At 57.2% G+C, this 52,878-nt stretch carries 54 protein-coding genes and 2 pseudogenes; 24 read left to right on the forward strand and 32 right to left on the reverse strand.

Annotated elements, in window-relative coordinates:
* Positions 1 to 688: OB-fold nucleic acid binding domain-containing protein (locus ACEW72_RS10955; RefSeq protein WP_373476422.1), on the forward strand; the 688-nt coding region annotated here is incomplete at its 5' end.
* Between the two features lie 35 nt (positions 689 to 723).
* On the opposite strand, the gene gloB is transcribed toward ACEW72_RS10955, so the two are convergent.
* Positions 724 to 1,449, reverse strand: a complete 726-nt coding sequence (gene gloB / locus ACEW72_RS10960) for a hydroxyacylglutathione hydrolase (protein WP_373476423.1) — start codon at positions 1,447 to 1,449, stop codon at positions 724 to 726.
* Positions 1,449 to 1,889 (reverse strand): VOC family protein, encoded by a 441-nt coding sequence (locus ACEW72_RS10965; RefSeq protein ID WP_373476424.1) that lies wholly within the window; start codon positions 1,887 to 1,889, stop codon positions 1,449 to 1,451. Before ACEW72_RS10965 ends, gloB begins: the two co-directional genes overlap by 1 nt.
* A gap of 274 nt (positions 1,890 to 2,163) precedes the next feature.
* Between ACEW72_RS10965 and ACEW72_RS10970 the strand changes: the two genes are divergently transcribed.
* A complete protein-coding gene (locus ACEW72_RS10970) occupies positions 2,164 to 2,796 on the forward strand; it encodes an SIMPL domain-containing protein (protein WP_373476473.1) in 633 nt (210 codons plus the stop codon).
* On the opposite strand, the gene ACEW72_RS10975 is transcribed toward ACEW72_RS10970, so the two are convergent.
* From ACEW72_RS10975 to ACEW72_RS11060, 18 genes and pseudogenes are all read right to left on the reverse strand, one after another.
* A complete protein-coding gene (locus tag ACEW72_RS10975; RefSeq protein ID WP_373476425.1) occupies positions 2,784 to 3,566 on the reverse strand; it encodes a hypothetical protein in 783 nt (260 codons plus the stop codon). The genes ACEW72_RS10970 and ACEW72_RS10975 overlap by 13 nt on opposite strands.
* A gap of 36 nt (positions 3,567 to 3,602) precedes the next feature.
* The gene (locus ACEW72_RS10980; protein WP_373476426.1) at positions 3,603 to 4,313 is read right to left on the reverse strand and encodes an alpha/beta hydrolase; all 711 of its coding nucleotides are present in this window, start codon (positions 4,311 to 4,313) and stop codon (positions 3,603 to 3,605) included.
* Positions 4,314 to 4,339: 26 nt separating this feature from the next.
* Positions 4,340 to 4,636, reverse strand: a complete 297-nt coding sequence (locus ACEW72_RS10985; protein ID WP_373476427.1) for a DUF6356 family protein — start codon at positions 4,634 to 4,636, stop codon at positions 4,340 to 4,342.
* Positions 4,633 to 5,721, reverse strand: a complete 1,089-nt coding sequence (locus ACEW72_RS10990; RefSeq protein WP_373476428.1) for a M48 family metallopeptidase — start codon at positions 5,719 to 5,721, stop codon at positions 4,633 to 4,635. The genes ACEW72_RS10985 and ACEW72_RS10990 overlap by 4 nt, the downstream gene beginning before the upstream one ends.
* A 3-nt stretch (positions 5,722 to 5,724) precedes the next feature.
* Positions 5,725 to 6,846: pseudogene (locus ACEW72_RS10995) on the reverse strand (YjgN family protein).
* 79 nt (positions 6,847 to 6,925) lie between these two features.
* Positions 6,926 to 7,456: a peptidoglycan-associated lipoprotein Pal gene (gene pal, locus ACEW72_RS11000; RefSeq protein WP_373476429.1), complete on the reverse strand. Its 531-nt coding sequence runs from the start codon at positions 7,454 to 7,456 to the stop codon at positions 6,926 to 6,928.
* Positions 7,457 to 7,507: 51 nt separating this feature from the next.
* Complete coding sequence (tolB, locus tag ACEW72_RS11005) at positions 7,508 to 8,854, reverse strand: Tol-Pal system beta propeller repeat protein TolB (RefSeq protein ID WP_373476430.1); 1,347 nt, start codon at positions 8,852 to 8,854, stop codon at positions 7,508 to 7,510.
* A 12-nt stretch (positions 8,855 to 8,866) separates the two neighbouring features.
* The gene (locus tag ACEW72_RS11010; protein ID WP_373476431.1) at positions 8,867 to 9,691 is read right to left on the reverse strand and encodes a hypothetical protein; all 825 of its coding nucleotides are present in this window, start codon (positions 9,689 to 9,691) and stop codon (positions 8,867 to 8,869) included.
* An 11-nt stretch (positions 9,692 to 9,702) separates the two neighbouring features.
* Positions 9,703 to 10,158, reverse strand: a complete 456-nt coding sequence (gene tolR, locus ACEW72_RS11015) for a protein TolR (protein ID WP_373476432.1) — start codon at positions 10,156 to 10,158, stop codon at positions 9,703 to 9,705.
* A 3-nt stretch (positions 10,159 to 10,161) separates the two neighbouring features.
* Complete coding sequence (gene tolQ / locus ACEW72_RS11020; protein ID WP_373476433.1) at positions 10,162 to 10,854, reverse strand: protein TolQ; 693 nt, start codon at positions 10,852 to 10,854, stop codon at positions 10,162 to 10,164.
* 8 nt (positions 10,855 to 10,862) lie between these two features.
* Complete coding sequence (locus ACEW72_RS11025; RefSeq protein WP_373476434.1) at positions 10,863 to 11,315, reverse strand: YbgC/FadM family acyl-CoA thioesterase; 453 nt, start codon at positions 11,313 to 11,315, stop codon at positions 10,863 to 10,865.
* A gap of 91 nt (positions 11,316 to 11,406) precedes the next feature.
* Positions 11,407 to 12,432 (reverse strand): Holliday junction branch migration DNA helicase RuvB, encoded by a 1,026-nt coding sequence (gene ruvB / locus ACEW72_RS11030; protein ID WP_373476435.1) that lies wholly within the window; start codon positions 12,430 to 12,432, stop codon positions 11,407 to 11,409.
* Positions 12,429 to 13,037 (reverse strand): Holliday junction branch migration protein RuvA, encoded by a 609-nt coding sequence (gene ruvA / locus ACEW72_RS11035; protein ID WP_373476436.1) that lies wholly within the window; start codon positions 13,035 to 13,037, stop codon positions 12,429 to 12,431. The genes ruvB and ruvA overlap by 4 nt, the downstream gene beginning before the upstream one ends.
* 71 nt (positions 13,038 to 13,108) lie before the next feature.
* Positions 13,109 to 13,579, reverse strand: coding sequence for a crossover junction endodeoxyribonuclease RuvC (ruvC, locus tag ACEW72_RS11040; RefSeq protein ID WP_373476437.1), 471 nt, complete (start codon positions 13,577 to 13,579; stop codon positions 13,109 to 13,111).
* Complete coding sequence (locus ACEW72_RS11045) at positions 13,576 to 14,319, reverse strand: YebC/PmpR family DNA-binding transcriptional regulator (RefSeq protein WP_373476438.1); 744 nt, start codon at positions 14,317 to 14,319, stop codon at positions 13,576 to 13,578. Before ACEW72_RS11045 ends, ruvC begins: the two co-directional genes overlap by 4 nt.
* A 77-nt stretch (positions 14,320 to 14,396) precedes the next feature.
* Positions 14,397 to 14,717, reverse strand: coding sequence for a heavy metal-binding domain-containing protein (locus tag ACEW72_RS11050; protein ID WP_373476439.1), 321 nt, complete (start codon positions 14,715 to 14,717; stop codon positions 14,397 to 14,399).
* Between the two features lie 27 nt (positions 14,718 to 14,744).
* A complete protein-coding gene (locus ACEW72_RS11055; protein WP_373476440.1) occupies positions 14,745 to 14,987 on the reverse strand; it encodes a DUF2312 domain-containing protein in 243 nt (80 codons plus the stop codon).
* Positions 14,988 to 15,043: 56 nt separating this feature from the next.
* Complete coding sequence (locus tag ACEW72_RS11060; RefSeq protein ID WP_373476441.1) at positions 15,044 to 15,337, reverse strand: DUF1244 domain-containing protein; 294 nt, start codon at positions 15,335 to 15,337, stop codon at positions 15,044 to 15,046.
* Positions 15,338 to 15,433: 96 nt separating this feature from the next.
* Between ACEW72_RS11060 and pyk the strand changes: the two genes are divergently transcribed.
* Positions 15,434 to 16,885 carry a pyruvate kinase gene (pyk, locus tag ACEW72_RS11065; protein WP_373476442.1) on the forward strand — a complete coding sequence of 484 codons (1,452 nt, stop codon included), beginning with the start codon at positions 15,434 to 15,436 and terminating at the stop codon, positions 16,883 to 16,885.
* A gap of 2 nt (positions 16,886 to 16,887) precedes the next feature.
* A complete protein-coding gene (locus ACEW72_RS11070; protein ID WP_373476443.1) occupies positions 16,888 to 17,535 on the forward strand; it encodes an NAD(P)H-dependent oxidoreductase in 648 nt (215 codons plus the stop codon).
* On the opposite strand, the gene queA is transcribed toward ACEW72_RS11070, so the two are convergent.
* Together queA and ACEW72_RS11080 are read right to left on the reverse strand one after the other, a co-directional pair.
* Positions 17,505 to 18,533 carry a tRNA preQ1(34) S-adenosylmethionine ribosyltransferase-isomerase QueA gene (queA, locus tag ACEW72_RS11075; RefSeq protein ID WP_373476444.1) on the reverse strand — a complete coding sequence of 343 codons (1,029 nt, stop codon included), beginning with the start codon at positions 18,531 to 18,533 and terminating at the stop codon, positions 17,505 to 17,507. The two genes, ACEW72_RS11070 and queA, sit on opposite strands and share 31 nt — an antisense overlap.
* A gap of 34 nt (positions 18,534 to 18,567) precedes the next feature.
* Positions 18,568 to 19,155: a peptidylprolyl isomerase gene (locus tag ACEW72_RS11080; protein ID WP_373476474.1), complete on the reverse strand. Its 588-nt coding sequence runs from the start codon at positions 19,153 to 19,155 to the stop codon at positions 18,568 to 18,570.
* A gap of 430 nt (positions 19,156 to 19,585) precedes the next feature.
* Here ACEW72_RS11080 and ACEW72_RS11085 point away from each other — a divergent pair, with 430 nt between their 5' ends.
* The 5 genes from ACEW72_RS11085 (at position 19,586) to ACEW72_RS11105 (ending at position 26,986) form a co-directional block, all read left to right on the forward strand.
* The gene (locus tag ACEW72_RS11085) at positions 19,586 to 22,687 is read left to right on the forward strand and encodes a carboxypeptidase regulatory-like domain-containing protein (RefSeq protein ID WP_373476445.1); all 3,102 of its coding nucleotides are present in this window, start codon (positions 19,586 to 19,588) and stop codon (positions 22,685 to 22,687) included.
* A gap of 85 nt (positions 22,688 to 22,772) precedes the next feature.
* Positions 22,773 to 24,242, forward strand: coding sequence for a sulfotransferase (locus tag ACEW72_RS11090; protein ID WP_373476446.1), 1,470 nt, complete (start codon positions 22,773 to 22,775; stop codon positions 24,240 to 24,242).
* A gap of 144 nt (positions 24,243 to 24,386) precedes the next feature.
* Entirely contained in the window at positions 24,387 to 26,339 is a 1,953-nt protein-coding gene (ftsH, locus tag ACEW72_RS11095) for an ATP-dependent zinc metalloprotease FtsH (protein WP_373476447.1), read from the forward strand.
* A gap of 20 nt (positions 26,340 to 26,359) precedes the next feature.
* On the forward strand, positions 26,360 to 26,497 hold the full coding sequence (locus ACEW72_RS11100) for a hypothetical protein (RefSeq protein ID WP_373476448.1): 138 nt from the start codon (positions 26,360 to 26,362) through the stop codon (positions 26,495 to 26,497).
* A 144-nt stretch (positions 26,498 to 26,641) separates the two neighbouring features.
* Positions 26,642 to 26,986, forward strand: a complete 345-nt coding sequence (locus tag ACEW72_RS11105; protein WP_373476449.1) for a hypothetical protein — start codon at positions 26,642 to 26,644, stop codon at positions 26,984 to 26,986.
* Here ACEW72_RS11105 and ACEW72_RS11110 read toward each other — a convergent pair.
* Positions 26,948 to 28,015, reverse strand: coding sequence for a DUF3667 domain-containing protein (locus ACEW72_RS11110; RefSeq protein ID WP_373476450.1), 1,068 nt, complete (start codon positions 28,013 to 28,015; stop codon positions 26,948 to 26,950). The two genes, ACEW72_RS11105 and ACEW72_RS11110, sit on opposite strands and share 39 nt — an antisense overlap.
* 89 nt (positions 28,016 to 28,104) lie before the next feature.
* A complete protein-coding gene (rpoZ, locus tag ACEW72_RS11115) occupies positions 28,105 to 28,449 on the reverse strand; it encodes a DNA-directed RNA polymerase subunit omega (RefSeq protein ID WP_160353827.1) in 345 nt (114 codons plus the stop codon).
* A gap of 130 nt (positions 28,450 to 28,579) precedes the next feature.
* Here rpoZ and ACEW72_RS11120 point away from each other — a divergent pair, with 130 nt between their 5' ends.
* The 4 genes from ACEW72_RS11120 to coaD all read left to right on the forward strand — a co-directional run bounded on the left by ACEW72_RS11120 (position 28,580) and on the right by coaD (position 31,537).
* Positions 28,580 to 29,761, forward strand: a complete 1,182-nt coding sequence (locus ACEW72_RS11120) for a phosphatidylserine/phosphatidylglycerophosphate/cardiolipin synthase family protein (RefSeq protein WP_373476451.1) — start codon at positions 28,580 to 28,582, stop codon at positions 29,759 to 29,761.
* Positions 29,762 to 29,876: 115 nt separating this feature from the next.
* A complete protein-coding gene (locus tag ACEW72_RS11125; RefSeq protein ID WP_373476452.1) occupies positions 29,877 to 30,116 on the forward strand; it encodes an exodeoxyribonuclease VII small subunit in 240 nt (79 codons plus the stop codon).
* Between the two features lie 30 nt (positions 30,117 to 30,146).
* Complete coding sequence (locus tag ACEW72_RS11130) at positions 30,147 to 31,028, forward strand: polyprenyl synthetase family protein (protein WP_373476453.1); 882 nt, start codon at positions 30,147 to 30,149, stop codon at positions 31,026 to 31,028.
* Positions 31,028 to 31,537 (forward strand): pantetheine-phosphate adenylyltransferase, encoded by a 510-nt coding sequence (gene coaD, locus ACEW72_RS11135; RefSeq protein WP_373476454.1) that lies wholly within the window; start codon positions 31,028 to 31,030, stop codon positions 31,535 to 31,537. Before ACEW72_RS11130 ends, coaD begins: the two co-directional genes overlap by 1 nt.
* Here the strand turns inward: coaD and ACEW72_RS11140 are convergent.
* The 3 genes and pseudogenes from ACEW72_RS11140 to ACEW72_RS11150 all read right to left on the reverse strand — a co-directional run bounded on the left by ACEW72_RS11140 (position 31,534) and on the right by ACEW72_RS11150 (position 34,258).
* Positions 31,534 to 32,016: a DUF2721 domain-containing protein gene (locus ACEW72_RS11140; RefSeq protein WP_373476455.1), complete on the reverse strand. Its 483-nt coding sequence runs from the start codon at positions 32,014 to 32,016 to the stop codon at positions 31,534 to 31,536. The two genes, coaD and ACEW72_RS11140, sit on opposite strands and share 4 nt — an antisense overlap.
* Positions 32,006 to 33,574 (reverse strand): class I adenylate-forming enzyme family protein, encoded by a 1,569-nt coding sequence (locus tag ACEW72_RS11145; protein WP_373476456.1) that lies wholly within the window; start codon positions 33,572 to 33,574, stop codon positions 32,006 to 32,008. The genes ACEW72_RS11140 and ACEW72_RS11145 overlap by 11 nt, the downstream gene beginning before the upstream one ends.
* Positions 33,575 to 33,915: 341 nt before the next feature.
* Positions 33,916 to 34,258: pseudogene (locus ACEW72_RS11150) on the reverse strand (GxxExxY protein).
* Between the two features lie 156 nt (positions 34,259 to 34,414).
* On the opposite strand from ACEW72_RS11150, the gene gyrB reads away from it, so the two are divergent.
* Complete coding sequence (gene gyrB, locus ACEW72_RS11155; protein WP_373476457.1) at positions 34,415 to 36,967, forward strand: DNA topoisomerase (ATP-hydrolyzing) subunit B; 2,553 nt, start codon at positions 34,415 to 34,417, stop codon at positions 36,965 to 36,967.
* A 250-nt stretch (positions 36,968 to 37,217) separates the two neighbouring features.
* Positions 37,218 to 37,586 (forward strand): septal ring lytic transglycosylase RlpA family protein, encoded by a 369-nt coding sequence (locus tag ACEW72_RS11160; protein WP_373476458.1) that lies wholly within the window; start codon positions 37,218 to 37,220, stop codon positions 37,584 to 37,586.
* Here the strand turns inward: ACEW72_RS11160 and ACEW72_RS11165 are convergent.
* The gene (locus ACEW72_RS11165) at positions 37,583 to 38,836 is read right to left on the reverse strand and encodes a polyhydroxyalkanoate depolymerase (protein WP_373476459.1); all 1,254 of its coding nucleotides are present in this window, start codon (positions 38,834 to 38,836) and stop codon (positions 37,583 to 37,585) included. The genes ACEW72_RS11160 and ACEW72_RS11165 overlap by 4 nt on opposite strands.
* Positions 38,837 to 38,984: 148 nt before the next feature.
* On the opposite strand from ACEW72_RS11165, the gene ACEW72_RS11170 reads away from it, so the two are divergent.
* Positions 38,985 to 40,793, forward strand: coding sequence for an ABC transporter transmembrane domain-containing protein (locus ACEW72_RS11170; RefSeq protein WP_373476460.1), 1,809 nt, complete (start codon positions 38,985 to 38,987; stop codon positions 40,791 to 40,793).
* Between the two features lie 41 nt (positions 40,794 to 40,834).
* Here ACEW72_RS11170 and ACEW72_RS11175 read toward each other — a convergent pair whose 3' ends face one another.
* Together ACEW72_RS11175 and ACEW72_RS11180 are read right to left on the reverse strand one after the other, a co-directional pair.
* Positions 40,835 to 41,284, reverse strand: a complete 450-nt coding sequence (locus tag ACEW72_RS11175; protein ID WP_373476461.1) for a DUF1465 family protein — start codon at positions 41,282 to 41,284, stop codon at positions 40,835 to 40,837.
* A 117-nt stretch (positions 41,285 to 41,401) separates the two neighbouring features.
* The gene (locus ACEW72_RS11180; RefSeq protein ID WP_373476462.1) at positions 41,402 to 41,599 is read right to left on the reverse strand and encodes a YdcH family protein; all 198 of its coding nucleotides are present in this window, start codon (positions 41,597 to 41,599) and stop codon (positions 41,402 to 41,404) included.
* A gap of 154 nt (positions 41,600 to 41,753) precedes the next feature.
* Here ACEW72_RS11180 and ACEW72_RS11185 point away from each other — a divergent pair, with 154 nt between their 5' ends.
* The 8 genes from ACEW72_RS11185 (at position 41,754) to ACEW72_RS11220 (ending at position 51,726) form a co-directional block, all read left to right on the forward strand.
* The gene (locus ACEW72_RS11185; RefSeq protein ID WP_373476463.1) at positions 41,754 to 41,921 is read left to right on the forward strand and encodes a YdcH family protein; all 168 of its coding nucleotides are present in this window, start codon (positions 41,754 to 41,756) and stop codon (positions 41,919 to 41,921) included.
* A 75-nt stretch (positions 41,922 to 41,996) separates the two neighbouring features.
* Positions 41,997 to 44,261, forward strand: a complete 2,265-nt coding sequence (gene ptsP, locus ACEW72_RS11190; protein ID WP_373476464.1) for a phosphoenolpyruvate--protein phosphotransferase — start codon at positions 41,997 to 41,999, stop codon at positions 44,259 to 44,261.
* Between the two features lie 83 nt (positions 44,262 to 44,344).
* On the forward strand, positions 44,345 to 45,154 hold the full coding sequence (locus ACEW72_RS11195; protein WP_373476465.1) for a RodZ domain-containing protein: 810 nt from the start codon (positions 44,345 to 44,347) through the stop codon (positions 45,152 to 45,154).
* Between the two features lie 112 nt (positions 45,155 to 45,266).
* Complete coding sequence (locus ACEW72_RS11200; RefSeq protein ID WP_373476466.1) at positions 45,267 to 46,211, forward strand: hypothetical protein; 945 nt, start codon at positions 45,267 to 45,269, stop codon at positions 46,209 to 46,211.
* A 71-nt stretch (positions 46,212 to 46,282) separates the two neighbouring features.
* Positions 46,283 to 47,155 (forward strand): tRNA lysidine(34) synthetase TilS, encoded by an 873-nt coding sequence (tilS, locus tag ACEW72_RS11205; protein ID WP_373476467.1) that lies wholly within the window; start codon positions 46,283 to 46,285, stop codon positions 47,153 to 47,155.
* Between the two features lie 144 nt (positions 47,156 to 47,299).
* Positions 47,300 to 48,010, forward strand: a complete 711-nt coding sequence (locus tag ACEW72_RS11210; RefSeq protein ID WP_373476468.1) for a helix-turn-helix domain-containing protein — start codon at positions 47,300 to 47,302, stop codon at positions 48,008 to 48,010.
* Entirely contained in the window at positions 48,007 to 49,302 is a 1,296-nt protein-coding gene (locus tag ACEW72_RS11215; protein WP_373476469.1) for a DNA-packaging protein, read from the forward strand. Before ACEW72_RS11210 ends, ACEW72_RS11215 begins: the two co-directional genes overlap by 4 nt.
* Before the next feature lie 267 nt (positions 49,303 to 49,569).
* The gene (locus ACEW72_RS11220; RefSeq protein ID WP_373476470.1) at positions 49,570 to 51,726 is read left to right on the forward strand and encodes a prolyl oligopeptidase family protein; all 2,157 of its coding nucleotides are present in this window, start codon (positions 49,570 to 49,572) and stop codon (positions 51,724 to 51,726) included.
* Between the two features lie 212 nt (positions 51,727 to 51,938).
* On the opposite strand, the gene ACEW72_RS11225 is transcribed toward ACEW72_RS11220, so the two are convergent.
* Entirely contained in the window at positions 51,939 to 52,286 is a 348-nt protein-coding gene (locus tag ACEW72_RS11225; protein ID WP_373476471.1) for a GFA family protein, read from the reverse strand.
* 203 nt (positions 52,287 to 52,489) lie between these two features.
* On the reverse strand, positions 52,490 to 52,878 hold a 389-nt coding region (locus ACEW72_RS11230; protein ID WP_373476472.1), incomplete at its 5' end, for a tRNA-modifying protein YgfZ.

Genomic DNA, 52,878 nt, shown 5'->3' on the forward strand with positions numbered 1-52,878 from the left:
GTCGCGCGGCCTGCATCTTTTGGCCGATGCCGATGCGCTGCGGTCCTTGGGGCTCGACCGGCGCGCCGCCGGGTGGGAGGCGCGGCGGACCCCGTCGGACCAGCTTCCCCTTTTTGCCGCAGCGGATGCGCGTGAACTGGCCGAAGAGATGGACGCCCGTCTGCCTGCGATGCCGATGTGCGAGCATGTGGCCGCGGATTACCAGATGACGCGGCTGTCGCTCAAAGGACATCCAATGGAGTTCCTGCGGTCCCTTTTCGCGCGCGAGGGCATATTGAGCTGTGCCCAAACCGACACAGCACGGCACGGCGCGCGCGTGAAGACCGCCGGAGTAGTGCTGACGCGGCAGCGGCCGGGGAAGGGCAATGCCATTTTCATCACCATCGAGGATGAGACGGGCGTCATCAACGCCCTTTTATGGGCGCGCCTGTTCGAACGTCAGAGACGGGCGGTCATGGGCGCGCGCCTGATGGTGATAGAAGGGGAAGTGCAACGCAGTAAGGAGGGCGTCGTGCACCTGATGGCGACGACGATTACGGACAGGACGCATGAGTTTGATCGTCTTTCCGAAGACCATGATCCCAATGTTCCGCTCAGCCGATCAGACGAATTTGCCCGTCCTGTCGCGCCCCGTCACGGCCACCCGCGGGATGTCCGCATCCTGCCGAAATCGCGAGATTTTCATTAGGGCAGTGGCGTAGCCAAGCGTGGCGCTTAGTAAACTTATGCAGCATCCTTCGCAGCCCGCCGTGCGGCGAGCTCGGCAACGGATACGGCACGCATGAAGGGGTTGGTCGCCTTTTCGAGCGCAATGGTGGTCGGCACGGTCGGCTTCCCCTGATCGCGCAAGGCGACGACCTCTGCCATACGCTGCACCAAAGCCTTATTGTCCGGCTCCACATTGAGGGCGAAACGACCGTTGCTCAACGTATATTCATGGGCGCAATAAATTGCGGTGTCGTCGCCCAGTGCTTCAAGGGCGCGCATATTGGCGAACATCTGTTCCGCCGTGCCTTCGAACAGCCGCCCGCAGCCCATCGCAAACAGGGTGTCGCCGACAAAAGCGGCCTTATCTTCGGCAAAGTGAAAGGCGATATGGCCCGCCGTATGCGCCGGGACGTCGAGGACAATCGCTGCCACATCGCCAAGTCGCACCATATCGCCGCCCTTCACGTGCACATCCAATGTGGGAATACGGGCCGCTTCGGCAGCGGGTCCCGTGATCGTGCAGCCAGTGGCCTGCTTTATCTCGGCGTTGCCGCCGGTGTGGTCGGGATGCCAGTGGGTGTTCCAGATCTGCGAAATCTTCCAGCCGCGCTCTTGCGCCTTTTCCAGAACCGGGGCCGCGACGGCCGGGTCGACAACCATAGTCTCGCCGCTCACCGGCTCGTGCACCAGCCAGACATAATTGTCCGACAACACCGGAATGCGGATAATCTCCAGAGCCATTACCAAGCCCCGACATTGGGCATGCTTGCCCAAGGTTCGGCAGGCTCCAGATGACCTTCCTGCAGCAGTTCTATCGAGATGCCATCCGGTGTGCGGACAAAGGCCATATGGCCATCGCGTGGCGGACGGTTGATGGTGACGCCTGCGTCCAGCAGCCGCTGGCAGGTCGCATAAATGTCATCGACGCGATAGGCCAGATGGCCGAAATTCCGGCCGCTGCCATAATCTTCGGCTGCGCTGCCATCGGCAGGATGCCAGTTGTAGGTCAATTCCACCTCGGCAAGCCTTGTCTGTCCCGGCGCGGCGAGAAAGATGAGGGTGAAGCGGCCAGCCTCGCTGTCGAAACGCCGCACTTCTTCAAGCCCGATAAGGTTGAAAAACTTCACCGTGGCGTCGGGGTCTGTCACCCGGATCATGCTGTGCAGATATTTCGTCGCCATGATAACTCCATTCATCTCTATTAACACACGGTTCATCGCCAGTACTGTACCAGACCGCGCAATAGGTCGACGCAACAGATGGACCTTGACAGCATCCGGCGCAAGGGGCGCAAAGGGCTGCGGGGGCGGAATTTTCAAGGATCAGGTCATGGGTGATGATGTGGGTGAAATACAAGAAGCAAGCTGGCTGGGTAAGCTGACCGCCAATCAGGGCAAGGCATGGCTCGCGGGAACGGCGCTTTTGGCGACGGGTCTTGTGGCGGGCGGCTATTTGATGGGCGACGGGCTGGTGCGGATGAAACAGTCCGACCGCGCAGTGACCGTGCGCGGGCTGGCGGAACGTGATGTGACCGCCGACCTTGCAACATGGACCATAGCCTATTCGGCCAAGGCGGGCGACTTGCAATCGGCGCAGGCAAAAGTCGACAGCGATACAAAGGCAATCCGTAGCTTTTTCAACGGGCTTGGTTTTGATGCCGATGCGCTGCAACCGACCGGTGCAAACGTGTCGCAATACAATGAAAATGGCATTCCGACCTACACTGTCAAACAACGCCTGTCGTTGCGAACGACTGATATCAAAAGAGCCGAAGCCGCGGTGAAGCGGCAGTTCGATCTTGTCAAAAGCGGGGTCGAGTTGGAGGAGGGGTCGGGTATGTCCTACACCTTCACAAAGCTGAACACCATCAAGCCCGAGATGATCGCGCAAGCCACAAAGGACGCGCGCAAATCTGCTGAACAATTCGCCAAAGACAGCGGGACAGGTGTCGGCAGTATCAAATCGGCAACCCAAGGCTACTTTGAGGTCACTGCACGTGACGGCGACAGCGCGGGTGGTTGGGGTGTTTCGGATTCACCTTATAAAAAGGTACGGGTCGTCACCACTGTGGAATATTATCTCGACTGATCTTCTTCAGGCGGCGTTGGTTTGGTTGCCAACGCTGCCAATTGTGTAGTTGCGCTCGTGGCCTGCCGACTGTTTGGCGCGATCGCGATGACTTGCCCCCATTGTTTGCGAGCGGTGCTTTCATCCCCTGCGGCAATAGCGATATTGCCCGCTTCCAAAGCAACAGCGGGGTCACGAGGAGCAAGCGCGGCGGACGTCTGGATATAGGCAAGCGCATCGGATAATTTGTTAACCCGCCGCGCAAGTGTAGCGGAAAGCAACCAGGCAACGGCATTTTCGGGCGATAGACCCCGTGCCGTGGAAAGCGCTGCCTCCGCTTCGTTATTCCGGTTCAATGCAACCAGCACGCGAGCGCGGTCAATTTCGCTTTCGGCACGCTCGGCATTGTCCAATAATGCGCCAACCAACGACTTATCCAAGGCCTCCAGAGCGATATCCATTTGTCCCGCCGCTATGGCTGCATTTCCGGCCTGCGCCCAAAAACGGCTGGCACGGCTGTCGAATTTGACTTCTGCACCTTTGGCCGCTTCGGCAAGAATGGGGGTCGCCAGGTCGAATTTGAAATCGGCCGCCAACGCAAATCCATGACAGGCCTTTGCAAGATGGCCTCCTCCTTTTATTGCCCATTCACTTGCTTGGGTAACCGCAGAAGGTGGATCTATCTGGGCCAGTTTAAGGCACTCGTTAAACTGTACCTCATCCAGTGTCAGTAACGGCTGCGACAAAGCAGGGCTAGTCGTTTGGAGAAGAAAAAGAGAGAGCAGAAGCATAAGATATCCAAGATGCTGTCGCGGCAGTCGTCCGCGTCAGAGTTTTGCCACCACATCGATCAACAATGCAATGTCTTGATCGCGCGAAAGCCGGTGGTCGCCATCCTTTATCAATATCGTCTGCACGTCGGCTGAACGAAGGTGCGCAGCGAGTTTTAACGAAATATCCCAAGGGACGTCGGGGTCTTGTTGCCCGTGGATCAGCCGCACCGGACATTCAATGGCAATTTCGCCGGTCAATTGCAGATTGTCCTGCCCCGATTGCCAAAAGCGGCGCGTCACCACCATCGGTTCATAGCCATAATCGCTTTGCCGTTCGATCCTGCCCTCGGCCTGCAGGATGGACCTATCCTCGGCATCAAAATCCCAATCGGTAAAGTCAGGCGCCGCCGCAATGCCAACCAGAGCCTTAACGCAGTCACCCAGTGCCTTTGCGACCAACAACATCAGCCACCCACCCATGGAAGACCCGATGATAATGAGTGGGGCGCAGTCAATCTCGGCGATAACGGTTAGCACATCGTCGCGCCATAGGTCGAGCGAGCCTTGGTCAAAACTACCCCCGCTTTCGCCGCAGCCTGAATAATCGAGGCGCAACATGGCGCGATTATTGCGGTCGGCCCATAGGGCAAGTGCCTGCGCCTTTCCGCCTTGCATATCGGACATATAGCCCGGCAAAAACAGGAGCGTCGGGCCTTCGCCGCGCAGATAGCGATAGGCAAGACGTGTGCCGTCTGGACGGCTCAAGAATTGGACGGGGCGTTCGATCAGGGTTAAATTACCCAGTCAACCGTCAAAGTCTGGGCGACGTCCTGCCCTTTGGCACGGCGTTGTTCGACCATGATTGTGTTGAGCCGCTTGACGGTGTCGCTGCCCGATGTGATGCACAGGCCCGGAATGACCGCATGAACCAGTGCCTTCATGCCACCCCATATCATTGTCAAACCGAAGCGGCCGGCGACGCCGAAATGCTCCACATAATTTTCGTCAACGCTTTTGGGGTGATCGATGAACAGGCGGCGAAACATGGTCGGGAAAATCTCCTTTTGCGCGCAATAGCGCAGCATCATTCAAAATCAAAGCCGAAGCCTGACTTCGCTTTGCGGTCTTGTGTACACATGGTCTTTAGTTCGGTCCATTCCGCGGCGGTCAGCGAAGGCTTGTAATTCTTGCCCTTTATGATGCTCTTTTCAAAGGCCTTCTTGCGCTCGCGTGAGAGCGGATGGCTCGACATATACCCTGCGATCCCTTGGCCTTCCTCGCCACTGCGGGCACTGCCGTCCAATTCGGACAGCCGGTCGAAGAACGACGCGGTGCCTACGGGCGAGATATCGGCGGCGCTGAGCACTTTCATCGAATGGGTATCGGCTTCGGCTTCGGATTCGCGGCTATAGCTCATGGCCAGCATATTGTTGACCAGAGCGCCACTGTTTCCGTCCACACCGCCCAGAACTACTGCAAGGCCCATCTGGCGCAAGAGCGCCTGCATCACATGTTTTTCGCGAACATGGCCAATTTCGTGGGCGAGGACACCGGCCACTTCGTCCGGCGACCGGGCCTGTTTCACCAGACCGTCAAACAAAATCACCTTGCCCCCGGGTAACGCGATCGCGTTGATCATGTCGATCTTGGCTACTTCGACTTGCAGGTCCTGCGGATTGGGGTCGATGGAGCGTACCAGCTTTTGCAAAGCCGCGTCTCCGGCAGGCGTGCTGCAGAAGCGCCCGCCAAAATCACCCACCAGCGCGTCGCCGAGTCTTTTGTCGACGCTGGATGGAATTAAGGGGGCAAGCCATTGCGGGCTAAGCAGAACGACGGCAACCGCGGCGGCGCTTGCAAGGGTGAACGCTATGGTCGCCTTACCAAGACCCAGCCGGTCAACCCACCCGCCATATTTACGCGGCGCTGGAAGGAGTTCCGACAGCTCGTTGGGAACAGGCCCGGAGAGCATAAGGCGCCAGCCATCTATATCTGCCAAACCATAAACGTCGACATTCTCTTTACGCGTAACATATTCCACGTCGGAAAAAGAAAACGGTCCGTGCCGACGTTCATTTTCGACAAGAAAGAACTGGCGTCCAATGGTCTGGATTTCAACCTTACGGCGAACTGCGCTCCGCCCGTCATAATGCCAAACGTCGAAAAAATTATCCATGTGTCAGATCGCACCGACGTCAAAGGCGTCGAGTAAACCTTCGCCATGCTTCGACACTATGGTCTTGGACTGGGTCAATTCGTCAATGTTGATTTCGCCGTAAGCTTCCATGTGATCGATAAAGAATTTCCAGTTGCGGTAGGGCATGAAGATATAGCCAATCCCGAGCGTGCAGATGACAATTGCCATATTCGCCAGAAAAAAGAGGATCCAGTCCGGCGCCCGTGCGCGAAAATCGAATTCCAGATTATGCAGGCGCAGGCCGCCGACGGCGATCCGGAAATATTTGCTGTAATAGGCAAGGGCAGCCAGCGGCAGGATGATATAAAGGCTTAAGATGGCAACCACAACCAATATGCCACCAATGGCCATGCCGGCGCCACCCAATGGCCCAAGCTGCTCTCCGGATGTTGCGGCGACTATTCCCAAAATAATGGCACCGACGAACAACAGAAAGGGCACCAGATAGAAAAGCAGATACCGCTTCATCAGCGGTTTCCAGTCCGCATTGGCTTCAAAGCGGTGGGGACCGAAGCTCATCGCGTTCCAGCGTTCGTTCTACAGCGAGATCATCGACCAGGGCACGAGCAGGAAAATCGGCAGCACGCCGATAAAGTTTTTCCACATATAGGAAATTCCGTAGCCAAAGCCGGGATCGTTACTGCCCCCGCGAATACCCCGCCAATAGGTGCGGCTAAGCCGGTAGCGAAGGGCGCGGAAATAGGCGACACCGCTAAGGTAAAACAGCATCACAAACATCGCGATGGTAACCACGCCGGCAATGACCGTCTGACCCTGGAAAATGAGGCCCTGGGAGACAAGCTGCATGACAATGATTGGCAGTCCGAGCAGCAAGAAGACCATGATGAAGCCGATAAACAGCTCCATCCCTTTGCCGGTCCATTCCAGCCGTTCATCTATGAAATCGGTTTGCGCCCAAAGATATTCCCGTTCCCGCGTGGTCGCCCAGAAACGGTAAATGCCCAGCGTCACAATCGTCAGCAACAGATTGGGAAAGGCGATTTTGGCAAATTCCTGCCAGCTTCCGTGAAAACGGAACGCGCTATGGCGCTGTGTCAGGTCTTCGCTCATGATTTCAATGCCCCTGTATAACTTGCAAAACATGCGCGGAAGGGCTTGGATTTGTCAAGAACGGCGATGTCAAAGGGCGACGCGCTTCGATAAAAGCGCGTCGCATCGGCACTTATTGGACGGTCACGGTAACCGCACGGCGGTTCTGCGCCCAGCTTTGCTCATCTGAACCCAGCGCCTGCGGACGTTCCTTGCCATAGCTTACGGTCTGGATCCGGCTGGCGTCGACGCCCACCGAAATCAGATAATTTTTTGCCGAGTTGGCGCGCCGTTCTCCCAGCGCAAGGTTATAATCGCGGGTGCCGCGCTCGTCGGCATGGCCTTCAACGGTAATCCTCGTATTAGGATAGCGGGCAAGCCATTGTGCCTGAACTTGTAAAGTACCCTGATCGTCGGTGTCGACATTGAAGCGGTCGGTATCAAACAGGATACGGTCGCCAAACTGACCTACCGTTTGCAAGAAATCTTCCTGGCTTCCTGGCTGAATGGTGTTGGTAACCGGGCTCGTCTCGGCGGGTGGTTGGCCATAATTGGTATTTTCCGCGACAGGCGGTAACACCTCGACATCTTTTTTGCCGCAACCTGCGACCATTGATGCGGATGCCAGCAAAAATGCCAAACCCTTGATACTGTTGCTTTTCATCGGCTTTCTCCTTCTTTTCCAGCCCCGCTTGATTTAGAATTCGACATATTGTTACGGCAATACCGGCCCCCATGCCGGGTCGGAACCGTCCACCGGCGTGGGTAGCTTGCGTTCATTCGATCCGGTCAAGTCTACCTGCCATATGCTTGTTTTACCACTCGCTTTCGCAGTACGGAAGAACTGGATGACGCGGCCATTGGGTGCCCAGGTGGGGGCCTCGTCCTGCCAACTGTCGGTCAACAGCCGTTCGCCGGAACCGTCGGGCCGCATCGTACCGACGCGGAAATCGCCCGCGATCCGTGTATAGGCAATCAGGTCCGCGCGCGGGCTCCACTCGGGTGTCGCATAGCGCCCTTGACCGAAGCTGATCCGGCGTTGGTTTGAGCCATCGGCATTCATGACATAGATTTGCTGGCTGCCCGAACGGTCGCTTTCAAAGACAATCTGGCGGCCGTCTGGGGAAAAGCTGCCGCCCACGTCGATGCTGGGCGAACTGGTCAGTTTCACTGGTGTGCCATTGCCCGAGGCTGGGATCTTGTAAATGTCGGTGTTGCCCGAAACCGCCATTGAATAGAGGATCGTCTGCCCGTCGGGTGACCAGCGTGGTGCAAAGGTCGGGTTGCGTGACTGGGTGATCAACCGCTGCCGTCCGGCGTCGATATCATAGACATAGATGCGCGGATTGCCGTCGACATAGGACAGATAGAGGATCGACTTGTAATTGGGCGAGAAACGCGGAGTAAGCGCAGTCGATTGCCCGTTGGTGATGAAGCGGTGGTTAGCCCCGTCTGAATCCATGATGGCAAGGCGCTTGACCCGCTTACCCTTGGGGCCGGTTTCGGCAATATAAGCGATGCGGCTGTCAAAAAAGGGCAGCTCGCCGGTCAGTTTCGCATAGATGGCGTCGGCACATTTATGCGCGGCGCGGCGCCATTCACGCGGCGGCACATTAAAGCCGAGCCGCGTTGTTTCATTGCCAAAGCCGACGTCATAGAGGTAACAACCGACGGTCAGATTGCCGTCGCCGCCAACGCGGACAAAGCCTTGCACCAACTGTTCGACGGGACGCGCTTTCCAATAGTCAAATTGCGGTGCGGTGACTTCGGGTAGGGTAATCGCGCGTACGCCATTGGGCCCTTGCGTTTCAAAAACACCCGATGCGCGCAAATCCGATGAAATCACTTCGGCAATCTGGCGACCCAGCGCGGTACTGTTTCCTGCAGGGGTGTCGGCAGGCGCAGGCGCAACGAGGGCAGGGACGGCGATGGAGCGGGTTTTGGCAACGTCATATCTGACAACTTCGTCTACTTCTTCTTCAACCACTTGAGCAAAGGCCGAATTGAAAGTGATAGAAGTCATAGCAAGCAGGGCTACAAAATATATAATGCGGTGATACATGTTATTCTCTCACTAGTTCGGCTGAAACGTCATTTTATGCGATTTCCAAGTGTCATGATACTCTGGATCCAGACCTTTAAAAGGTGACGCTTGCTTGATCGCACTGACTACACAAAGTTCAGTTGGTTTTGCTTGAGGCCGATTATTTTCATTAACACCACGCTGGGAAATTCCACTCAATGAAATGAGTGAACCATCACTGTTAAGACTTAATGTTACCGTAGTGGCGATTTTATCGACATCCAGCCCATTTGGTGAGCAAGATCGTACATAGCGCATTATTTGCGAACCTAGGCTGGCTGTAACTGACCGGCGAACCTCCGCAGCGCTTTTCGCAGCCGGTGTTCCAACCGCTTTGCCCGCACCCGGGGCCTTGCCAATGGCGTTCATGCTTTCTTCGAAACTTTTGCTAAACCCGCCAGGCTTCACAGGTGTCGTGCCTTTTCCGCTTTTGGCCGGAGCGGTGTTGCTTTTGGCAGGCGGCTGTTTGACAGCCACTTTTTTGGCCGCGGTCTTTGCAGGCGGCGGCGTGTCGCGCGCCAATGGTTTTGCCACAGAATTGGCCTGCGGCTTTTCAACCGGCCTTTCGATCTGCATCGTTGGGCTTGGCGGTGGCTCTGCAGGTTCGGTTTCGCCCTGCGCTGGAGGTGCAGATTCTTCCTGTATGGCATCGGGTGCGCTCGACACATCGGAAATCTCACCGACCAGCGAAACCGAAATCGATTCAGGCTTGGTGATAGGCTCGGTGGACATCATCAGCCCAAGCGCCATCGCGCCCAGCAGCACGACATGGCCACCAACCGCAGCGCCCAATCCCAGTTTCTCCGCCCGGTCCATCACGCTACTGCCTAATTTCCGCCAGATGAACCTGTGGTGACCAGACTGACACTATTCAAACCTGCACGGTTCAATTCGCCCATCACCCGCATCATTTGGCCGTAACTGATCGTCGTGTCGCCGCGCAGCATGATCTGGCGAGGATTTTCGGCATCTTGTGCTGCGGCGATTTCTGCAAGCCGTGGCGCAAGGTCCGCCGGACCGACTTCGGTTCCGTCAATGAAGGTCGCGCCATCCTTGTCGATGGCGATTTCAATGGGTTCGTCCTTTTGATCCAGCGCGTTGGCCCTGCTTTCCGGAAGTTCGACGGGAACCCCTGTAACCAGCAAGGGGGCTGTGACCATGAAGATGATGAGCAGCACCAGCATGACGTCCACCAGCGGCGTGACGTTGATCTCCGCCATGGGTGCGCGCCGTCCACCCCGACCCCGTTTGCGACCGCCGCCCGATGACAAGTTCATCGCCATGATTTAGCCCTCCCGCTCCAATTCGCGGCTCAACGTGCCGTGAAATCCGTCGGCAAAACGACCCAGACGCGCCTCATATTGGTTCAGCCTGTGGGAAAAACGGTTATAGGCGATCACCGCGGGTATTGCCGCAAACAGGCCGATGGCGGTGGCAAACAACGCCTCTGCAATGCCGGGCGCGACGACGGCCAGCGAGCTATTCTGCTCAGCGGCAATGGCGGAGAAACTCCGCATAATGCCCCAGACCGTGCCGAACAGGCCGACAAAAGGCGCGACCGATCCGGTGGTTGCCAGAAAATTCAAGCGGTTGGCCAGTCTGTCAGTTTCCGCAGCGATTGTGGCATCCATCGCAGTTGCCAGCCGTTCGCGGGTTCCGGCCCGATCAATAGTGCGGCCATTGGTCGAACGCCGCCACTCCGCCACACCGGCGGCAAACACCCGCGCCATGGGCAATTCGCTTTTGCCATGGCCGCTGTAAAACCCGTCAATATCGGCGTTCGCGCCAAAATCGCGTTCGAACTTTTCTGTCTGGTTGTTGATCCGCGCCATTTTCAGGGTGAAGCTGATGATGATGGTCCACGCCCAGATGCTGGCAAGCGCCAGACCGATAATCACCGCTTTGACTACCCAGTCGGCGTCCATGAATAATGTAATCGGGGAGAAATTCACCGCTTGCGCTGCCAAAACCAGATTCATGGGATTCCTTATTCAGTTGTGCGGTTTAAAATCGGCTGGAACGCAGCCACCCAATAAGCGGGTTGGCGGCGCGGCTTGCCGTCGGGGGATACGAACGCAGCCGTCACGGTGGCTGTCACCAACACTTCACTGACACGCATGACTGTTTGATGAATATCGCAACTGGCGGCACGAACCGCCTCGACCGTGCTGACGACAACAAGCGCGTCATCGAAATGTGCCGGACGGCGGTATTTGATTTGCATTTCGGTGACGGCGTAAGCCCCCGCGCCGTCTTCATGCACGCGCCGTTGGTCAATGCCGACGCAGGCCAGCATATCAGACCGCGCGCGCTCCATAAAATGAAGATAACGTGCGTGATAGACCACGCCCGAAAAATCGGTGTCCTCGAAATAGACACGAACCGCGAAATAATGCCGCGTGCCGTCAAATTGGCCGTGATAGGGTTGGTGCGGGGACATTGAGTAACGGCTTACCGCATGGATTCGTCAACCGGAAGGGGGTTTGGGGCGTTTGGGCTCAACTGGTCGCCCGAAAGAGTCGGTTTGCCCGCTATTTATCAAACAACCCATCTTGAGATCCCGCCGGCGGGTTAAGGCCCAGATGCTTCCACCCTGGCGCGTTGAGCGCGCGGCCCCGGGCCGTGCGGGCGATGAGGCCGAGTTGCAACAGATAGGGTTCCACCACATCTTCGATTGTATCACGTGGTTCGGACAGACCAGCGGCCAGCGCCTCGACCCCCACCGGCCCGCCGCGATAAATATCGGCGATCATGTGAAGATAACGCCTGTCCATTGCGTCGAGGCCGAGTGCGTCTACCTCAAGCCGGTTAAGCGCGCTATCGGCAATCTTGGCGGTGACGACAGGCTCGCCTGCGACGTTGGCAAAATCACGAACCCGGCGCAGCAGGCGACCGGCGATACGCGGAGTACCTCGTGCGCGTTTCGCGATTTCGTTTGCGCCATCGGGGGCAATGCCCAGATCCAGCAAACGCGCCGCGCGCGTGACGACCAGTTCCAGTTCGGCATGGGTATAGAAATTCAACCGCACGGGGATGCCGAAACGGTCCCGGAGCGGCGTGGTGAGAAGTCCCTGCCTTGTAGTCGCGCCGACAAGGGTGAAGGCTGGCAAATCGATGCGTACCGAACGCGCCGACGGCCCTTCGCCGATCATGATATCGAGCGCACGGTCCTCCATCGCCGGGTAGAGAATCTCTTCGACCACCGGGCTGAGCCGGTGAATTTCGTCGATGAACAAGACGTCGCCGTCCTCAAGATTGGTGAGGAGCGCGGCAAGGTCGCCCGATTTTGCAATGACGGGGCCGGATGTGGCGCGGAAACCGACGCCCATTTCCTTGGCGACAATCTGCGCCAGCGTGGTCTTGCCCAAACCCGGCGGTCCGAAAAACAGCACATGGTCAAGCGGCTGTCCGCGCCCCTTGGCGGCCTCGATAAACACGCGCAGATTATCGCGCGCCGCTGCCTGCCCGATAAACTCTGCCAGCGTTTTTGGGCGCAGCGCGGCGTCGACATCCTCGGGACGTTTGTCGGGAGTGGTGAGGCGGTCGTCTGGGATCATCGCGTCGCCTTCTTCAATGCAAGGCGAACCAGCGCATCCAAACTCGCATCAGCGCCCAGCTCTTCAACCGCTTGCGAAACGGCGGCTCCCGCCTCGCCGGGTTTGAAGCCCAGATTAGCCAGCGCCGACATCGCATCGCTGGCATGACTGCCGTTGACAACGGCCGCCGCCGCCAATTTCGCGCCGCCGCCAATTCCAGCCAAGGCGCCGACCTTGTCCTTCAGTTCGTTGACGATCCTGCTGGCAAGTTTCGGCCCGACGCCGTTTGCGCGCGCGACCATGGCTGCGTCCCCGCTGCCAATGGCGAGCGCCAAATCTGCCGGTTCGATCGCGGATAATATGGCAAGGCCCACCTTGCCGCCTACACCTTGCACACCCGTCAAAAGGCGGAACCAGTCGCGTTCCTCTTTGGTGGCAAAGCCGATCAGGCGCATATCATTTTCGCTGACCTGCATTTCGGTGAACACGGTTGCGAAATCATCGGTCTTGCCCAGCGCCGCCAATGTCCGTGCACTTGCCTGCACGAGATATCCGACGCCGTTCACGTCGATCACCAGATGGTCGACGCCGGTCTCGTCAATGCGTCCGTACAACTTTGCGATCATGTCCGCCCCTTCATGAGTGACGGTTAGCGCGGCGTAGACTCAAGGGCAAGAAAAAGAGAACAAGAGGCGAACTAACCCCGCATATGATGCGCGTGGGTAATCGCCACAGCGAGCGCATCTGCCGCGTCTGGTCCGGCCAGTTTGAGGCCGGGCAACAAGATCCGCAGCATCGCCTGGATCTGGTCCTTCTCGGCCTTGCCCGTGCCGACGACCGATTTCTTCACCAGCCGCGCGGCATATTCGGTGACGACAACCCGCGCCTTTGCGGCTCCTAGCAGGACAACCCCACGCGCCTGACCCAGCTTCAACGTTGTTTGCGGGTTCTTGTTTACGAACACTTCTTCGACTGCAACCGCATCGGGGCGGAAGCTGTCGATCACGGCGTTCAGCTTTGCATCGAGCAAGAGCAGGCGGTTGGCCAGCGGCAATTTGGCATCGGTTGCAATCTCACCATTGTCGATATGTGAAAGGCGGTTGCCTTCCTTGCGGATGACTCCCCAGCCGGTCGTGCCCAAGCCGGGGTCAAGTCCGAGGATGATCATCCCAGTTTCGCCATGACCTCGTCGGACATATCATAATTGCCCCACACCGTCTGGACGTCGTCATCTTCCTCAAGCGCGTCGATCATCTTGAGCAATGTTGCGGCGTTGGCTTCGTCGACTTCAACGAGCAACTGTGGTTTCCAAGCAAGGCTCGCACTTTCCGCCGCACCCAACGTCGATTCCAACACTTTGGCAACTTCGTGCAAGCTGTCCATTGCGGTCCAGATGCTGTGTTCGTCTTCACCGGATTCCACGTCTTCGGCACCGGCTTCCAGCGCGGCTTCAAATACCGCATCGGCACCACCGACACTTGCGGGATAAGTGATAAGTCCCATCCGGTCGAAGCCGTGGCTCACCGCGCCAGATGCCCCAAGATTGCCACCGTTTTTGGCAAATGCGGTACGGACATTGGTTGCCGTGCGGTTGCGGTTGTCGGTCAGCGCCTCAACAATGACAGCGACGCCGCCGGGGCCGTAGCCCTCATAACGCATTTCTTCGTAATTCTCTGCATCGCCAATTGATGCCTTGTCGATGGCCCGCTGGATATTATCCTTCGGCATCGACTGGGCTTTGGCCGCGTTAACCGCCAGCCGCAGACGCGGGTTCATGTCTGGATCGGGCATGCCCATTTTCGCAGCGACAGTGATTTCGCGGCTCAATTTGGAAAATTGTGCCGAACGTTTCTTATCCTGCGCGCCTTTGCGATGCTGGATATTTTTGAATTTACTATGGCCTGCCATGGCTCTTTTCTTTGAAGCTAAAGTGAAGTGAAGGCGCGCCCTTACAACAGAGGCGGGGGCAAGGGCAAGCGTGGCACTCAACCCAGCTTCACCGCCGTGCCGCTTGCAGTAACCATCAGCATCGAACCTTCCTTGCCGAGTACCTCATAATCAAGATCGATACCGATCACGCCGTCCGCGCCCAGATTGCGGGCTTCGTCGGCCAGTTCGGCAAGTGCGGTCTGGCGGGCATCGCGGAGGGAGTTTTCATAAGCGCCCGAACGACCGCCAACGATGTCGCGAATACCTGCGAACAGATCCTTGAAGATATTGGCACCGACAATGACTTCGCCGGTAACGACGCCAAGATACTCGCGCACTGGCTGGCCTTCGATAGTGGAAGTGGTGGTCATCAGCATAACAGTTCTCCTCTCGAACAGTCTAAATTATGCCAGACCCAGCGCTGATTTGTAAGTGTCCAAAACGGCTTCCATTTCCGCCCGGTCATCATTGCTCATTTTGCGTAACCGAACGATCTGGCGCATGATTTTTGCGTCATAACCCTGGCTCTTTGCTTCGCTGTAGACGTCACGGATGTCGTCGGCGATGCCTTTTTTCTCTTCTTCCAGACGCTCGATGCGTTCGATAAAAAGACGCAATTGATCGGCGGCGACATTGCCTTCTGCCATGATATTCTCCTGTTGTGTTGGGTGGGGCGTATGCCCCGAATCAAGATGAGAGCGCCTTAAAGCGGCTCTGCATTTTTCGCCACGCTTTCCTTCATGCGTTGCAACTGTTCGGGTGTTGCTTCGCCCTGATATTTTGCTTTCCACTCGGTCGCAGGCATCCCATGAATGAGCTCGCGCGCTTCGTCCTTGGTCAGGCTGCCATCGGCCTCCATCACCCAGTCGGCAAGGCAGTTGCGGCAGAAACCAGCGAGACCCATCAGGTCGATATTTTCTGCGTCGTGCCTGTGCTGCAGATGCGCCACCAGACGGCGGAATGCGGCTGCGGCGGCGTGGTCGGTCAGTTCTTTCATCGTGAATACCTATTCTTGTGATTTGAAGGCCTTCCGCCTTGATTCCCTTGTGCTATAGCCGCTGACGAAACGATTTCCAGCAAACGGAGCGGATGCTTGACACAATATTCGAAACCACGCGCCCGCAAAGTGCGTATTCTCGCCACGCTTGGCCCGGCCAGTGATACGCCCGAGATGATCGAACAGCTGTTTCTGGCGGGCGCCGATGCCTTCCGCATCAATATGAGCCACGGCGAACAGGCCGATAAAGCAAAGCTTGTTGAACATATCCGCGGGCTGGAAAAGAAATATGGCCGCCCGACCACAATATTGGTCGATTTACAGGGACCTAAACTACGCATCGACAAATTTGCCGATGGCAAGGTTGAATTGAAAACGGGCGCAAAGTTCATATTGGATGCCGATAAAAAGCCCGGCGACGCCAGCCGCGTCTATCTACCCCACCCCGAAATCTTTGCCGCGCTTGAACCCCAGACGCGGCTGTTGCTGGACGATGGCAAGATGGTGCTGCGTGTGTTGAACGTCAGCCCGCAGCGGATCGAAACGCAGGTCGAAGTGGGCGGCATGCTGTCCGACCGTAAGGGTTTGAATGTTCCCGATGTTGTCGTGCCTGTCGCTGCGTTGACTGAAAAGGACAGGTCTGATCTGGCGTTTGCCGTGTCGCAACATGTCGACTGGATTGCCATGTCCTTTGTGCAGCGTCCGGAAGATGTGGCCGAGGGTAAAAAGCTGATCGGCGGCAAGGCGGCTTTGCTCGCGAAGATTGAAAAGCCTGCGGCTATCGGGCGGCTGGAAGAAATATTGGAACTGGCCGATGCGGTGATGGTGGCGCGCGGTGATCTAGGCGTAGAACTGCCACCCGAGCAGGTGCCGTCACTGCAGAAGCGGATTGTCAGCACTGCCCGGCGGATGGGCAAGCCTGTGGTCGTCGCCACACAAATGCTGGAATCCATGATAACTTCACCTTCGCCCACCCGGGCCGAAGTGTCGGACGTGGCCACGGCGATTTATGACGGTGCCGATGCCATCATGCTGTCCGCCGAAACCGCCGCAGGGGCATGGCCTATCGAGGCGGTATCGATCATGGACCGGATCGCAATGCAGGTCGAAGGCGACCCCGATTACCACGCCCGTGTGCAATTTACGAAAATCAGCGCGGATGCAACAACCGCCGACGCGCTCGCGGCATCAGCGGCGCAGATCGTGCAGACCATTGATACCAGCGCGATCATCTGTTTTACCTCCTCGGGTTCGACCGCGCGCCGCATCGCCCGCGAACGCCCGATGGTGCCCGTATTGGTGCTGACTTCGCACATCGCAACTGCGCGGCGGCTCGGTCTACTTTGGGGCGCACACAGTGTGCGGACCAAGGACATCGGCAGCTTTGAAGAAATGGTCGCGAAAGGCCGCCGGATGGCGCTTCGTCATCATTTGGGCACCGCAGGCGCGCGGATCATCATCATGGCCGGTGTTCCATTTGGAACACCGGGGTCGACCAATGTGTTGCATATTGTAAGGCTAACAGGTGACGAACTTAAAGGGCATTGAATATGCGGATATTGCTGATCGATGGCCACCCGGATGAAAACAGATTATCGGCCCACCTGCTCGATCACTACGCTGGTCAATGCCCATCCCATGCGAAAATAGATCGCCTCGCGATTCGCGATATCGCGTTCGATCCCATTCTCAAGAAAGGCTATGCCGTTCGACAGGAGTGGGAACCTGACCTGATCGAAGCGGCTCGTTTAATTGATGCCTGCGATCATATCGTGTTTGCCTTTCCAATGTGGTGGGGTGCGGAGCCCGCATTAGTCAAAGGCTTTTTAGACCGTATTCTCGTTCCGCATTTTGCATTCAGATACCGGGAAACAGGACAGTTGTGGGACCGCCTGCTTGGAGGTCGATCAGCCGATGCATTGGTCACGATGGATACGCCGTCGCTTATCCTGCGCTTTGTTTATCACAACGCAATCGCGCATCGTTGGCGTGGACAGATATTTGACTTTTGTGGCTTCAAGCCAGCCCGGTTCGAGATTTTTGCACCCGTACGTAAAGGGAAGGCGGCTACGCATATGCCTAAATGGCTGAAACGCGTTGCCAGACTTGCCGGCTCGGTTCCAGCGGCTCAAGGCGATAAAAAGAGCAGTCTTGAGGCGTTTCTGGCTTACGGAAGTAACAGGCTGGAATCACCGTAAGAATAAAAGCGATATTCGCTTGCGATGGCATGGGCATAAGCGGCCTGCATCGTTTCGCGCCCCATCAGCGCACTAACCAGCATGAACAGGGTTGACCTGGGCAGGTGGAAATTGGTCATCAGGCCTTGGATGGCTTTGAATCGGTAGCCGGGCGTTAAGAAGATATCAGTGTCGCCCGAGAATGCGCGGATGGTTCCGTCGTCATCTGCTGCGCTTTCGACAAGCCTGAGCGACGTTGTTCCCACCGCTATAAGACGCCCGCCATTTTTGCGCACCTCATTCAGCTTGCGCGCCGTTTCTAAGGGTATTTCACCCCATTCATAATGCATTTTATGGTCGGTGGTGTCGTCGGCTTTGACGGGCAAAAAAGTTCCGGCACCTACGTGTAACGTTAGCGTTGTGGTTTCAATGCCGGCCGCGGCAACCGCTGTCATCAATTCAGGCGTGAAGTGTAGAGAAGCCGTCGGCGCTGCAACTGCGCCATCCTTTTCGGCGAACATGGTCTGATAATCCTGCGCGTCCCGTTCGTCTGTGGGGCGCTTGCCTGCGATATAGGGTGGCAAAGGCATCGTTCCTGCGCGCTGTAGCAACACTTCGACCGGATCATTACCTTCAAAATAAAGCGTGAAACTGCCATCATCGTGACGCTCTTCGGCAACCGCGATCACGCCTGAGCCGAAATCGACACTCTCCCCCACCCGAAGGCGCTTGGCGTTCCGGATAAATGCCTGCCAACGGCGAAGGTCGATACGCTTGTGCAATGTCGCGCCGATTTTTGCCGCGCCGCGAATCCCTTCCAATTGGGCAGGGATCACACGGGTGTCATTGAAAATCAGGCAATCGCCCCGACGCAACATCTGCGGCAAGTCACGAACATGACGGTCGGACAAATCGCCACTACCGAAAACGCCCAGCATACGCGCCGAATCACGCGGTGTTACGGGCCGCAAAGCAATGCGTTCGGAAGGCAGATGAAAGTCGAACAGGTCTACCCGCATTTTCCGACCGCCCTTCGAACCCGCGAAAATCAGGTCAATCAGTCATGATCTGCGAAGCAGCGAAAAGCGGCGGCGTTACATTATCAGCCCCAATCGAAGCCTGCACAACCTTGCTCGGGTTTGCAGGCGGTTCGCCGCGTTCGATGGCATCGACATATTGCATGCCTGATATGACCCTGCCGAAAACGGTGTATTTGTTATCAAGGCTGAAACGCGGTTGAAAGCAAATGAAAAACTGGCTGTTGGCGGTGTCTGGATCATTGGTTCGCGCCATGGACACGGTGCCGCGCAAATGCGGTATCTTGTTAAATTCCGCCTTCAGGTCGGGCAGTTCCGATCCGCTTTGTCCGGTGCCGGTCGGATCACCGGTCTGGGCCATGAATCCGTCAATCACGCGGTGGAAGACGACTCCGTTATAAAAACCCTGACGTGCGAGTGTCCGGATGCGCTCGACGTGCAAAGGAGCAACATAAGGATAGAGCTGTATCGTGACGCGGCCACCTGTCGACAGGTCGAGGTGCAGGATGTTTTCGGGCAACGGTGCCTCGGCTTTCCCAGTTGCGGGCGTGGTAGCAGAAGGCGCCGCCGGTGCATTTTGCGCCTGTGAATTGGCAGGTTGCATCAGGGTAAGCGCCAGAAAAACGGCGAAAAAAACGCGGGCGAACGGGTGACAAAAAGACATCGGGACGAAGTATCTCCACAACAAGGTTGCCACGCTATTAACGAATGCCGCTGTCGCTGTCATGAATGAAATTGGCAAATTGGCCGGAGGGCGGACGATCCGCGACTGTAAAATTTTATCGATGCAGGCAAGCTGTTGCAAAAATGCGACAGCTGATAAGATTCTGGCCTGCCAAACCTAATTTCCTTTGCGCGCTTTGTAATTTTGTTCCACCAATGTGACTATCTGGCTGGGGAGCCTTCATTCTTGATATAAATGCATGTCGTTCGCGACATGTATTTATTTATAGCGTTAAGCTTCCCCGACAGGACTTAAATGGTGGGCCTTCAATGTTTGAAGAGCCGGTTCTTATCGATAGGGGCTTATGACTGTGAAAAAATCACATATTAGCAATTTCAGATGTGCAGCAGCGCTGCAAGCGTTGACAATCATGGGCGCAGGCGTTGCTATCAGCGCGATCACAACCGCTCCTGTAATGGCGCAGGATTATACAAACGTAACCGCTTCTGGTCGCATCATCAGCACCGATGGCTCTGCCATTTCGGGTGCGACAGTGACCATCAAGTCAAACGGTCAGGGCTTTGAGCGCACCGTAACGGTCGACTCAAACGGGTCGTATCGCATTCCGCAATTGCCAACCGGCAGCTACACCTTCACGATCAGCGCCGACGGTTATGAAACATTTACCGACGATGCAGTGACATTGGGTACCGACAGTGCAGCCAACCAGTTCTCGCTCGCTCCACAAGGTGGCAGCGGCGAAATCGTTGTGACCGCCGGTCGTTTGCGTATCGTTGACTTTGAACGCAACACAACGGGTTCGGTTATCGAAATCGGTGAACTTGCAACCCGCGTTCCAGTCGCTCGCGACATCACTTCGGTGGTTCTGCTCGCACCTGGCACAACACAGGGTGACTCGGCATTTGGTAGCTTGCCAAATATTGCCGGTGCATCGGTTGCTGAAAACGCTTATTATGTAAACGGTCTGAACATCACCGAATTCCGTGAAGGTTTGGGTGCGGTGGTTATTCCTTTCGAATTCTACCAGACTGTCGAAGTTAAAAACGGCGGCTATTCTGCAGAATTCGGTCGCGCTACCGGTGGTATCATCAACGCGGTGACCAAGTCGGGTTCTAACGATCTGCACGCCGGCGTTGTTGTAAACTACGAACCGGATTGGTTGCGTGCAAACGCCAATGACACGGTTTTCAGCGAAAACAGCCGCGAATCCGCACACCGTATCAACTCGACCTTCTATGCATCAGGCCCGATCATCAAGGATCGCCTCTTTATATATGGCTTGTACGAAGTACGTAACGTAACTTCGACGGACACGATCACCAGCCTTTCGCGCGTTGGTACAACCGATGTGTTAAATCAGATTGGCTCACGGTTTGACAAAAACCGTACAAGCAGCCCGTTTTATGCCGTCAAGGTCGATGCCATTCCTTTGGATGGACATCGTTTGGAAGCAACTTATTTCAACACGACTGGTCGTACCGTTACCGACAGCTTCGGCTATGTCGCATTTAACGATACCGTCACCACTCTTACCCCGGGCGCCAAGGCAGGCTCAGGCCAGTCGGTTACCGGCTTCGGCGGTGAAAACTATGTCGGACGGTACACTGGTCAGTTCACTGACTGGCTGACGATTTCGGCGGCTTACGGTAAGAACAAGTATCGTGACACAACGGGTTCGTCGAATGACGCCCTGCCGAACGTGTTCGATTCACGTACCGGTCAAACTCTCGCAAACTCGGTTGCCAGCATTTCGCTCAGCAACGACACGCGTGAATTTTACCGCGCTGACGTTGATCTGCGTTTCGACCTGTTCGGTTCGCACCACGTCAAGTTCGGCTATGACCGTGAAGATCTGACAACCAATACGGTTAACACCCGTACCGGTGGTGCAAACTTCACATATTTCAACTCGGGCCCCGCCGGCGATGCCAGCGTTACCGCTCCCAATGTTGATTATGTCACCGGCCGCGTTTTCATCAACGGTGGTGTTTTTGAATCGAAGAACGAAGCTTATTACATCCAGGATAGCTGGAGCCTGTTCGCAGATCGTCTGGTTCTGAACCTCGGCGTACGTAATGACCGGTTCCAGAACAGCAATGTTGCTGGCGACGTATACTACAAGTCTGGTGACAACTGGGCGCCGCGTCTGGGCTTCTCGTTTGACGTATTCAACGATTCGTCGACGAAGCTTTATGGCTCCTTCGGCCGTTACTATCTGCCTGTTGCTGCCAACACGAACATTCGTCTGGCGGGTGCCGAGCTCGATTTCACACGTTTCAACGTCTTGACCGGTATCAACCCTGATGGCACGCCGATTATCGGTGCGCCTATCAACACCGTACCCAGTGCGACTGCATGCCCAACCGGCGGTGGCAACAACTGCACGATCAACTCTGACGGTGTTCCAACACCAACAGAATCGACCGTTTCCAAGTCGCTGAAGTCGCAATCGGTCGATGAATATATCATCGGTGCAGAACGCAAATTTGGCGGTGGCTGGAGCGCAGGCATCTATTACACCCGCACACGTTTGAATGCGGCTCTGGAAGATGCGGCAATCGATGCGGCGATCAATGCGTATTGTGCGGCAGAAGGCATCGCTGGATGCAGCAGCATCTGGTCCGGTTTCCATCAATATGTGCTGTTGAACCCAGGTCAGGGCGCAACTGTCACTTTGTCGGATCCAATCAACGGCGAAACCACGCTTCGCACGGTTGATTTCAGTGCTGAAGACCTTGCCTTGCCATCGGCGAAGCGCAATTATGACGCGGTAACCTTGAAAGTGGATCGTGCATTTGACGGCAAGTGGAGCCTTTCAGGTTCTTACACCTGGTCGAAACTGTTCGGTAACTACGAAGGTTCGGTTAAGTCTGACAATGGTCAGACCGACGCTGGCCTGACAACCGACTTCGATCAGCCCGGTTTGACCGACGGTACGCTTGGCCTGTCGCCAAACCATCGTCGTCATAACTTCAAACTGTTCGGCAGCTATCAGGTGTTCGACTGGTTGACATTTGGTGCCAACCTCAGCGTCACTTCGCCACGCAAATTCGGTTGTATCGGCCGTATCCCCGCATCGATTGACCCGTTCGGTCAATTTTATGGCGCGGCTGGCTTCTATTGTAACGTAGATGCCAATGGCGATGTCATCACTGACGAGCGCGTTCCTGTAAACGTCAACAGCCCTGTTGCTACATTGACGCCACGCGGTAGCGTATTTGAAAGCGATTGGCAGACACAAACCAACCTCAGCCTGGTATTCAAATTGCCAACAGAGGCGTTCCAAGGTGACATTCGCTTTGATGTGTTCAACGTTTTCAACGAAAAAGCAGAGCTCGACTTTGAAGAGCGTGGTACTTTGAACAACGGCCGTCCCCGCAATACCTACGGCGAAGTTAGCCGTTATCAGGGACCCCGTTCGATCCGTCTGCAACTGGGATTGCGCTTCTAAGCGATTATTCTAGAAGTACGAGTTAAGAAAAGGGGCCGGAAACGGCCCCTTTTTTATGTTTCCCGATTGTTTTAAGGCATTCCCAATGGCTGACGTAGAAAAACTGATCTTCCATCTGGGCGACGCGCTTCGCAGCAATAACCGGACGAAGTCCGCCGATGTCGTCAAGCAGATTCTGCGCGCAAAGCCGCCGCTGGGCAATCGCTGGAAATCGATGGCGGCAATTGCGAAGAAAAATGGCGAAGTCGATGATGCCATATCGGCCATGCAAAATTATTGTGCATGGGCTGGCAACAGCCCGGCGGTTCAATATGAATTATCGGCACTCTATGCCCAATTGGGCAGGTTGGAAAAGGCCGATGCTCTATTAAACAGCCTTCCTTATGAAACACCAAACGCCGCCGACTATCATTATAGTATGGGGACGTTGGCGTTGAATTTGGGGCGCACCGACGAAGCACGCGGTCATTTAAGAACGGCGTGCAAGCGTGCGCCTACATCGGGCCAATCTTGGCTGGCGCTAGCCATGTCGGGTAAATTGGAGGAGGCAGACAGAGCGGATCTGTTTGATACAAAGAGGAATTTTGAACAGGCCCCCGACCTTGAAAAAAGCGCCTATGCCTATGCTTGCGGAAAGGCGCATGAAGAAACGGGTGCCTATGACGATGCTTTCTCGGCCTTTTCACAGGGCGCCAAAATCATGCAGACTGTCAGACCCTATAATCACGCAGCTGACCAGAATGACGCGGCCCAATCTGTAACAGGGTGGGACGCGCTGTTGCACGGTAGGACGGATCGTGACGATCAAACGCAAAATATTGCATCACACATATTCGTCAGCGGACTGCCCCGTTCAGGTACGACACTGGTCGAGCAGATATTAAACAGCCACAGCGCAGTGGGTGGCGGCGAAGAATTGGGCCTGATGCAACTCGTCGTGCAAGATATCGGCAAGTCCGCGTCGGATTTGTCCCGGTTCACCGCCGAAGGAGGCAAATATCAAGATTTGCAGGCGATATACCAGCATCTTTTGACCCAACGGCTGCCAAATCCTGGTCGCGCCGTTGATAAATCGCTCGATGTCAGCCGCTATCTTGGCCTGATCGCGACGATATTCCCGAAAACCCCGATCTTGTGGCTACGACGCGATCCGCTGGATTGTGCATGGTCATCGTTTCGCACATGGTTTTTGAACGGACTGGACTGGTCATGGTCGCTTGAAGATATCGCGCGCCACTTTGCGATAGAAGATGCGCTAATCGAATATTGGACAGACCGGTTGGGAAGCCAGCTTCTGGTAATTGACTATGCCGAACTGGTCAGCAGTCCGGAAGCGCAGATCGGGAAATTGACCGCACATTGCGGGTTGAAACTGGAACCGGCCCAGTTGAAGCCGCACGAAACAAGCAGAGCGGTCAAAACCGCAAGCGTGATGCAGGTAAGGCAGCCTATCAATACAACATCCATAGGAAGCGCTGCACCTTATGAACGGCATTTGGAAATGTTCAGCCAAGCCTACGCGGCGGCCAAGCGCGACCTCCCGGTATTCGGGTGATTATCTACCGCGCCGTCATTCATCACTTAAGGCGGCACGATAATTCAAAATATCCGTTTCATTATATTGTCATTCACGCATTCTCGCTTACATTGCAAAAGTAACCTGTCGCATCTCGGTCAGGTGAAGAAAACTAAGGCGTAGATGATGAACGAAGAACCGGAGTCCAAGGGCAATCCGCTGTTGCGTAATATGGCGATCTGGTCCGCCATCATTGTTGCCATATTGCTCGTCGCATCGATATTTGGCGGATCGTCGGAACCCACGAAGGGTATCAGCTATTCCAGTTTTCGGGATAAGGTCGAAGCAGGCGAGGTCAAATCCGTCGCCATCGCTCCTGAACGGATTACCGGTAAATTGCAGAATGACGAAATATTCGTCACGGTTCCCATTCCCGGCGACAATAGCCTATACCCGTTGCTTGATGAAAAGGGCGTCGATGTACAGGGTAAAGCCGAAGAACAGCCAAGTCTGTTGTTGATACTGGTTTATCAGGCGCTGCCTTTTCTTTTGATCCTAGGCATCGCCTTCTTCGTTCTGCGCCAGATGCAGAAGGGCGGCGGAGCCGGTGGCGCGATGGGCTTTGGCAAGTCCAAGGCGAAATTGCTCACCGAAAAGCATGGCCGCGTCACCTTTGAAGATGTCGCCGGTATCGACGAAGCCCGCGATGAGCTTCAGGAAATCGTCGAATTCCTGAAGGACCCGCATAAATTCTCGCGCCTTGGCGGCAAGATCCCCAAGGGAGCGTTGCTCGTCGGTTCGCCCGGCACCGGCAAAACCCTGCTCGCCCGTGCAATTGCCGGCGAGGCTGGCGTGCCTTTCTTCTCTATCTCCGGTTCGGACTTTGTCGAGATGTTCGTCGGCGTCGGCGCAAGCCGCGTGCGCGATATGTTTGAGCAGGCCAAGAAAAACGCACCGTGCATCGTCTTCATCGACGAAATCGACGCCGTGGGCCGCAGCCGTGGCGCAGGCCTTGGCAACCAGAATGACGAGCGTGAGCAGACGTTGAACCAGTTGCTCGTCGAAATGGACGGCTTTGAAGCCAATGAAGGCATCATCATAGTCGCCGCCACCAACCGTCCCGACGTATTGGACCCGGCCTTGCTGCGTCCTGGCCGGTTCGACCGTCAGGTCGTTGTGCCGCGTCCCGATATCGATGGCCGCGTGAAGATACTTGAAGTGCATATGAAGCGGGTGCCTCTGGCCCCTGACGTCGACGTCCGCGTCATCGCGCGTGGTACGCCCGGTTTCTCCGGCGCCGATCTCGCTAATCTGGTGAACGAAGCGGCCTTGCTGGCGGCGCGGCGTGGCAAACGTCTGGTGGCGATGCAGGAATTTGAAGACGCCAAAGACAAGGTGATGATGGGTACCGAGCGCAGGTCGATGGTCATGACCGAAGACGAAAAGAAAATGACCGCCTATCATGAGGCTGGCCACGCGATCGTATCAATCCACGAAACCGCTTCGGACCCTATACACAAGGCGACAATCATCCCGCGCGGCCGTGCGCTGGGTATGGTAATGCGCCTGCCCGAGCGTGACAGCTACAGCTATCACCGCGACAAGATGCACGCCAACCTATCGGTATCGATGGGCGGCCGCGTCGCTGAAGAGCTGATCTTCGGATATGACAAGGTGTCGTCGGGCGCGTCGAGCGATATCCAGTACGCCACCAGCCTGGCGCGCGACATGGTTACCCAATGGGGCATGTCCGACGAAATGGGCCCGCTGCAATATGAAGAGCGGCAGGATGGCTATCTTGGATATGGCATGTCGCAACGTTCGGCCATGTCGGACGAAACCGCGAAGAAGATCGATGCCGAAATCCGCAAGCTGGTCGAAGGCGGGCATAAGCGAGCGACTGATCTGCTGAAAAAGCATAACAAGCAGCTGCATTTGCTGGCCAATGCGTTGCTGGAATTTGAAACCCTGTCGGGTGACGAGATCAAGTCCTTGCTCGCCACCGGCAAGTTCGAACGCGACGATGGCGCGATTGCCAAGCCATCAAGCATTCCGCAAACCGGCACCGCCATTCCCAAGGCAGGGCGTGGCAAGTCGAGCGGCCTTTCGGGCGAACCAAATCCGCAGGGCGCGTAAAACCGAACGGGTCCGGCATCATGCCGATCTATTGCGATGAATCGGGCGGCGTCGGCCGGGGTGTGATGACCCTAGCGGCGCTGTCTATCGCGGCGGCGGACGCCGAAAAGACACTTGCCCGTTTCCGCGAAGTCACTGGTCTGCTCGGCGAACTGTAGGGCAGCCGTATCGATCTGGCCGAACGGGGCCTGCTCTTCGAAATACTCGACTCCGCAAACTGGTCGGCTACCGTCGGCATCGCCATTTCCGCTCTCGTTCCCGAACAAGGCAGCGACCGGGGCGACCATGATGTCGCCATTTATGTGCAATTGCTCGAAGATGTGGTCGGCGCGATGGTTCCGGCTTCGGACGACTGCATTAGTGTCTTTATGGACGATGGCCGCTATGGCCCCGAAACGCTGTCGCTCGTGCGAAAGGATATTGCGGCGATTGTCGGCCCCTGCGGTCAGGCGCAACTGGAACTCAGCCACCGTCTGCCCGGCCTGCAAATTGCCGACGTCCTTGCCAACACCTTCTTCAACCGCGCCATGGTGACCGAGCGGCAGGCGCGCATGGCCGCAATTGTCGCGCCCTATCTGGAAAGCGGCCAGATCAAGCTTCGGTTGTTGTTAGGTGACGCCGAGGGCGACAATCAAAACCGTGAATAATATAAGCGCGGTAATCGCAAAAAAGTTTAAAAAACACATTCGCCAAAAGGCACCGAATCGTGATGTTTCATAGGCTTGGTGGATTTGCCGGTACATGTGGATGGGTGGATAGAAAGTTAAAAGCAGGGCGCCAAATGGCTCGGTTTGTGGATATTGGATGCAGATGGCCGCTGTGGTGACCAGCATCATCATGAAGCTGAGCGAATAGGTTACAAACACGGCATGGTCGAACAATTTGAACCGGCGCCGCCAGAAGAACAGCAGCCAGACAAAAGGCACTGAAATCGGTATCAGAGCCCAGCTATATTTATAGGCATTCGACTGCACCTTGTAGAGTAACAGCTGCGGGTTCTGCTTAGCTTTTTTAACTGCCAAATTTAACGCGTCCGCGCCCGGGAAAACAAGGTCGGTAAATTTCCAGTCGCCCTTTACCTTTACGACCGGCGAAAATGTGTTGGCCGCGGTCCCCATCAGGCTGGCGGCGATCTTCTGGTCTTTCAGTTGTTCTTCCAAAGCCTGTGTTGGCTTGCCTGCCTTGCGCGCGGCAGCGATATCCGATTCTAATCCCGCCATTTCGGTCAGCAATTCCTTGCGGCTTTCTTCGATATTGGCGGTGGAACCTTGCGGCGAGGACGCCCCGCCGTCCGGCACCAGCCCGTTGAACGTCGCAAAAGTTAGAAATACAGAAAACAGAAATAGCGCCAATGGAGAGACAAATTTAGCCCGTTCGCCATGCACATAGCGACGCGTCAGTTCCCCTGGCTTCCAGAAAAGCATCGGCAGCGTTCGCCAGATCTTGCCGTCGAAATGTAGCACGCTGTGCAGGATATCATGGCCGAATTCGTGCAGGGTCCGGTGCACATGGGCCTTTTGCCCGCAGTTATGGCAATGCGCCCCCATCAGTGTCGCGCCGCAGTTCAGGCAGGACTTTTCGGCTACGCCCCGGCCTTCCCCCGCATCAGGTTCCACGGCGCGGGCAAGCGCCGCACCTGTGATAATATCTGCTGCCCCGACCAGTTCCCCATTCATGCCGTCTGTCTATCAGCGCGAATCGCGATTGCCAAAAAGAAAAGGCCCGGACGAGCCGGGCCTTTTTCTATCAAATCGGATCAGCCGGATTACCGGTCGTAATCGCGCTGCATTCCTGCGCCGCGTGCAGGTGCAGCCGCAGTCAGGCGAAGTGCTTCGGCGGAAAGGCTGATCGAACCGATTTCATCGGCTTCTTCATCTTCATCCACCTGAACCTTCTGCAGCGACTGTACGAGGCCTTCCTGCAGATGGTCGGGACGTACGGTTTCTTCTGCAATTTCACGCAATGCGACAACAGGGTTTTTATCCCGGTCGCGATCAACAGTCAGTTCAGCGCCACCGGAAATTTCGCGTGCGCGCTCGGCTGCGAGCAATACGAGGTCAAAGCGGTTGGTGACCTTATCAATGCAATCTTCAACGGTAACGCGTGCCATGCTGGCTCCTGATTCTTCACAAATTTCGGAAAGTTGAAGGCACCTAGGGTTACTGCATGAAAATGTCAATGAAAACGGCGTGTCATTTGCTTTACTTGCCGATAGCGACGTGAGGCACTACCCCGCTGTTATGGCGGCCCGTCCCTCACACACCGAATTTCCCGGAGAGCATTTCGCAGCGGCGGGGCATGACCTGTTTGTCGTGCACGCCCCTGATGAACGGCTCGCCGCGATGCACGCCGTGATTGCAGCGGCCACACAGTCAATCCGGATGTTTTTTTATATGTATGCCGATGACGAGACCGGCAGGGAGATATTGGATGCGTTGATCGTCGCGGCAAAGCGCGGCGTGCGGGTGCAGCTAATTGTTGACAGCTTCGGTTCGGCGGATCTTGATTATGCATATTTCGAACCCCTTGTCCAAGCAGGAGGGAAATATCATTTTTTCAGCACCCGCAAAGGTTTCGGGTATCTGATCCGTAACCATCAGAAAATGCTGATTGCCGATGCACGCCACGCGCTGGTCGGCGGGTTTAACATCACCGACCAATATTTCGGACGCAAGGGCGATGATAGCTGGGAGGATCTGGGCCTGATTGTTTCGGGCGCAGAAGTTGCGCGCCTCGCCGATTATTTCGATGATCTTGACCGCTTATCGCAGGACGGCAAGGTCCGCTTTCTCGAGATTCGCGGGGTCATCAAAAACTGGCGGCCGGGTATCGGGGGGATCCAGTGGCTGCTCGGCGGCCCGACCAACCGCATTTCGCCCTGGGCGCTCACGCTGAAAAGGTCATTACAGGTGGGCAAAAGGTTCGATATTGTCTCCGCCTATTTCGCGCCATCGCAAACTATCCTGCGACGCGTTGCCCGTGTGGCCAAGCGGGGCAAAGGCTCGCGCCTTGTGCTGGCGGGCAAAACAGACAACGGAGCGACTATCCCCGCCGCCCGCGTGCTCTATCGCTATCTGATAAAACGCAACGCAAGCCTGTATGAATATCAGACACGCCCGTTGCATATGAAATTGATGGTCATCGATGACGCGGTGTATATCGGCTCGGCCAATCTGGATGTCCGCAGCCTGTTTATCAATCTGGAAATCATGTTGCGGATAAAGGATGCCGCATTAGCCGCCCATATGCGCGGCCTGGTTGACCTGTTGGTTACACAATCAGAGGAACAGACCGTCAAGCTCTTGAAAAATCGCGACAGCTGGTGGAGCCGTTTCAAAGGCGGCCTTGCCTATTTTCTGGTCAACACGGTGGATTATACGGTCGGCCGCCGGATTAAATTCCGTCTGTTGCGGAACCGGTAGCAGCGACAGGCACGGCCGGATAAGGGGCCGCACTGATGGCACAGCCTGTCCCTGATTTCCACGCCATCTCCCGAAAAGCTTGACCCGAACAGCCGCGAGCGCCATTGCATTTTGCATGCCTGCCGAAACACCCGAACTGAATTTCGAACAAGCGCTGCGCGCACTTGAGGATATCGTCCACAAGCTGGAAAGTGGCGAAGCACCGCTCGATGAATCCATTGCACTTTATGAGCGTGGTAACCAGTTGCGTGCCTTGTGTCAGGAACGACTGGACGCGGCAAAGGCCCGGATCGAAGCTATTACGCTGGGTTCCGATGGATCGCCCAGCGGCACCACATCTTTCGACGCCGGTTGAGCAAAGATGGCTAATAGCCCTTCTACGGTCATGTTAAACGATGCGCTGGCGCAGATTGCGTCCGATGTCGATGCCGAATTCGACCTGCTGCTCGCGATGCCGGGTGACGCGCGCGACCCGCTTTACGCGGCCATGCGGCATGCGGCCATTGGCGGCGGAAAAAGGCTGCGACCTTTGCTAGTCGCTGCCACCGCCGCTTTGTTCCATGTCGACCGCGACGTCGCGCTTCGCGTCGGAACCGCGGTTGAGGCCATCCATGTCTATTCACTGATCCACGATGATTTACCATGCATGGACGATGACGACATGCGTCGCGGCAAGCCCACGGTGCATCGCGCCTTTAGCGAGGCGACGGCAGTGCTGGCCGGCGATTCTCTACACGCGCTGGCGTTCGAAATACTGGCAAGCTCGCGCACCCATAGCGATCCGTTCGTCCGCAGCGAACTGATTGCAACGCTTGCACTAGCGAGTGGCCCTGACGGCATGGCTGGCGGCCAGATGATGGATCTCGAAGCCGAAAAGACGACCTTTGACCTGCCGACGGTCACGCGTCTGCAAGCGCTGAAGACCGGCGCGCTGATTGCTGCCAGCGTCGAAATGGGCGCGATATTGGGGCGCATCCCGCCCGAAGGCCGTGCCCATCTGAAAGGCTACGCCCGCGACATTGGTCTCGCCTTCCAGATTGCCGACGACATCCTGGATGTCGAAGGCGACCCTGAGCTGGCGGGCAAGGCGCTGCAGAAGGACGCGGATGCGGGCAAAGGCACCTTCGTTTCGCTCATGGGCCTAGACCGCGCTAAGCAGCAGGCAGCGATGCTGGTCGCGCAGGCCCACGAGCATCTGGCAAGCTATGGTTCGAAAGCAGACCTGTTGCGCGCCATTGCCAATTACATTACGGAAAGGGACCGTTAATGGCACATAGAATTGGCGTTTATCCCGGAACATTCGATCCCATCACGCTGGGCCATATGGATATTATCCGGCGCGGGGCAAAGCTGGTCGACGAACTGGTGATCGGTGTGACCACCAACGCTGCAAAGTCGCCGATGTTTTCGGACGACGAACGGATCGCGATGGTCAAACGCGAAGTCGCCTCGATCGGCGATGCCAGCATTCGTGTCGTCGGGTTCAACTCGCTGCTGATGGATTTTGCTGAATCGGTCGGTGCAACCACGGTGATACGGGGCATCAGGGGCGTGACCGATTTCGAATATGAATATCAGCTCACCGGGATGAACCGGCAGCTCAACAATCGCGTCGAAACATTGTTCCTGATGGCCGACGTATCGCTGCAACCCATCGCCTCGCGTTTGGTCAAGGAAATTGCGATCTATGGCGGCGAAATCGGCAAGTTTGTGACGCCCGCCATCCGCGACGAAGTGGTTGCGCGGGTCGAGAAACTGGGCCGCAAAGGCGACTAACCCTTCCGTCTCGTCTTTTCCGGTAGCTCGAGATATTCTTCGGGTACGTAGATCGCATAGGTTGCCAGCCGGATTTCGTGCACGAACTGCAGGAGGCAGGCGACGAGCAGCAGCAGTGCCAGCATGAACACCGCTACCGCGATCCATGGTGCCGAAAACTGGGTGAGGCCCATCAGGAACAGCAGCGATATCATAACGCACACGGCAATCGCCGAAAGCACCGCGAACAGGATGGAAGATCCGACGACGCGCATGCGTCTCTCGATAATCCGCAGTTCGCTTACCACCCGTTGATGGGATTCGCCCTCGGTCGTGGCGTGGAGTGTCTGCAGGTCGCGGGACCGGTCAATGATGCGCGACAGGCGGCCGGTCAGGACGTTCAGCAGGCTGCCCACCGCAACCAGCAGAAAGGCCGGAGTGAGCGCGGTCTGCAGCACCGAGATCACCATATTCAGGTCTGGCCCGAATTCAGCGTGCATCTTTTTTCTCCAATGCCAGATCGCGCAGTTCGGTCTTCAGCAATTTGCCGATATGGCTGCGCGGCATCTCGTCAATGGCATAGAGCGCCGACAGCCGCTGGGTCTTGCCCAACAGGGCATTCGTCGCCGCCAGCACGGCCTCGACGTCTGGCGACTGGCCTTTTGCAACGGTCACAAATCCGACCGGGGTCTCGCCCCATTGCTCGCTCGGGATGCCGATAACGGCGGCTTCCTCGACATCGGCATGCTGCAGAAGCACGGCCTCCAGATCGACCGGATAGATGTTGAATCCGCCCGAAATGATCATGTCCTTGGCGCGGCCGATCAGTTCGATAAAACCGTCTTCATCCACCCGGCCAATGTCACCCATGCGCTGCCACCGGCTGCCATCCTCATCGATCCAACTGGCTTCGCGGGTCTTTTCCGGCTGGTTCTGATAGCCTGACATCATCGTCGGCGACCGTCCCACCAGTTCACCCACACTGCCGGGCGGCAGGCGGTTGCCCTCTCCATCTATGGTGAAAACCTCGCTGCCCGGGGCCGGTTGCCCGACGGTATGCAGCTTGTCCGGATATTTATGGGCATGCAGCAGGCAGACAACCCCGCCTTCGGTCATCGAGTAGATCTCGATCAGCGCGCCCGGCCAGCGGCGGACGACCTGCGCCTTGAGCTCGGCGGAAAAAGGCGCGCTTGTGCAATATTTGATCTGGAATGACGACAGGTCGAAATCGTCGAAGCCGTCATACTCCATCAGCCGTTTATACTGCACCGGCACAAGCATCGTGTGCGTGATCCGTTCGCGCGCCGCAATCTCCAGATAACGGGCGGCGTCGAATTTTGGCATCATGTAGAGCGACCCGCCATAAGCCAGCGTCGGCATCACCAGCGCCAAAGTCGTGTTGGAATAAAGCGGGGTTGAAACCAGCGATTTCTGCCCCGGCTCGCCATAACCGCCATTCGGCCCCACCGCAGCATGCCGCCACCGCATCCCTCGTGAATGGACGATGCCCTTTGGCGTTCCCGTCGTTCCGCTGGAATAGATGATGTTGAACGGGTCGGCAGCCGTGCATCCTGCATCAGCCGGCGTCGCGCCTTCCTCGGCCATCCATTCGTAAATGTCGGGCGAGCCATCCAGCGGCGCGTCGAGCATGATGTGGCGAAGCACCGGCAAATCCTCACCCGCGAGATCGGCCAGCTTTGGTGCGTCGATAAACAGATGCATCGCGCCACTGTCGCGCAGCATGGCGTTCAGCTGCCCCGGCGCGGCCGAAGTCGTCAGTGGCGCAGCACAGCCACCCGCGCGCACCGCCGCCAGATAGGCCAGTGCATATCGCACCGAAGTGGTCCCCAGTATCGCCACCGCCTGACCCTTCTGCAGGCCATCGCGCTGCAGCCGCGCCGCGATCCGGTCGACCAGCGCCGACACCTCACCCCAGGTCATGCTTTCCCGGCCATCATCCAGCGCAACGCGGTCAGGCCGGTCTTTGCCCCAATGCGCAATTAGGTCGGGATAGGAACCGAACGGTTTATCAAGCTCGGCATGGGGATCAAATGTCATTGGGTGCCTTGTTGGAAGGGAACTGTGATGTCCGGTTGTGGCAGTTTTTTCGCCGGATGAAAGGAGGAAAATTTCGAGTGTGGTGCCTGAGTTTTTTATTAGAAGAAAAAAGGAAAAGAAGAAAAAAGGACTCATGTCTTAACCGACAAAGCAGCGCACTAGTATTTACATTTCTTTCGCAAATGCCGTTGTACAAAAGAGAGTTTTCTCTTTTTTCTTCTTTCTCTTTTTTCTTCTAACCGAACAAATGGCGCAATAGTTCAGCAAAGAAAGACGGCCGTTCCCAATCAACAAGGCAAACAATGATTGTTCATAATTCGCCGCGTGCCTTCAGAGAAAGTTTAATTTCCAAAGTTCATCAAAATGCTAAAGGGTTGCTTCAGCAGCCTAACATATGTCAAAGCTTGACGGATATGCAGGCTGGACATTTTCTCTAGCGATTTCAGTTCGATGACAAGCAGGCCCTCGACGATAATCTACGCGATAGGCATCAGGGAAAGTGATCCCATCAACAGTTATGCTAACCGGCCTCTGACGTTCGACCTGATAACCAGACTTTTTGAGGCGACTGGCAAGCACAGTTTCATAGACCGATTCCATGAGGCCCGGTCCAAGTTCCCTGTGCAATTGCAACCCGGCGTCATAAGCCACCGAGAACAGATGCTCGTGCCGTTTGCCAAACATAAATTCTCTCTTTTTTCTTCTTTTTCTTCTTTCTTGTAACCAAATAACTGGCACAAGGTTGGCGATGAGCCAACCAACTGATTTACCACGTCAAATAGATGTGGAAAACGGTCGCAATAGCTTGGGTTTTGGTGGCGCTTCCCCTATAGTGCCGCGATGAATGATATTCCCGAAGAACGTACCGGCGACAGCGCCGCATCCCCCAACCAGAATGAATATGGCGCAGACAGCATCAAGGTGCTGAAAGGCCTCGACGCAGTGCGCAAGCGGCCCGGCATGTACATCGGCGATACCGATGACGGATCGGGTCTGCACCACATGGTTTTCGAGGTGTCGGACAACGCGATTGACGAGGCTCTGGCCGGTCATTGCGATCTGGTGCTGATCGAACTCAACCCCGATGGATCGGTCAGTGTCGAGGACAATGGCCGCGGAATTCCGACCGGCATGCATACCGAAGAAGGCGTGTCAGCCGCCGAGGTCATCATGACCCAGCTGCACGCGGGTGGCAAGTTTGAGAACACGTCCGACGACAATGCCTACAAGGTTTCCGGCGGTCTGCATGGCGTCGGCGTTTCGGTCGTGAACGCGCTTTCCGAATTCCTCGAACTCACCATCTGGCGTCAGGGCAAGGAGCATTGGATGCGCTTTGAACATGGCGATGCGGTGGGCCCGCTCAAGGTTGTTGGCGACGCGCCGGAAGGCAAGAAGGGCACAAGAGTGACCTTCATGGCATCGACCGACACCTTCAAGAATGTGCTCGAATTCGACTTTGACAAGCTTGAGCACCGCTATCGTGAACTGGCGTTCCTTAACTCCGGCGTTCGCATCCTGTTGCGCGACAAACGGCATGAGGAGGTCAAGGAGCATGACCTCTATTATGAAGGCGGCATCGGCGCTTTCGTGAAATATCTCGACCGTAACAAGGCGGCGCTGCTGGCAGATCCGATCACCATTTCGTCGCAGCGGGATGGCATCGGCATCGATGTCGCGCTCGAATGGAATGATTCCTATTACGAAAATGTCCTCTGCTTCACGAACAACATTCCGCAGCGTGACGGCGGCACCCACTTGGCCGCGTTCCGTTCGGCGCTGACCCGCACCCTCAACAATTATGCCGAGAAATCGGGTGTGCTGAAGAAAGAGAAAGTCACCCTGACCGGTGACGATATGCGTGAAGGTCTGACCGCGATTGTCTCGGTCAAATTACCCGACCCGAAATTCTCGAGCCAGACCAAGGACAAATTGGTGTCATCCGAAGTGCGGCAGCCGCTGGAAAGCCTGATGGCCGACCGGATGAGCGAATGGCTGGAGGAAAATCCCGGCCATGCGCGCACCGTGATCCAGAAAGTCATCGACGCCGCCGCCGCTCGCGAAGCCGCGCGCAAGGCCCGTGAAGCCAGCCGCAAATCGGTAATGAGCGTTGCGTCCTTGCCCGGCAAGCTGGCTGACTGTCAGGAAAAGGATCCGGCAAAATCCGAACTGTTCCTGGTCGAAGGTGACTCCGCAGGCGGCTCGGCCAAGCAGGGCCGCGACCGCCATTATCAGGCGATTCTGCCGCTGAAGGGTAAAATCCTGAACGTCGAACGCGCACGGTTTGACCGGATGCTCTCATCGAAAGAAGTGGGTACGCTGATCCAGGCGATGGGCACGGGCATCGGCCGCGAAGATTTCAACATCGAAAAGCTGCGCTACCACAAGATCGTCATCATGACCGACGCTGATGTCGACGGCAGCCATATCCGCACGCTATTGCTGACTTTCTTCTATCGCCAGATGCCGGAGATTATCCAAAACGGCCATCTCTTCATCGCGCAGCCGCCGCTCTACAAGGTCGCCAAGGGCCGCAGCGAAATTTATGTGAAGGACGACAAGGCGCTCGACGACCATCTGGTCGATGTCGGCCTGAACGGCTTTGTACTCGAAGGCGCTGGCGGACAAAGGGCTGGCGGCGATCTGGCGTCTCTGGTCGACCATGCCCGCCGCATGCGCAGCCTGATGGCCTTCGTCCCGCGCCGTTATGACCCCACCATAATCGAGGCGATGGCACTCACCAGTGCGCTCGACCCCGAAGCCAGCGACCGCACCGCTGCGGTTGCCAAGGCCGCCGCCTGGATGGGCGCGCAGGATGTCGAGGGCAAATGGACCGGCCGCGTTTCCGAAGATGGCGGCTATCATTTCGAACGGCTGTGGCGCGGCGTGACCGACCACCACATCATCGAAGCCGCATTCCTGCTATCGGCAGAGGCACGCCGACTGCACAAACTCGCCAGCGAAGAAAGCACGAGCTATGAAACACCCGCGCGGTTGATCAAATCGACCGGCGCCGCGGTTGTCGAAGTGGAAGCTGAAACCGACGACGAAGGCGAAGAAATCACCGCCGTGGGCGATCAAGTGCAACGCGCCGTCACCCCGGCTGGCGTCGGCAACAAGGGCGCGATCACCCGTCCGTCCGAACTGCTCGACGCGGTGCTGGCGGCGGGCCGCAAGGGTCTGTCGATCTCACGCTACAAAGGCTTGGGCGAAATGAACGCCGAACAGCTTTGGGAAACGACACTCGACCCCAATCACCGCAGCCTGCTGCGCGTGGAAATCGATCAGGCCGACGTCGCCGATGACATTTTCACCAAGCTGATGGGCGAAGTCGTCGAGCCGCGGCGCGACTTCATCGTGGAAAACGCACTGAACGTGGCCAATCTGGACGTTTGATCTTGCCCAAGTGTTGTGTTGGAGTGACCACCTTGCAGGAAGTTCAATAGACTTCCCGCCGGTGTGCCACCCGCACGACGAATATCACGACGCGCTCATCCTCTATGCGCGCAATGATGCGTTAGTCACCAACGCGCCAGCGCCCTACCTACACCCCTCACCTCGGCCCAATATTGGCGCGCCGTATCGATAGGCGGATTGGCGCTCTTCATGCTCAGCGATAAGTTGGGCGAATCGATGGAGGGGGGCCATGAAAAAACGATATCGCATACCGTTGCTGGCGCTCGCCCTGCTGCCCGTTCTGGCGCAGGCGGGAGATAACCGACGGCATTTCGGCGATGGCGTTGCCAGCTATTACAGCAATGAATTCGCCGGTAGCCGCACCGCAAACGGGGAGCGTTTTGACCCGGCAGCGATGACCGCCGCGCATCGCACGCTCGCCTTCCACAGCCGCGTCGCGGTCACAAACCTCGCCAATGGCAAGGAAGTGGTGGTCCGTATCAACGACCGCGGGCCATGGGGCAAAGGCCGCGTGATCGACATCAGCTACGCCGCTGCCCGAGAGATCGGGATGCACCGCAGCGGGACAGCGCGGGTGAAGCTGGAATTGCTGGATTAGGTTTTGCTTGGGACGCCGCTATTTTTCGCAATCCAGTCTTCGAGTACCGGGGCAATTTTGTCGCGCCATTTGCTGCCGTTGAAGATACCATAATGGCCGACTTCGGGGGCCATGTGATATTTTTTCAGGGCGTCGGGCAGGCCAGTCGCGACCTTCAGCGCGGCTTTGGTCTGGCCAAGGCCGCTAATATCGTCACGCTCGCCTTCAATGGCTAGGATCGCGATGTCCTTGATCGCGCCGGGGTCAACCAGCTTGCCGCGATAGTTGAACTCGCCCTTTGGTAGAAGGTGGCGCTGGAACACGGTGTCGACCGTCTGCAGATAAAATTCCGCCGTCATGTCGCAGACCGCACGATATTCGTCGTAAAATTCCTTATGCCGGTCCGCACCTTCGCCATCGCCTTTGACCAGATCGGAAAACATCGACCAGTGGCTGATCATGTGGTTGCCAAGGTTCATCGACATGAAGCCCGACAATTGCAGGAAACCGGGATAAACGCGGCGGCCAGAGCCTTTGTAATAAGGCGGAACGGTCGCGATTACATTTTGCACGAACCAGTCGTGCGGACGGCGTGTGGCGTGGTCGTTGACCGCAGTAGGTGCTTCGCGGGTGTCGATCGGGCCACCCATCATGGTCAGCGTGCGCGGGCGCAAGGGGTGTTCGTTCGCGCTCATAATCGCGGCAGCGGCATAGGCCGGAACCGACGGCTGGCACACGGCCAGCATATGCGCGCCACGTCCACCGGTATCGGGACCAATAAATTCGAGCCACTCGATCAGATAGTCGATATAGCTTTCCAGATCGAAGCCGCCGCCGGTCAACGGCACATCGCGCGCGTCTTTCCAGTCGGTGATATAGACGTCATAGACGGGCAGCATCCGTTCCACTGTGCCGCGCAGCAGCGTGGCGAAATGCCCCGACATCGGCGCACAGATTAGCAGTCTTGGCTTTTCGCTGCTGCCTTCATAGACGAAATGCTTGAGCTGGCCAAAAGGCTTACGCGCCTCGTTGACTTCGGTGACCGGCAGATGCTTGCCGCCAATTTCGACAAATTCGAGGCCGAAATCGGGCTTTCCACGCGGCATAACCGAATGGGCAAAGACGTCGAGCGCGGAGGCCGCAATCGGTGCCATACCGCCATAGCTGAACGGGCCTGACGTGAAATTATTGAGAAAATCAGCCTGTTTCTGGGCAATCCAGCCTGCGCCTGCAAGCCAGCCGCGCTGAATATCATAACCAGTGTAAAGCATAAGTGCTTCCTTAAAAAATATGGGGCCAACTAAATCGGCCTTGTCTTGATGACGACATAAGCGTTTATTGTGCATTGCACCATAAAAAACTTAACACTTTGCCTAGTCCGCAATTGTTTGGGGTAGCGCGCACTGCTAGGCGCATCTTATGACCATTCCAACGACAGCCGCAGATACCCAGACGACCATCGAAGCACAGCCCGAAACGCCCGCCGCGCCGCCGCGCAAGCTGGGGCAATTACGCATGGTTGCCCATTTCGCCAGCCATTATCCGCGCCAGATATTCTACGCGGCTATCGCGCTTGTGGTTGCGGCAAGTGCCACGCTTGCCATACCAGCCGGGTTTCAGCGGATAATTGACAAAGGCTTCATTGCCAGCGGCGGCGATATCGACCCCTATTTCCGCTATCTTTTAATGATCGTTGCGATTTTGGCGGTTGCCACAGCGATGCGATTCTATTTTGTAAGCTGGCTGGGCGAGCGCGTCGTTGCCGATGTCCGGGTTGCGGTGCAGAAAAATCTGCTGCGCCTGGCTCCGCGTTTTTTTGAAGAGAACCGCCCCGCCGAAATCGCTAGCCGGATGACCGCGGACACCGCCGTTATTGAACAAATTGTCGGTACGACGGTATCGGTCGCTGCCCGTAATCTGGTCATCGGTATCGGCGGCATCGCTTATCTTTTTACCCTTGCGCCAAAGCTGACGGCGGCGCTGCTGATCGGGATACCTGTTGTAGTTCTTCCGATTGTCGTGATCGGAAGGCGGCTTGAAAAGGCATCGCGGTCATCGCAAGACCGCGTCGCGGACATTGGCACCATCACCTCTGAATCGCTGGGCGCGCTTAAAATCGTGCAGGCCTTCGGTCAGGAAGGGCGCGAGCATATCCGCTTTTCCGACGCTGTCGAAAGCACCTTTGCCGCGGCCAAGCGCCGCATCGGCCTACGCGCCATGCTCACCGCGATTGTCATTGCCCTGATATTCAGCGCGATCACTTTGCTGATGTGGGAAGGCGCGCGGGGTGTTGCCGAAGGCACCATTTCGGGCGGCACCATTGCCGCTTTCGTCCTAACGGGCGGGTTGGTTGCAGGGGCATTTGGCGCGCTGACCGAAGTATATGGCGATCTGGTACGCGGTGCCGGTGCCTCTGGACGTCTCGCCGAATTGTTGGCGGCGGAGCCTGATATCGCCCCGCCCGCCAAGCCGGTCGCGCTGCCTATACCGCCGCGTGGTCAGCTCGAATTCCAGAACGTGAATTTCCGCTATCCCACCCGCCCTGAAGTATCGGCCCTCGACAATTTTAGCCTAAAGGTCAGTCCCGGCGAAACCGTCGCAGTGGTCGGCCCCTCGGGTGCGGGCAAGTCGACGCTGTTCCAGCTGGCGCAGCGCTTCTACGACCCTGAAAGCGGCGCGATCCGCATCGACGGTGTGGCATTGACCAGCGCCGATCCTGCGGAAATCCGTTTGCGTATGGCCTATGTGCCTCAGGACACCGTGCTGTTCGCGTCGTCGGCTCGCGACAATCTGCGCTATGGCAACTGGCTCGCCGATGACGACGCCATCTGGCACGCCGCCGAACAGGCCAATGCCGCGACCTTCCTGCGCGAATTGCCGCAAGGGCTGGACACCTATCTGGGTGAAGGCGGCGCGCGGTTGTCGGGAGGGCAGCGCCAGCGCATAGCCATTGCCCGCGCCGTCCTGCGGCAGGCACCGATCCTGTTGCTCGACGAAGCGACCAGCGCGCTTGACGCCGAAAGCGAACGTCTGGTGCAGGATGCGCTGGACCATCTGATGAAAGACCGCACGACCATTGTGATCGCGCACCGTCTGGCCACTGTCCGCTCCGCCGACCGTATCATCGTGATGGATCAGGGCCGCATCGTCGAAGAAGGCGATCATGCGAAGTTAAGCGCCGCGGGTGGCCTATATGCCCGGCTTGCAAGCTTGCAGTTCGACGCTTGATAAGGCGCGCGGGCCTTGCCGTCGCTGCCCGACTCAAAATATCAGAACGAGGCGCGTAACCGTTCGATCATCGCCAAGGGTTCGGAAGCCGGGATAGCCATCGATCGCATTTTTTCGCTGATGCGTTGTAACCGGAAATACAAGTCTTCACTGGCGGCTACGAGGGCCTGCGCTTCTTCGGGGAAGCGTTGCACCTGAAAGCCGTCGCTGGCGGGCGAGTAACCCAGTTCGCGTTCGCCATCATGGGAATCGCGGCGCGAAATTTCGCCTACGCGTATCGCTTTTTGGTTAAGTAACCAGGCGATGCTGTGCATCAGGCGGGTGGTGACCTTTAACGATTCACAAGAAAAAGCGACCGATATTTCGGGGGTTGAAAATACGTTGGCATGGTCCCTGTCGAAATAGGAACGCGCTTCATCGGCCAGTACCATCGCCTCGAGATAGAGCGAATCCAAAAGCTTGGGTGTGATTTCGTGGTGTAGCTTGTCCATCACCTTTATATGCCACCGCCGAAGCTATATTGTTAGCGCAAAAACCCGGAAAGCAAGGTTAACGGACCAACTGTACCGGGATGAAACGCTTGATAGTTAAATGTAAACTGGTGCGGATCAGGCGATTATATCGGGAACCAGCTGGTCTTCGAGACGCATTATGCGGTCTTTCAGGCCAAGCTTTTTTTTCTTGAGCCGTGCAATTTGGAGCTGATCGACGACCGGCTGGGCCATCAACGCACCAATAGCGTCGTCAAGGTCGCGATGCTCGACCTTGAGCTGTTCAAGCAGCTGCTGATACCCCTCGTCATTCATAGCCCCCTCTAACTTTATGCAGTTAACAAGTCATCGTCAAAATGGGGCTGCGTATCGCTTTAAGCCAATCACGACAAAATTGGAGAAGACAGCATGAATTATTCATGATTTACTTCGAACACAAATCGTCGAGTCTCTCAAAAAGGAGTATGAGGTGAATAACAGCCATATATCCGCGCTTCGCACGAAACACGCTGAACTTGAGGCCAAGCTGGAGCGGGAGGAGGTTCGTCCGATGCCGGACGCAAGCCTGATCCACAGTTTGAAAAAGCAGAAACTGCATCTCAAAGACATGTTGCGAAAGCAATCATCGCTTGCCTGACGCGCGGTCCTGGTTCCCAAATAATTTTAAGCAATAAGTATCGCTTGCAAGGGGCGCGTCTGCTAGGCGCGGTATATGGAAAACGCCACCCGTTCTGCCCGTAACATATTGACCGGCCTGCATGAAGTCATGGCATCCAAAAGCCATGCCCAGACCAAGTTGAACCATGTCGTCAATATAATCGGCGAGGCGTTGTCGAGCGAAGTGTGCTCCATCTATCTTTTGCGCGACGGTGCGTTGGAGCTTTTCGCCACGCGCGGCCTGAACGAGGCGGCGGTCCATGTCACCCGCCTTGGCCTTGGCGAAGGGCTGGTGGGGACTATCGCGGAGAATGTCGAAACGCTGAACCTTGACGAGGCGGCGGCCCACCCCAATTTCCGCTATGTCCCCGAAACGGGCGAAGAACGGTTCCACAGTTTTGCAGGCGTGCCCATCGTCCGGTCGGAACGCGCCGTTGGCGTGTTAGCGGTGCAGCACGTTGAAACCCGCAAATATGACGAGATCGAGATCGAGGCATTGCAGACAGTGGCAATGGTCCTGTCCGAACTGATTGCCAATGCCGACCTGATCGACGACCCCGAAACCGGCGGCGGAATTGAAACCGGTACGGTCATCCTGACCGGTTTGCCGCTGGTCAAAGGGGCGGCGGCGGGTGTCGCGATATTCCACCAACCCAATGTCCGCATCGAACATACGGTGGCCGAGGATACCGAGGCTGAACGTCAGCGCGTATATTCAGCATTCGATAAAATGCGCGAACAGATCGACAAGATGGCGAGCCAGATCGATTTCGGAACCGGCGGCGAGCATGAAGAGGTCATCGCGACCTACAAGATGTTCGCCTATGACGAAGGCTGGAGCCGCCGCATCAACGAGGCGATTGATAGCGGTCTGACCGCCGAAGCCGCCATCGAACGCGTCCAGCAGCGCACGCGGATGCGGATGCGGCAGATCGACGATCCGTTGCTGGCTGACCGGATGCATGATCTCGAAGATCTGTCCAACCGGTTGCTGCGGATTGTGTCAGGGCAGATGAGTACGGCGGCGCAACTTGGTCTTAAAAAAGATACCATCCTGCTTGCGCGCAACCTCGGCCCCGCCGAACTGCTGGAATATGACAAAAGGCGGCTGCGTGGCGTCATCCTCGAAGAAGGGTCCCTGACGGCTCATGTCGTCATTGTCGCCCGCGCGATGGGCATTCCCGTGCTTGGGCGGGTCCGCGGCATTCGGCACAAAATCCGTGACGGCGACATGCTGCTGCTGAATGCCGACGACAAAAGCGTCATCGTCCGTCCGGCGGCCGGAACCGAAGAATTGTTCCAGCATGATCTGGTCGACCGGCAAAAGAAAAAGGCCCGTTACGCCGCCATGCGGGACGAGGCTTCGGTCACAAAGGACGGCGTTCCGATTACCCTGATGATTAACGCCGGGCTGCGTGATGATATGTCGGCGCTGACGACAACCGGGGCCGAAGGGGTTGGCTTATTCCGCACCGAATTCCAGTTCCTGATTTCCGCAACCCTGCCGCAACGCGAGCGGCAGCAGCGTTTTTACCGTGATGTGCTGGACGCTGCGGGCGACAAGCCGGTCATTTTCCGGACGCTCGACATTGGCGGTGACAAAGCGCTGCCCTATCTGAAGGACGAAACCAGCGAAGAGGAAAACCCTGCGTTGGGCTGGCGCGCATTGCGCCTGTCGCTTGACCATGCCGGGTTGATGAAAACGCAGGCGCGTGCGTTGATCGAGGCGTCGGCCGGTCGCACATTGCATGTGATGTTCCCGATGGTGTCCGAACCGTGGGAGTTCGATGCCGCCAAAGCCATATTTGAAGGTCAGATGAAGTTCCTCGGCAAACAGAAAAAGCAGTTGCCCAGCAAAATCCGCTATGGCGCAATGCTGGAGGTTCCGGCGCTCGCAGAAACGCTGGATATCTTGCTACCCAAAATCCAGTTTCTGTCGATCGGCACCAATGACCTGACACAGTTTCTGTTTGCCGCTGACCGCGCAGACCCGCGTCTGGCCGAACGCTATGACTGGTTAAGCCCGGCCATTTTGCGGTTCATCAAGCGCGTCGTGACCGCAACCGAGGGCCATGATGTGGATGTCGCCGTATGCGGCGAAATGGGTGGGCGCAGTCTGGAGGCGCTGGCCCTGATCGGCCTTGGTATCCGCAGATTGTCGATCACGCCAGCGGCTGTCGGGCCGGTCAAGGCGATGATACGATCCACCGATCACGCGGGCATCAAGGACAAGATGACCGAGTTGCTGGCCACGCCGACCCCCAACCTGCGCGCTGAATTATCCGCCTGGGCGGCAAGTCAGGGTATTGAAACCGGCTGATATCCCACCCTTTATCGATTGACTTTCAACTACGTGATGCCATTGTTCACCAATCTGCCCGGAGAGGTGGAAGGCGTAGGGTTGTGGAGATTGCAGTGGGTGACGATTCACCGAGTGAAGACGAGTTCCGGTTTCACACCGTCGGCGAACAGCTGAAAGCGGCGCGGGAGCGCTTGAGCCTCAGCCTTGCCGATCTTGCGGCACGCACACGGGTGCCGATGCGGCATCTGGAATCCATTGAGAAATCCGACTTTTCGGCGTTACCCGGATCAACCTATACTTTGGGCTTTGCCCGATCCTACGCCCGTGCGGTGGATATGGACGCGATAAAAGTCAGCGCCGATTTACGGTCCGAACTCGCCCAAAGTGGGCATGAAGGCTATCAGGCCCCGTTGCAAAATTACGAACCGACCGACCCTGCGCGCGTACCGTCGCGGACGCTCGCCTGGACGGCGGCGGCCATCGGCGTGCTTGTGGTTGCCGGCTATTTTGTTTGGCGCAGTATGATGCTGGATGCCGCAGTCGATATCACAATGCCTTCAACGCCGATCGACAAGGCCGCTCCGGCCAAGGCCGTAACTGCTGTGCCATCGGGCGAAGTAGCGACAAGCGGGGCGGTGGTGCTGACCGCTACTGATACCGTTTGGGTCAAAGTCTATGATGCCGACAACAAACGGTTGTTCGAAAAAGAAATGCAGTCAGGCGACAGCTATACCGTGCCGCAGGATGCCAACAAACCCATGATCGTCACCGGTCGCCCGGAGGTGTTGAACGTCACCGTGGGCGGTAAAGCGGTTCCCGCGCTTGGACCGCCGGACAAGACCGTCGCCGATCTGGAAATCAGCGCCAAAGCCTTGCTGTCCCGTCAACCTGCCGGAACCACAACGCCCTGAAATCCGCGCCCGCCAGCGAAACTTTACATAAATACATTGCGATAGACCTTTAATGCGTGAGTCGGGCAGGCTATAGGTTCGGAAATTGGACAGCATTCTGGGGAGAAGCCCAATGACGATGAGAGTTTTTTTATTGGGCGGTGCGGCATTGATGCTGTGCGTTCCGGCAATCGCGCAAGATGCCAATATCGACGGCCGCGTGGGCAGACTGGAAAAAGAGATGCGCGCGGTACAGCGTCAGGTGTTCCCTAATGGCGCCGGAAAAACGCTGGAAGCCGAAATACAAACACCCCAAGCGCCCAAATCGACGGGTTCTGCAACCACCGCCACGGCCGATCTTTTGGCACGCGTCGACGCACTAGAGACGCAGTTGGTAACCCTGACCGGTCAGGTTGAACAGCATGACAATAATATGCGGTCAATGGAAACCCGGCTGAAGGCGATGGAAGCGCAGTTCAAGGCGCAATCCGACGCCGCAAATGCCGCTGCTGCCCCCCCGCCTGCAGTGACTCCGGCATTGACCGTAGTAAATGAGCCGGACTTAAAGCCGGCCACGACCCCTGCGGCATCGACGACCAAGCCCAAGCCAGCGCCTGTGGTCGTCGTGGCAAAACCTTCGGCAGCACGGACGGCCGCCGTGGCCGCCATTGAAAAACCGGCCACCGGCGATGTTTTTGAAGATGGATATACTTATGGCTTCCGTTTGTGGGAGGCGAAATTTTATCCCGAAGCGCAGACCATGCTGGAAGATACCTTGAAAAAATTTCCGCAACACAAACGCGCAAGCTATGCCCGCAACTTGCTGGGCCGCACGTGGCTGGATGACAAGAAACCGGCAACGGCGGTCAAGGTATTCTATGAAAATTACAAGAACGAACCGCGCGGCGACCGCGCACCCGACAGCCTGTTTTTCTTAGGCTCAGCACTGACTGATCTGGGCAAGGCCGCTGAAGCGTGCGAAGCGTTTGGCGAACTGGCCAAGGCCTATCCCGATGCGGCGAGCGGTCGGTTGGCCGAACGCATTGTCGCTGGTAAAACCCGGGCAAAGTGCAAATAGACTTTCCCTGCAACGGGCTGGACCGGTTCCGGCAAGCGCTCACAAATCTGGGCATTAGCAGACCGGACAGAATGTTACTCGCCATATCGGGTGGGCCGGACAGCCTTGCGCTGTTATTGCTGGCCCATCAGGCGCGTCCCGGGCAAGTGGTCGCCGCCACCGTCGACCATAAATTGCGGCCGGAATCGGCACAAGAGGCGGAATTTGTCAGCGACCTGTGCCGCGACAACAATATGCCCCACATGATCTTGCGGCCGGCACAGCCCATATCCGGCAATATCCAGTCGGCCGCGCGTGCGGCGCGTTATGCCTTGCTGGAACAAGCGGCGCAGGACCATGCGTGCGCGTTCATCGCAACCGCGCATCATGGGGATGACCAGCTCGAAACACTATTGATGCGGCTGGCACGGGGAAGCGGCGTTGACGGAATGGCCGCGATCCGCGCAAAGAACGGGCGGATTATTCGCCCGATGCTGGGTTTTTCAAAAGCCGAGCTGGAGGAAATCTGCGCCGCCGCCGGTATCGAACCGGTGCGAGACCCCAGCAATGATAATCCGGATTTTGACAGGGTGGCAATGCGCCAATGGATCGCGCAGGCAACGCATCCGTTCCAGATCGAACGGACCAACCGGACAGCGTCGGCGCTTGCCGATGCCGCCGATGCCCTGTCATGGATGACTGCGGTGCTGGCGGCGGAACGGACGACACAAGTTGACAGTGCAATTACATGCGACGCCAATGCGTTGCCCCGCGAACTGCAACGCCGACTGTTGCTGCACTGTATCAGCCAGCTTGAACCTTCATTGCACCCAAAAGGCGAAGCGGTCGACCGGCTGCTGGTCGAATTGGAAGCTGGAAAAACAGCTATGATCGGCAACATCTTATGCCGGGGCGGAACCCGCTGGACACTGACCCCCGCGCCACCGCGCCGGGACGGCGGATAAAATAAAGCGGGATAATCGGGTGGACTAAGCGTGCCTATTACCACCAAATAGGTTAAAATAATTGACATTGTCACGCTAATCAGGTAAATAGCCTGAGGCTGGAACTTGGGCGTCCTGCCGTCTCCCCTTAAAAAGGAAATCCTCATGCCTTCCAAAATCGCGTCACCCAAGTGGGTGCGGCCGTTTCTGCGTGCGCTTGGCGAGTGCGCTAATGTCCAATTGGCCGCACGGGCCGCAGGGATTGCGCGCCCGACGGCGTATAAATATCGAAGCCGAAGTCCAGATTTTGCAAAATCATGGGCAAAGGCCATGTCATCGGCACGAAACCGCATCGCGTCTGGGAAAGAACAATCCGGGCTGAAACTTCCCGATGGTCGTCAGGGTATCCTGCGTTTAACCAAAAATGGCGGAGCCCAGATCATACTGGAAAGCCCGGGACGTTGGAACGAAGAGGTCGAAGATAAATTCTTCACCGCTCTGGCCGCCACCGGGAATGTCCGCGAAGCAGCACGGCAGATCAATATGTCCCGGCCAACCTTGTACAACCGCCGCAAGATGTGGCCCGCCTTTGACGCCCGGTGGGATGAAGTCATCGCGCTCGCCACCGAAAGGCTGGCGATTCATTTGCTCACCTCGGCCAGCAACGTGCTCGAACCCCCTGAATTGCCGGTCCCTGAACTGGAATTCATGTCGGTCGATCAGGCCATAAAAGTCGCCCAATTATATGAAGCCCGACGCCGGAAAAATGGCGATCTTCGGCGCTATGACCCGAACCGCCCACCCGTCGATGTGGAGGCGGTGAAGGAGGAGATCATCCGCAAGGCCAAACTTCTGTCCAGCGGGAAACGTCTATGACGGATCATTTTCTGAATGTTGCGGCCAGTGAACAAGGCGCGACAATCATCCGCAGACTGGACCAGCGCACTGCAAAATCGCTGAATGCCGATTTTGCCACGTTCCACCATGAAGGGCAGTTACCGCCCGACAGCGACTGGCGCACCTGGATGATTATGGCGGGGCGCGGTTTTGGCAAGACGCGGGCAGGGGCCGAATGGGTGCTGACGCAGGTGCGCGCGACCCCGTGCGCCCGTATCGCTCTGGTCGCCGCCACGCTGGATGAGGCACGGCGGGTCATGGTGGAGGGGCCGTCAGGCCTGCTGCGGGTGGCGATGGACGAGGAAGTCGAAAAATGGTCGGCGGCACAGCGAACCATGTGGTTCAAAAACGGGAGCATGGCGATACTCTATTCCGGCGCCAATCCCGAAAGCCTGCGCGGGCCGGAGCATCATTTTGCCTGGGCCGACGAACTTGCGAAATGGGAACATCCCGCCGAAACATGGGACAATCTGCAAATGGGCCTTCGCATGGGTGCATTCCCGCGCGCGACGGTGACAACCACACCGCGATCATTGCCAGTGTTGCGCCGCATATTGGAGGCCCATGACAGTGTGCGAACGGGCGGGGCGACCGACAAAAACCTGCATCTGCCGCAAAGCTTTGTCGACGCGATGCAGGCGCATTATGGCGGCACGCGCAAGGCGTTGCAGGAACTGGAAGGCCGGTTGTTCGATGATGTCGAGGGCAGCCTGTGGCCGCTGGAGCTGATCGCGCGGTGCCGCGTTGTGTGCGATGACGGTTTTGCAGCGACGCGCACGGTCATCGGCGTTGATCCGCCGGCATCGGCCAATGGCACATGCGGCATAATCGTGTGCGCTACGGGCAAGGATGGCAAAGCCTATGTGCTGGCCGACTGTTCCGTGGCCGGGGCCTCACCCGAAGGATGGGCACGGGCGGTCGCAGAAGCGGCAACCGCGTTCGATGCAGACCGTGTGGTGGCCGAACGGAACCAGGGCGGCGCGATGGTGCGTTCGGTCCTGCTGGCGGCGGCAGAGAATTTGCCGCTGGAACTGGTCCATGCAGCAGTAGGCAAATCCGCGCGGGCCGAACCGGTGGCGGCCTTGTTCGAAAATGGCCGTGCGCTCTTTGCGGGCAATTTTGCCCAGCTGGAGGCGGAGCTGACCGGACTTGTCCCGGGCGGCTATGTCGGCGAAGGCAAAAGCCCCGACCGCGCCGACGCGATGGTCTGGGCACTATGGGCGCTGATGCTGAAGGGCAGGCCCGCCGAACCCCGGATAAGGCAGCTTTAGGGACAGTCCTCCCTTGGCCGCCGTGTTCGCTTCCGTGACAGAGGGATAAGTGACGGTTGCGCCAGGGGATTGGCTGGAAGAAAAAAGAGAAAAAAGAAAGAAGGGTCGAACGCAGGATGCATCTCGGATTGCTTCCTTTTTTCTTGTTTCCCTTCTTTCTTTTAACGAAAAAACTGGCACGGCGTTCCATGCAGGAATCTATTGGCCTGCGCCGCGCAACACTCTAGGCACGGGGTGAAACAATATTGCGAGTTAGGGAATGAATACATGCGTAAGGCACTTTGGTTGGGCGTTGCAGCAGTGGTGATGGCGGTATCGACCGGGGCGCAGGCCGATGATGCTGCGACCGCAGGGACAGCATCGGGGCTGACCTATCCCGTGACCCGGACCGTTGATGTTGTCGATGAACAGTTCGGCATCAAGGTCGCCGATCCTTATCGCTGGCTGGAGGATGATGTCCGCGTCAGTCCCGCCGTGGCCGACTGGGTCAAGGCGCAGAATGCCGTCACCGATGCCTATCTCGACACGCTGCCCGGCAAGGAACTGCTCGCCGCGCGCATGAAGAAGCTGTTCGACTATGAACGCTTCGGCCTGCCCGAAAAGGCGGGCGGGCGTTATTTCTTCACCAAGAATGACGGGCTGCAGAACCAGTCGGTGCTGTATGTGCGCAAGGGCCTGACGGGCAAGGACCAGATCCTGATCGACCCGAACAATTGGGCGAAGGACGGGGCGACCGCGCTCGACGCTTGGGTACCGTCGAAGAACGGCAGTCTGCTGGCTTATGCGATACAGGATGGCGGGTCCGACTGGCGCACGATCAAGGTGCTCGACACCGCGACCGGCAAGATCCTGTCCGATGAAATCCAATGGGCGAAGTTCACCAATATCAGCTGGGTCGGCAATGACGGCTTTCTCTACTCGCGCTTTGCCGAGCCGAAGGAAGGCGCCGCGTTCCAGCAGCTCAATTACAACCAGACCATCTATTATCACAAGATCGGCACGCCGCAGTCAGCGGACAAGGCGATCTACGCAACGCCGGAAAAGCCCGAATATGGCCACAGCGCGCAAGTCACGCATGACGGCAAATGGGCGCTGATCACGACCTCGTCCGGCACCGACGAGAAATATGAACTGCACATCATGCCGCTGGGCAAGAAGCCAAGCTGGAAGCCCGTACCGCTCGTCAAGGGGCTGGAGCATGAATGGCAGCTGGTCGAGGGCATGGGCAACAAGCTCTGGTTGATCACCAACAAGGATGCACCGCGGTTGAAACTGGTCTCGGTCGATGTCGGGGCAAAGGCGCCGGTCTTCACCGACGTCGTCCCCGAGCGCGCCGAAACGCTGTCGCGCGCGAAAATTGTCGGCGAACGGTTGATAATGTCTTACATCAAGGACGCCAAATCGATGGCGATGATGACCAATCTGGCAGGCGGTCCGGCCAAGGAAATCGCGCTGAGTTCCATCGGCACAGCGAGCGGGTTTTCCGGCGCGCCGGGCGATCCCGAAACCTTCTACAGCTTTTCGAGTTTTAACCAGCCGGATGCGGTTTTCCGTTTTGACAGTAACAGCGGCAAATCGACGCCCTTTGCCCAACCCAGACTGAGCTTCAACCCCAACGACTATACTATCGAGCCGGTGCTTTACCCGTCGAAGGACGGCACCAAAATCCCGATGTTCATCGTCCACGAAAAGGGGTTGGACCTGACCAAAGGCGGCGCGCCGACATTGCTGTACGGCTATGGGGGGTTCAACCTGTCGCAGACGCCGAGTTATTCGGCAACGCGCATGGCGTGGTTGCAATCGGGCGGCGTTTTCGCGCTCGCCAATCTGCGCGGTGGCGGCGAATATGGAAAGCCCTGGCATGATGCCGGACGCCTGATGAACAAGCAGAATGTGTTCGACGATTTCGCGGCGGCTGGCGAATATCTGATCGCCAAGGGCTATTCGGCCAAGGGCAAGCTCGCCATAGAGGGCCGCTCCAACGGCGGCCTGCTGGTCGGCGCCGTGGTGAACCAGCGGCCTGACCTGTTTGCGGCGGGCCATGCCGCGGTCGGCGTGATGGACATGACCCGTTTCGACCGCTTTACCGCAGGGCGTTATTGGGTCGACGATTATGGCTTTCAGTCAAAGGAAGCCGATCTGAAAATGCAGCTGACCTATTCGCCTTATCACAACATCCGATCGGGCGTCGATTATCCGGCTGTGATTGTCTCCACCGCCGACACCGATGACCGCGTGGTCCCGGGCCACAGCTTCAAATATACCGCCGCGCTGCAGGCGGCGAACACGGGCACCAAGCCCAAGATCATCCGCATCGAAAGCCGCGCGGGCCACGGGTCAGGCAAGCCCACGGACAAGCTGATCGAGGAATATTCCGACATCTACGCCTTTCTGGCGAAATGGACGGGGTTGGAGTTGAAATAAGGGGGGGCGGCGATGATAAGTTCCGGCGTGACCTCCCCCTCTCCACTTCGTCTAATGGCTAAAGCCATAAGACTACGTACCTCTCCCCTAAAGGAGAGAGGGGAATAGCGTTTTGCCTCTCCCTTTTAGGGGAGAGGATACGAAGCCTTGGCCGCTAGGCCTAGGCGCAGTTGGTGAGGGGCAGCAACGGTGCGATGCGTGCCCCCCGCCCCCTAATCGCCTGCATTGTCCATCTTGCGTACCTCAACCCCACTCTCGTCGAAATCGTCGAGCAGGCGGGCGTTGATGCCCATTTTGCCGAAGTCTTCGCCCAGCGTTGCCCAGTGCGTGCCGCAGCCGCAGGTGGGGCAATGGTGGATGCCGATCATGCGGTCGCCCCAGATATAGGCCTTGGTCTCGCCGGAAATTGTCACCTGTTCGGGCGGGTAATATGCGGTGCGCCAGGCGGTGCGGCGGCACAGCGAGCAGTTACAGTCCGCAACCCATTCCGGCGCATGCGGCACCTCGATCCGTATCGCGCCGCAATGGCAGCTTCCCCGAACTATGGCATTAAGTGCCATGATAGTCCTCCAAATCCATATCCACCAACGCGCCATCGGGATTTATCGAAAACGTAAGCCGCCAGTTGCGTGTTACCGTCATCGATTGTCAAGTATCGCGTGAGACTTTACGGGCGAACTTTCCCTCTCCCCTTCAGGGGAGAGGATACGTAGCCTTGGCCGCTAGGCCTAGGCGTAGTTGGAGAGAAGCGCGACGGTGAGGCCTAAAGCCCACGCTGCCATTCCGGCAGGTCCAGCCCCGCCATATCCTCCACCCGCCGCAGTTCGACCGACAGGCCGAGGTCGGGATAGGCGATGCGTTGTCTTTTGGGGTCGGCGTCTGCCAACGGGACGACAACCAGTCGCCGGTTGACCTTTTGCCGCCAGTTCATGCGCGCCGTGTTTTCCTGCCCCACATAACATCCTTTGGAAAAGGACACACCGCCCAGTTCCGCCGCATTGGTTTCGAGCCAGAGCGTCTGGTCGCTGCCAAGTTCGGCCACCCCTTCAGCAATGCCAAGCGCGAGCCGGTGGCGGCGGAAGGCTTCGCTTGCATCCTGATCGTCGGCCCCGACCGGCCCGATCCAGCGCCGCCCAAGCGCGCTGTGGCGGG

The sequence above is a fragment of the Sphingorhabdus sp. genome (assembly GCF_041737645.1).
Taxonomy (GTDB): Bacteria; Pseudomonadota; Alphaproteobacteria; order Sphingomonadales; family Sphingomonadaceae; genus Sphingorhabdus_B.

Coding starts and splice junctions, on each gene's coding strand:
- ACEW72_RS11145 (WP_373476456.1), bottom strand. CDS start 33,574: ATGACATTTGATCCCCATGCCGAGCTTGATAAACCGTTCGGTTCCTAT.
- ftsH (WP_373476447.1), top strand. CDS start 24,387: ATGATGAACGAAGAACCGGAGTCCAAGGGCAATCCGCTGTTGCGTAAT.
- ruvC (WP_373476437.1), bottom strand. CDS start 13,579: ATGATCATCCTCGGACTTGACCCCGGCTTGGGCACGACCGGCTGGGGA.
- ACEW72_RS11220 (WP_373476470.1), top strand. CDS start 49,570: ATGCGTAAGGCACTTTGGTTGGGCGTTGCAGCAGTGGTGATGGCGGTA.
- ACEW72_RS11090 (WP_373476446.1), top strand. CDS start 22,773: ATGGCTGACGTAGAAAAACTGATCTTCCATCTGGGCGACGCGCTTCGC.
- ACEW72_RS11080 (WP_373476474.1), bottom strand. CDS start 19,155: ATGCAACCTGCCAATTCACAGGCGCAAAATGCACCGGCGGCGCCTTCT.
- ACEW72_RS11200 (WP_373476466.1), top strand. CDS start 45,267: ATGACGATGAGAGTTTTTTTATTGGGCGGTGCGGCATTGATGCTGTGC.
- rpoZ (WP_160353827.1), bottom strand. CDS start 28,449: ATGGCACGCGTTACCGTTGAAGATTGCATTGATAAGGTCACCAACCGC.
- gloB (WP_373476423.1), bottom strand. CDS start 1,449: ATGGCTCTGGAGATTATCCGCATTCCGGTGTTGTCGGACAATTATGTC.
- ruvB (WP_373476435.1), bottom strand. CDS start 12,432: ATGATCCCAGACGACCGCCTCACCACTCCCGACAAACGTCCCGAGGAT.
- coaD (WP_373476454.1), top strand. CDS start 31,028: ATGGCACATAGAATTGGCGTTTATCCCGGAACATTCGATCCCATCACG.
- ACEW72_RS10970 (WP_373476473.1), top strand. CDS start 2,164: ATGGGCGACGGGCTGGTGCGGATGAAACAGTCCGACCGCGCAGTGACC.
- ACEW72_RS10975 (WP_373476425.1), bottom strand. CDS start 3,566: ATGCTTCTGCTCTCTCTTTTTCTTCTCCAAACGACTAGCCCTGCTTTG.
- ptsP (WP_373476464.1), top strand. CDS start 41,997: ATGGAAAACGCCACCCGTTCTGCCCGTAACATATTGACCGGCCTGCAT.
- ACEW72_RS11175 (WP_373476461.1), bottom strand. CDS start 41,284: ATGGACAAGCTACACCACGAAATCACACCCAAGCTTTTGGATTCGCTC.
- ACEW72_RS11025 (WP_373476434.1), bottom strand. CDS start 11,315: ATGTCCCCGCACCAACCCTATCACGGCCAATTTGACGGCACGCGGCAT.
- ACEW72_RS11070 (WP_373476443.1), top strand. CDS start 16,888: ATGCGGATATTGCTGATCGATGGCCACCCGGATGAAAACAGATTATCG.
- ACEW72_RS11010 (WP_373476431.1), bottom strand. CDS start 9,691: ATGGACCGGGCGGAGAAACTGGGATTGGGCGCTGCGGTTGGTGGCCAT.
- pal (WP_373476429.1), bottom strand. CDS start 7,456: ATGAAAAGCAACAGTATCAAGGGTTTGGCATTTTTGCTGGCATCCGCA.
- ACEW72_RS11120 (WP_373476451.1), top strand. CDS start 28,580: ATGGCGGCCCGTCCCTCACACACCGAATTTCCCGGAGAGCATTTCGCA.
- ACEW72_RS11180 (WP_373476462.1), bottom strand. CDS start 41,599: ATGAATGACGAGGGGTATCAGCAGCTGCTTGAACAGCTCAAGGTCGAG.
- ACEW72_RS11225 (WP_373476471.1), bottom strand. CDS start 52,286: ATGGCACTTAATGCCATAGTTCGGGGAAGCTGCCATTGCGGCGCGATA.
- gyrB (WP_373476457.1), top strand. CDS start 34,415: ATGAATGATATTCCCGAAGAACGTACCGGCGACAGCGCCGCATCCCCC.
- ACEW72_RS11060 (WP_373476441.1), bottom strand. CDS start 15,337: ATGAAAGAACTGACCGACCACGCCGCCGCAGCCGCATTCCGCCGTCTG.
- ACEW72_RS10965 (WP_373476424.1), bottom strand. CDS start 1,889: ATGGCGACGAAATATCTGCACAGCATGATCCGGGTGACAGACCCCGAC.
- ACEW72_RS11110 (WP_373476450.1), bottom strand. CDS start 28,015: ATGAATGGGGAACTGGTCGGGGCAGCAGATATTATCACAGGTGCGGCG.
- tolQ (WP_373476433.1), bottom strand. CDS start 10,854: ATGAATCTGGTTTTGGCAGCGCAAGCGGTGAATTTCTCCCCGATTACA.
- ACEW72_RS11050 (WP_373476439.1), bottom strand. CDS start 14,717: ATGCTGATGACCACCACTTCCACTATCGAAGGCCAGCCAGTGCGCGAG.
- tolB (WP_373476430.1), bottom strand. CDS start 8,854: ATGTATCACCGCATTATATATTTTGTAGCCCTGCTTGCTATGACTTCT.
- ACEW72_RS11165 (WP_373476459.1), bottom strand. CDS start 38,836: ATGCTTTACACTGGTTATGATATTCAGCGCGGCTGGCTTGCAGGCGCA.
- ruvA (WP_373476436.1), bottom strand. CDS start 13,037: ATGATCGCAAAGTTGTACGGACGCATTGACGAGACCGGCGTCGACCAT.
- ACEW72_RS11055 (WP_373476440.1), bottom strand. CDS start 14,987: ATGGCAGAAGGCAATGTCGCCGCCGATCAATTGCGTCTTTTTATCGAA.
- ACEW72_RS11160 (WP_373476458.1), top strand. CDS start 37,218: ATGAAAAAACGATATCGCATACCGTTGCTGGCGCTCGCCCTGCTGCCC.
- ACEW72_RS11130 (WP_373476453.1), top strand. CDS start 30,147: ATGTTAAACGATGCGCTGGCGCAGATTGCGTCCGATGTCGATGCCGAA.
- tilS (WP_373476467.1), top strand. CDS start 46,283: ATGTTACTCGCCATATCGGGTGGGCCGGACAGCCTTGCGCTGTTATTG.
- ACEW72_RS11170 (WP_373476460.1), top strand. CDS start 38,985: ATGACCATTCCAACGACAGCCGCAGATACCCAGACGACCATCGAAGCA.
- ACEW72_RS10990 (WP_373476428.1), bottom strand. CDS start 5,721: ATGGATAATTTTTTCGACGTTTGGCATTATGACGGGCGGAGCGCAGTT.
- ACEW72_RS10985 (WP_373476427.1), bottom strand. CDS start 4,636: ATGATGCTGCGCTATTGCGCGCAAAAGGAGATTTTCCCGACCATGTTT.
- ACEW72_RS11210 (WP_373476468.1), top strand. CDS start 47,300: ATGCCTTCCAAAATCGCGTCACCCAAGTGGGTGCGGCCGTTTCTGCGT.
- tolR (WP_373476432.1), bottom strand. CDS start 10,158: ATGGCGATGAACTTGTCATCGGGCGGCGGTCGCAAACGGGGTCGGGGT.
- ACEW72_RS11045 (WP_373476438.1), bottom strand. CDS start 14,319: ATGGCAGGCCATAGTAAATTCAAAAATATCCAGCATCGCAAAGGCGCG.
- ACEW72_RS11215 (WP_373476469.1), top strand. CDS start 48,007: ATGACGGATCATTTTCTGAATGTTGCGGCCAGTGAACAAGGCGCGACA.
- ACEW72_RS11140 (WP_373476455.1), bottom strand. CDS start 32,016: ATGCACGCTGAATTCGGGCCAGACCTGAATATGGTGATCTCGGTGCTG.
- ACEW72_RS11125 (WP_373476452.1), top strand. CDS start 29,877: ATGCCTGCCGAAACACCCGAACTGAATTTCGAACAAGCGCTGCGCGCA.
- ACEW72_RS11100 (WP_373476448.1), top strand. CDS start 26,360: ATGCCGATCTATTGCGATGAATCGGGCGGCGTCGGCCGGGGTGTGATG.
- queA (WP_373476444.1), bottom strand. CDS start 18,533: ATGCGGGTAGACCTGTTCGACTTTCATCTGCCTTCCGAACGCATTGCT.